Annotated in this window: 39 protein-coding genes, 1 tRNA gene, 1 other RNA gene and 3 pseudogenes; 32 read left to right on the top strand and 12 right to left on the bottom strand. The window is 39.6% G+C overall.

What is annotated here, in order from left to right:
- Nucleotides 1-207, top strand: a 207-nt coding sequence (locus HMPREF3230_RS00215; protein WP_155642854.1) for an LPXTG cell wall anchor domain-containing protein, incomplete at its 5' end; no start/stop codon positions are given.
- Nucleotides 208-434: 227 nt separating this feature from the next.
- On the opposite strand, the gene HMPREF3230_RS00210 is transcribed toward HMPREF3230_RS00215, so the two are convergent.
- The 3 genes from HMPREF3230_RS00210 to tgt form a co-directional block, all read right to left on the bottom strand.
- Nucleotides 435-2693, bottom strand: coding sequence for a HelD family protein (locus tag HMPREF3230_RS00210; RefSeq protein ID WP_075522997.1), 2259 nt, complete (start codon nucleotides 2691-2693; stop codon nucleotides 435-437).
- A gap of 532 nt (nucleotides 2694-3225) precedes the next feature.
- A tRNA-Leu gene (locus HMPREF3230_RS00205) sits at nucleotides 3226-3308 on the bottom strand.
- 120 nt (nucleotides 3309-3428) lie between these two features.
- Entirely contained in the window at nucleotides 3429-4730 is a 1302-nt protein-coding gene (gene tgt, locus HMPREF3230_RS00200; RefSeq protein WP_075522996.1) for a tRNA guanosine(34) transglycosylase Tgt, read from the bottom strand.
- Between the two features lie 458 nt (nucleotides 4731-5188).
- Here tgt and HMPREF3230_RS00195 point away from each other — a divergent pair, with 458 nt between their 5' ends.
- The gene (locus tag HMPREF3230_RS00195) at nucleotides 5189-7366 is read left to right on the top strand and encodes a S1C family serine protease (RefSeq protein WP_230955883.1); all 2178 of its coding nucleotides are present in this window, start codon (nucleotides 5189-5191) and stop codon (nucleotides 7364-7366) included.
- 184 nt (nucleotides 7367-7550) lie between these two features.
- On the top strand, nucleotides 7551-8261 hold the full coding sequence (locus tag HMPREF3230_RS00190) for a nitroreductase family protein (protein WP_075522995.1): 711 nt from the start codon (nucleotides 7551-7553) through the stop codon (nucleotides 8259-8261).
- A 10-nt stretch (nucleotides 8262-8271) separates the two neighbouring features.
- Here the strand turns inward: HMPREF3230_RS00190 and HMPREF3230_RS00185 are convergent, their stop codons facing one another.
- Both HMPREF3230_RS00185 and rlmB read right to left on the bottom strand, forming a co-directional pair.
- Nucleotides 8272-10044: a hypothetical protein gene (locus HMPREF3230_RS00185; RefSeq protein ID WP_075522994.1), complete on the bottom strand. Its 1773-nt coding sequence runs from the start codon at nucleotides 10042-10044 to the stop codon at nucleotides 8272-8274.
- A gap of 78 nt (nucleotides 10045-10122) precedes the next feature.
- Nucleotides 10123-11121, bottom strand: a complete 999-nt coding sequence (gene rlmB, locus HMPREF3230_RS00180; RefSeq protein ID WP_075522993.1) for a 23S rRNA (guanosine(2251)-2'-O)-methyltransferase RlmB — start codon at nucleotides 11119-11121, stop codon at nucleotides 10123-10125.
- A gap of 266 nt (nucleotides 11122-11387) precedes the next feature.
- Here rlmB and HMPREF3230_RS00175 point away from each other — a divergent pair, with 266 nt between their 5' ends.
- Both HMPREF3230_RS00175 and dcd read left to right on the top strand, forming a co-directional pair.
- Nucleotides 11388-14357: a cation-translocating P-type ATPase gene (locus HMPREF3230_RS00175; protein ID WP_075522992.1), complete on the top strand. Its 2970-nt coding sequence runs from the start codon at nucleotides 11388-11390 to the stop codon at nucleotides 14355-14357.
- A 341-nt stretch (nucleotides 14358-14698) separates the two neighbouring features.
- Complete coding sequence (gene dcd / locus HMPREF3230_RS00170; protein WP_075522991.1) at nucleotides 14699-15280, top strand: dCTP deaminase; 582 nt, start codon at nucleotides 14699-14701, stop codon at nucleotides 15278-15280.
- Between the two features lie 83 nt (nucleotides 15281-15363).
- Here the strand turns inward: dcd and HMPREF3230_RS00165 are convergent, their stop codons facing one another.
- Nucleotides 15364-15819: a nucleoside deaminase gene (locus HMPREF3230_RS00165; protein ID WP_075522990.1), complete on the bottom strand. Its 456-nt coding sequence runs from the start codon at nucleotides 15817-15819 to the stop codon at nucleotides 15364-15366.
- Nucleotides 15820-15970: 151 nt separating this feature from the next.
- Nucleotides 15971-16741: an alpha/beta hydrolase gene (locus tag HMPREF3230_RS00160; protein WP_075522989.1), complete on the bottom strand. Its 771-nt coding sequence runs from the start codon at nucleotides 16739-16741 to the stop codon at nucleotides 15971-15973.
- A 472-nt stretch (nucleotides 16742-17213) separates the two neighbouring features.
- Here HMPREF3230_RS00160 and HMPREF3230_RS00155 point away from each other — a divergent pair, with 472 nt between their 5' ends.
- Nucleotides 17214-17525, top strand: coding sequence for a type II toxin-antitoxin system Phd/YefM family antitoxin (locus tag HMPREF3230_RS00155; RefSeq protein ID WP_075522988.1), 312 nt, complete (start codon nucleotides 17214-17216; stop codon nucleotides 17523-17525).
- Between the two features lie 79 nt (nucleotides 17526-17604).
- On the top strand, nucleotides 17605-19584 hold the full coding sequence (locus tag HMPREF3230_RS00150; protein ID WP_075522987.1) for an alpha-glucosidase: 1980 nt from the start codon (nucleotides 17605-17607) through the stop codon (nucleotides 19582-19584).
- On the opposite strand, the gene HMPREF3230_RS00145 is transcribed toward HMPREF3230_RS00150, so the two are convergent.
- The gene (locus HMPREF3230_RS00145) at nucleotides 19585-20358 is read right to left on the bottom strand and encodes an SIR2 family NAD-dependent protein deacylase (RefSeq protein WP_075522986.1); all 774 of its coding nucleotides are present in this window, start codon (nucleotides 20356-20358) and stop codon (nucleotides 19585-19587) included.
- Nucleotides 20359-20582: 224 nt separating this feature from the next.
- Here HMPREF3230_RS00145 and HMPREF3230_RS06360 point away from each other — a divergent pair.
- The 5 genes and pseudogenes from HMPREF3230_RS06360 to HMPREF3230_RS00125 form a co-directional block, all read left to right on the top strand.
- Nucleotides 20583-20687: pseudogene (locus HMPREF3230_RS06360) on the top strand (XRE family transcriptional regulator); the annotation flags it as partial.
- A 316-nt stretch (nucleotides 20688-21003) separates the two neighbouring features.
- Nucleotides 21004-21906 (top strand): efflux RND transporter periplasmic adaptor subunit, encoded by a 903-nt coding sequence (locus HMPREF3230_RS00140; RefSeq protein ID WP_075522985.1) that lies wholly within the window; start codon nucleotides 21004-21006, stop codon nucleotides 21904-21906.
- A complete protein-coding gene (locus HMPREF3230_RS00135; RefSeq protein WP_075522984.1) occupies nucleotides 21903-22613 on the top strand; it encodes an ABC transporter ATP-binding protein in 711 nt (236 codons plus the stop codon). The genes HMPREF3230_RS00140 and HMPREF3230_RS00135 overlap by 4 nt, the downstream gene beginning before the upstream one ends.
- Entirely contained in the window at nucleotides 22597-23808 is a 1212-nt protein-coding gene (locus HMPREF3230_RS00130; protein ID WP_075522983.1) for an ABC transporter permease, read from the top strand. Before HMPREF3230_RS00135 ends, HMPREF3230_RS00130 begins: the two co-directional genes overlap by 17 nt.
- Nucleotides 23809-23835: 27 nt before the next feature.
- Nucleotides 23836-24360 carry a hypothetical protein gene (locus HMPREF3230_RS00125; RefSeq protein WP_075522982.1) on the top strand — a complete coding sequence of 175 codons (525 nt, stop codon included), beginning with the start codon at nucleotides 23836-23838 and terminating at the stop codon, nucleotides 24358-24360.
- Nucleotides 24361-24406: 46 nt separating this feature from the next.
- Here the strand turns inward: HMPREF3230_RS00125 and HMPREF3230_RS00120 are convergent, their stop codons facing one another.
- On the bottom strand, nucleotides 24407-25675 hold the full coding sequence (locus HMPREF3230_RS00120) for an MFS transporter (RefSeq protein ID WP_004574767.1): 1269 nt from the start codon (nucleotides 25673-25675) through the stop codon (nucleotides 24407-24409).
- Between the two features lie 132 nt (nucleotides 25676-25807).
- Nucleotides 25808-27358 carry an aminotransferase class I/II-fold pyridoxal phosphate-dependent enzyme gene (locus HMPREF3230_RS00115; protein ID WP_082266195.1) on the bottom strand — a complete coding sequence of 517 codons (1551 nt, stop codon included), beginning with the start codon at nucleotides 27356-27358 and terminating at the stop codon, nucleotides 25808-25810.
- A gap of 756 nt (nucleotides 27359-28114) precedes the next feature.
- Between HMPREF3230_RS00115 and HMPREF3230_RS00110 the strand changes: the two genes are divergently transcribed.
- Nucleotides 28115-28381: a hypothetical protein gene (locus HMPREF3230_RS00110; RefSeq protein ID WP_082266194.1), complete on the top strand. Its 267-nt coding sequence runs from the start codon at nucleotides 28115-28117 to the stop codon at nucleotides 28379-28381.
- Between the two features lie 36 nt (nucleotides 28382-28417).
- Here the strand turns inward: HMPREF3230_RS00110 and HMPREF3230_RS00105 are convergent, their stop codons facing one another.
- Nucleotides 28418-29239 carry a nitroreductase family protein gene (locus HMPREF3230_RS00105; RefSeq protein WP_075522981.1) on the bottom strand — a complete coding sequence of 274 codons (822 nt, stop codon included), beginning with the start codon at nucleotides 29237-29239 and terminating at the stop codon, nucleotides 28418-28420.
- 514 nt (nucleotides 29240-29753) lie between these two features.
- Between HMPREF3230_RS00105 and HMPREF3230_RS00100 the strand changes: the two genes are divergently transcribed.
- The 7 genes and pseudogenes from HMPREF3230_RS00100 to HMPREF3230_RS06350 all read left to right on the top strand — a co-directional run bounded on the left by HMPREF3230_RS00100 (nucleotide 29754) and on the right by HMPREF3230_RS06350 (nucleotide 37567).
- Nucleotides 29754-30443: a histidine phosphatase family protein gene (locus HMPREF3230_RS00100; RefSeq protein WP_075522999.1), complete on the top strand. Its 690-nt coding sequence runs from the start codon at nucleotides 29754-29756 to the stop codon at nucleotides 30441-30443.
- A gap of 226 nt (nucleotides 30444-30669) precedes the next feature.
- Nucleotides 30670-32007: an ABC transporter substrate-binding protein gene (locus HMPREF3230_RS00095; RefSeq protein WP_075522980.1), complete on the top strand. Its 1338-nt coding sequence runs from the start codon at nucleotides 30670-30672 to the stop codon at nucleotides 32005-32007.
- 319 nt (nucleotides 32008-32326) lie between these two features.
- Nucleotides 32327-34213 carry a molecular chaperone DnaK gene (dnaK, locus tag HMPREF3230_RS00090; protein WP_075522979.1) on the top strand — a complete coding sequence of 629 codons (1887 nt, stop codon included), beginning with the start codon at nucleotides 32327-32329 and terminating at the stop codon, nucleotides 34211-34213.
- A complete protein-coding gene (gene grpE, locus HMPREF3230_RS00085) occupies nucleotides 34213-34983 on the top strand; it encodes a nucleotide exchange factor GrpE (RefSeq protein WP_075522978.1) in 771 nt (256 codons plus the stop codon). The genes dnaK and grpE overlap by 1 nt, the downstream gene beginning before the upstream one ends.
- A 116-nt stretch (nucleotides 34984-35099) precedes the next feature.
- Entirely contained in the window at nucleotides 35100-36140 is a 1041-nt protein-coding gene (locus tag HMPREF3230_RS00080) for a DnaJ C-terminal domain-containing protein (RefSeq protein ID WP_075522977.1), read from the top strand.
- Nucleotides 36141-36268: 128 nt separating this feature from the next.
- Nucleotides 36269-36847, top strand: a pseudogene (locus tag HMPREF3230_RS06355) (heat shock protein transcriptional repressor HspR); the annotation flags it as partial.
- A complete protein-coding gene (locus HMPREF3230_RS06350; RefSeq protein ID WP_075522998.1) occupies nucleotides 36824-37567 on the top strand; it encodes an HAD family hydrolase in 744 nt (247 codons plus the stop codon). The pseudogene HMPREF3230_RS06355 and the gene HMPREF3230_RS06350, both read left to right, overlap by 24 nt.
- 44 nt (nucleotides 37568-37611) lie before the next feature.
- Here HMPREF3230_RS06350 and HMPREF3230_RS00065 read toward each other — a convergent pair whose 3' ends face one another.
- Nucleotides 37612-39945: a transglycosylase domain-containing protein gene (locus tag HMPREF3230_RS00065; protein WP_230955882.1), complete on the bottom strand. Its 2334-nt coding sequence runs from the start codon at nucleotides 39943-39945 to the stop codon at nucleotides 37612-37614.
- A 199-nt stretch (nucleotides 39946-40144) separates the two neighbouring features.
- On the opposite strand from HMPREF3230_RS00065, the gene HMPREF3230_RS00060 reads away from it, so the two are divergent.
- The 12 genes and pseudogenes from HMPREF3230_RS00060 to HMPREF3230_RS00005 form a co-directional block, all read left to right on the top strand.
- Nucleotides 40145-41287 carry an inositol-3-phosphate synthase gene (locus tag HMPREF3230_RS00060; RefSeq protein WP_075522976.1) on the top strand — a complete coding sequence of 381 codons (1143 nt, stop codon included), beginning with the start codon at nucleotides 40145-40147 and terminating at the stop codon, nucleotides 41285-41287.
- Nucleotides 41288-41331: 44 nt separating this feature from the next.
- Nucleotides 41332-41428: signal recognition particle sRNA small type (gene ffs, locus HMPREF3230_RS00055), an RNA gene on the top strand.
- 42 nt (nucleotides 41429-41470) lie between these two features.
- A complete protein-coding gene (locus HMPREF3230_RS00050) occupies nucleotides 41471-42829 on the top strand; it encodes a phosphatase PAP2 family protein (protein ID WP_082266191.1) in 1359 nt (452 codons plus the stop codon).
- Nucleotides 42830-43186: 357 nt separating this feature from the next.
- Nucleotides 43187-46177 (top strand): type I DNA topoisomerase, encoded by a 2991-nt coding sequence (gene topA, locus HMPREF3230_RS00045; protein WP_075522975.1) that lies wholly within the window; start codon nucleotides 43187-43189, stop codon nucleotides 46175-46177.
- A 66-nt stretch (nucleotides 46178-46243) separates the two neighbouring features.
- Nucleotides 46244-46975, top strand: coding sequence for a dTMP kinase (tmk, locus tag HMPREF3230_RS00040; RefSeq protein WP_075522974.1), 732 nt, complete (start codon nucleotides 46244-46246; stop codon nucleotides 46973-46975).
- A gap of 2 nt (nucleotides 46976-46977) precedes the next feature.
- Nucleotides 46978-48126, top strand: a complete 1149-nt coding sequence (locus HMPREF3230_RS00035) for a DNA polymerase III subunit delta' (RefSeq protein ID WP_075522973.1) — start codon at nucleotides 46978-46980, stop codon at nucleotides 48124-48126.
- Between the two features lie 199 nt (nucleotides 48127-48325).
- Complete coding sequence (locus HMPREF3230_RS00030; RefSeq protein ID WP_075522972.1) at nucleotides 48326-48877, top strand: YbhB/YbcL family Raf kinase inhibitor-like protein; 552 nt, start codon at nucleotides 48326-48328, stop codon at nucleotides 48875-48877.
- A 261-nt stretch (nucleotides 48878-49138) separates the two neighbouring features.
- Nucleotides 49139-50746 carry a C69 family dipeptidase gene (locus HMPREF3230_RS00025; protein WP_075522971.1) on the top strand — a complete coding sequence of 536 codons (1608 nt, stop codon included), beginning with the start codon at nucleotides 49139-49141 and terminating at the stop codon, nucleotides 50744-50746.
- A gap of 117 nt (nucleotides 50747-50863) precedes the next feature.
- Nucleotides 50864-53479: an aminopeptidase N gene (gene pepN, locus HMPREF3230_RS00020; RefSeq protein ID WP_075522970.1), complete on the top strand. Its 2616-nt coding sequence runs from the start codon at nucleotides 50864-50866 to the stop codon at nucleotides 53477-53479.
- Nucleotides 53480-53814: 335 nt separating this feature from the next.
- Entirely contained in the window at nucleotides 53815-55248 is a 1434-nt protein-coding gene (gene glmM / locus HMPREF3230_RS00015) for a phosphoglucosamine mutase (protein ID WP_075522969.1), read from the top strand.
- A gap of 207 nt (nucleotides 55249-55455) precedes the next feature.
- The gene (locus tag HMPREF3230_RS00010) at nucleotides 55456-56109 is read left to right on the top strand and encodes a peptide deformylase (protein WP_075522968.1); all 654 of its coding nucleotides are present in this window, start codon (nucleotides 55456-55458) and stop codon (nucleotides 56107-56109) included.
- Nucleotides 56110-56239: 130 nt separating this feature from the next.
- Nucleotides 56240-57239 (top strand): annotated as a pseudogene (locus tag HMPREF3230_RS00005) (hypothetical protein); the annotation flags it as partial.

The following is a 57239-nucleotide window of genomic DNA, read 5'->3' as shown; positions in this document are numbered from 1 at the left end:
CAGGCTCAAGTTGATGCAGCTTTGAAAGCATTGCGTGACGCTAAAGCAGCATTGCAAGATTATGCTAATTCTTCTTCCCAAAATAATGCTAATGGAAAGTTGCCAAATACTGGCTTAAATGCAACGTTCTTTGCAAGCTTTAGCGCATTGTTTGCTGCTATGGGAATAGGAATTGTGTCTACTAGACGCAAGCATAGCAAGCGTTAAATCATAAAAACGCTTAGTTAAACGAAATCCCTAGCTGTCGAAAGGCTGCTAGGGATTTTCAGTTTTTTAATTCAGCTTTTAATTCAGTTTGAGAAAAGTAAATAAAATCTGCAGAGAAATCTAAATCAGCCAGAGCACTACGTAGAAATCAGCCAGAGCCGCACATTAAAACCAGCCAGATCCCCACTAAAGACAGCTAGAACAACACGTAAAAGCCAGCCAGAGTCCTACCGTAAAACAACTAGCCTTTGAGTTGGTCTAGTCATAGCAACATACACATCTGCAGCAGCGCTCAAGCGTGAGCAAGCCTCTTCCTCAATCAACTCAGGCTTAATTAACACAACTGCGTCATACTCTAAGCCTTTTACATCTTCAGCACTACACACGCTAACTTGAGCATCGCCATAGTTTTCAGAAATCTGCCTTTTAAGCTGTTCCCATTGCTCGCTTGAAATATTTTGTTTAAGAGCATTGTAAACAACCTCTTGCGTGCTTTTAAGCATTGATTTAGGTGCAATAACAGTTACACGACCAGTGCCATCTTCAGATACGAATTCATGGAACAAGTCAACGCAATATTTAGCAAGAGAAGTATTCAAATCTGAATCATTATCATAATTTTGCATCACTAAAGATCCAGAAACAGAACGAACTGCGCTAACGGTTGAAATATATAATCCGGATTTAATCGCTAAATCTCCTGCAGCTTCAGAAATTTCGCGTGGATTGCGATAATTTATAGTCAACTCGTACAAATCCCAATTATCTTTTCCAAAAACAGGATTCATACTCGCATTCCAGCGATGAGTTCCGCCAAGAGCAGAGGTTTGAGCAACATCTCCAACAATCGTAAATGAGCGCGAAGGGCATCTGCGTACAAGCATCCGCCATTCCATTGGAGTTAATTCTTGAGCTTCGTCTACAACAATATGCCCATAAGTCCACTCGCGATCTGTTGCCGCGCGCGCTGCAGCCATGCTTGAATCGCATCCATTCAGATTGTCAAGAAGCATATCCGTAGTTACAAGACCATTTCCAATCCCAGCTTGAGCTAAAGTATCTGATGCAATTTGACGTTCAGATTCTCTTTGAGCTTGCTGAGCTAGGTTGCGATTATCTGTTTTAGGATCTGGTCCAAGCAATTCCATAGCTTCGTCTAGAAGAGGAATATCCGATTTTGTAATAGGACTACCTTTAGGTCTAATCAAAGATTTAACTTGCTCGTCAGAAAGCCATGGAGCGCATGCACGTAATTGTTCTCCTTTAGAGAATAATTGATCAATAAGCCAAGTTCCGTTCATTGGCAACCAAGCTAAATTAAGAGTTATGCGGATTTTGTCGTCTAAACGCAATTGAGAAATAACGTCATCAAGCTCTGAATTTTCAGGATTGTAATCTAGCTGCTCTATATAACGATTTTTCAAAGCGCTAAGCACTGATTTTACAAACGTATTGCGAGCGATATTATGCGGCTGATGAGCGCTTTTAGCATCCGATTGTGCTTGTAAAATATCTTCTTTCTTTAGTTGTATTGCAAAACCGTTTATGCGAACAGTAGGAAGATCTTTTGGAATGCGAATTCTAGCTTCGATAGCATTCGAAATAGCTAAGTGCATTCGGAACATGCCTTTAAGTTTAGCGACTTGTGGACTATCTTCAGCTGTTGCTTCAATTCCAGGAATCAAGTTTGCTATTGTTCTGCTTACAACGCCAGTTTCACCTAAAGAAGGTAAGACTTGATCGATATAACGTAAGAATGCGCTGCTAGGTCCTACAACTAGTACTCCTGAGTTTTCAAGTTTTCTTCTATGCGTGTAAAGCAAGTATGCTGCTCTATGTAAAGCTACGGCTGTTTTGCCGGTTCCTGGTCCGCCTTGAACAACAATAGGACGATTTAGTGGTGCTCGAATAATGCGATCTTGCTCTGCTTGAATTGTTGCAACAATATCCGTCATCTTGCCAGTTCTTCTAGAGCCAAGTGAAGCGAGTAGCGCGCCTTCGCCTGTTAGCGTTCCTTGAGCAGACGCGTTGCTTACTTCATCTGAATCAACGTCAAGAACTTCATCTTCAATGCCAATAACATCGCGAAAGCGAAGTGTAATATGACGGCGCATTACTATGTCTGCGTGGTGTGAAGGAGTTGCTTCATAAAATGGTCTTGCTGCTTCTGCGCGCCAGTCTGTTAAAAGCGAATCTAAATTTTTATCTAGTAAACCAATGCGACCGATATAATGACGAGCTCCTGAATTGTTGTCAATGCGTCCAAAAACAAGGCGATCTTCTACTGCTCTCAATTGCATTAGGCGATCTTCATACATTGTTGCAAAAGAATCACGTTCTGTGCGCTGAGTAGGTGAACCGTGAGATCCTGCTGCGCGTATTGCGTCAAGTCGAGTGCGTGCATCTTTGCGTAAATCGTCAAGACGTGCGTAAGCGCGATTCACATTGTCTTGTTCTTCGCTAATTTGTGAGGAGTACGTAGACATTTTGGTCCGTTCTAGTTGGTATCAATCTGCTATCGTTTGCTTTTCAAGTTTTACAGTGCTGCTGTGAGCCTTGCGTACATAAGTTATTGCGTTCGCAAGAGTATCTTAGTGCTTAAAACTAGGCGTTTAAGTATATCTCGAGGCGTATACGTAAATTTCGACTATGACGCTAGAATTTTAATCTCTCACGCGATTTTTGAGTTGATTTTTCGCAAGTTTTGCGGTTTAGGTTGTGATTTTATTTGTGAGTCTTTTTACACGTTATTTATTTGTGTTTATTCGTGTTTATTTATGAGTTTTTTATACGTTATTTTTTATACGTTATTTTTTGTTTATTTTTATATGTTATTTATTTGTGATTATTTTTGCTTGTTTTTGCGCATTATGTTTTTACACACGTTGTTTTTGCTTATTTTTTGATTTTTGCTTTTTGCTTTTTTGATTATTTTTTGCACATTTTTTGCACATTTAGACTATTTTTAAGGTGTAATAACAGGCGAAGAACGCTGATTTTTCAACAATTTACAAAGAGTGCGAACGGCGGGACTTGAACCCGCATGAGCATACGCTCACTGCCACCTGAAGACAGCGCGTCTACCATTCCGCCACGTTCGCATACAGAGCATAAAGCTACCATATTTATGTTTATTTAGCAAATAAAATACTCAAATAAACATAAGCGTGTTGGCATTATTATCCTCTTATTATCCTCTTACTATCGTCTTACGGTTTTTATTATCCTTTAGATCCGTTCTCATAATAGTGAGCTAATGATTCATCTCTAAATTCTTCGAAATATCCATTATCAATTGAAGAACGAATATCGTCTAGAAGTTTTACAAAGAATCGCTCATTGTGGATTGTTGCAAGAGTGTATCCATTCATTTCTTTAGCGCGAAGCAAATGATTTACATACATTCTTGAGTAATGTGTGCAAGTGTAGCAATCGCATCCTTCTTCGAGAGGACCTTGATCGTGTTTAAAATCGGCTCGTTTTACATTGTATCTTCCGTGACGAGTGAAAATAGCACCGTTGCGTCCACATCGAGCAGGGGCTACACAATCGAAAGTATCTCCACCGTTTTCAACGCAAGCAAAAATATCGTCAACTGCTGCTATTCCAAGTACGTGACGTGGTCTATTCTCTGGCATAGTGTCACAAATCCAAGCGCAAGTATCTCCAATAATGCGCTTTTCAATTGCTCCACCGATACCGACTCCGTCAAAGTCAAGAGAAGCAATCTGCGAAGCTGCGCGTCTACGCAAATCTTCATAATTTGCTCCTTGAACAACGCCATACAACGCTTGATAAGGTTTTCCTAAACGCTCTTGTGTTAAACGCTTATGCTCATCAACACAGCGCTTTGCCCAACGGAAAGTGCGTTCAACAGATTCTTCTTGGTAATGGCGAGTGTTCATTAGAGTTGTAAGCTCATCGAAAGCAAACATAATATCAGCGCCTAGTTTATGTTGAATGCCCATAGAAATTTCAGCACTGAATCTATGTTTAGCTCCATTAAGAGGAGATTTAAATGTTACTCCATCTTCATCTACGAAAGCCATTCGCTCTTTGCCTTCTGCAATAACGTCATCTGACTTCATGCCTGTAACGTCCATTGCAAGTGTTTTCTTAAAACCAGCTCCAAGAGAGAGAACTTGGAATCCACCTGAATCTGTGAAAGTTGGACCATTCCAGTTCATGAATTTTGCTAATCCACCTGCTTCATCTAAAGTATCTGCGCCTGGTCTTTCGTATAAGTGGAATGCGTTGGAAAGCATGCATTGCGCGCCTAAGTCTTTAATTGTTTCAGGTAGTACTGCTTTCATTGCAGCTTGAGTTGCGACTGGAACGAATGCAGGCGTGTGAATATCCCCGTGAGGGGTATGTATTATGCCGGTTCTTCCATATCTAGCGCCATTAAGTCCTTTGCCATTTTCACTATCTGGAAGACGAGTTTTAGAAGTGAAATAAAACTCGCTCCTGTCGCCAGGCTTATTTGGTTCAGCTCCGCGTGGATGCTCAATAAGATTATTCATATGATTTACTCTATTACTTTTTACAGATAACACAGTTAATTTAAAGGATTCGCTCACAAAACTTTAAGCATTTTAATGAATATATAGATATAAGCTACAAAAAGCAAATGGAGTTTTGAGGGTTTTGAGTTTGCGAGAGATAGCGAGAGATAGTGAAAGAGTGAAAGAGTGAAAGTTAGTGAAAGAGTGAAAGTTTAGGGAGAGATAGTGATCTTAGAGAGGTAGCTAGAGATGAGTTTTGTGTGGGATTTTGTTTTAAGGAGTTTTCAAATTATAAATTACTTAGAGCTAATTAGTAAGATTAAGTGATTGATAGATGAGTATAAGCATTGCGTGTATAGAAGCGTTCGCGCAGTGTACATAAATTACACAAATAATTAACATAGAGAACTGTATAGTTTAATAACAACATGGTTTATTATTAGTGGAAGTTGGTGGAAGAATTTTAAGGAGTGTTTATGGCAGAAGATATGTATGGCAACAATAGCAATGAGAAAAAGCTTGATGAGAATCAAGCTAGTCAAGTTGGTCAAGCTAACTATGACGATACTGTAATTCAAGAGAACGCAGCAGATTCAGATAATCAAGCAAATCAAGATCATAATGTAAAAGCTGAATTGCAATATAGCGAAAGTCGTTCTGTAGAAAGTAAATCGGAAGAGAATCAACCTCAAACATACAGACTTGCTCCAAAATATGGTGCGTACAGGATTACTAACACGGAATCTAATTCTTTTGCAGCTGCCGGAACTCAATCGCAGAATGCGCAGAATTCTCAGAATGCTCAAAATTCTCAGAACCTGCAGAATCTACAAAATCCGTATGCTGTACAAAATCCGCAAAATTATCAAAATTCTCAAAATTCTCAGAACCTGCAGAATCCTTTCCTAAACAATCAAAATCCATTTAATTCTCAGAATCTGCAGAATACACTTCCGCCTGTTCCTCCTGAAAATCTGCAGAATTCTACTTCGTATTCTTCGCCACAATATAATGGATCTTCTAATAACGGTTTTAAAAACAATAGCAGCGCTCCTCAGTTTGGAAACCCTTATTACAATTTGGATGATTTAGATAACTACAGTGAAAGTTCAGATAAATTAAGCGAACAAGGTGATTCAAATCAAGGTGATCTAAATCAACTTCAGCCTGCGCTATATGCTCAAAATTCTGGTGCAAATTCAAACCAGCCAATGGGCTACACAGCTGGTGATTCTTCAGATTCAGATGATGACTTGCAAGAAAGATTGAAAAATGAAATCAGAAATTTGCCAGAGTATAACGAATATCCTCCTATAAAAGCAAATCCTAATCGTTCTAATTCTGCTGCTTCTCATGTGATGGTGGCAATAATTTCTGCTGCTGTTTCTGCAATCATATGTGTTGTGATGACGCTTTTTGCTATCAATAATGGACTCATATCTTTGCCGCAATCAGGCTCTCTTTCTGGATTAGGTTCAAGCGCAGTTACAGGAGGAAAGGGTAGTGCAATAATCAAGGGCGGCAATGCTCCTGATTGGGCAACTGTTGCGAAAAATGTATATAGATCCGTTGTGTCAATACAAATGCGCTCAGCAAATATGGAAGGTAAAGGATCTGGTGCGATTGTTGACACAGAAGGTCATATTGTTACAAATAATCACGTAGTATCCGGTGCAGAGCAAATTCAAGTGACGCTTTCTACTGGGGAAATATACAAAGCACAAGTAGTTGGAACAGATAAGACAACCGATTTAGCTGTTTTGAAAATAGTAAATCCTCCTAAAAATCTTCAGCCTGTGAAATTCGCTGATTCAAATTCGTTGGCTGTTGGAGAAGCGGTGATGGCTATTGGAAATCCTTTAGGATACTCTAATACTGCAACTACTGGTATTGTTTCATCTTTGCATAGACCTGTTTCGGTTATGGACGATAAATCTCGTTCTGAGATTGTTACTGATGCTGTGCAAATAGATGCTGCTATAAACCCTGGTAATTCTGGTGGTCCTACATTCAATGCTGCTGGTCAAGTTATCGGAATCAATTCGTCTATCGCATCATCTTCATCTAAAGGTAGCGTGCCTGGATCTATAGGAATCGGTTTTGCTATTCCTTCTAATTTAACTAAGCGAGTAGTAGACGAGATTATTAAAAATGGTTCTGTAAAACACGTAGCTTTAGGAATTACGATTAGAAATGCTTTAGTCACATCTAACAATGTTTCTAGAGGTGGTGCGCAAATAGTATCTGTTACAGCTGGAACTCCTGCTGCTAAAGCTGGACTTCGCGAAGGAGATACAATAGTTGCGTTTAATGGTGAGCCTGTTTCGAGTAATTATTCGCTTTTAGGATACGTGCGTGCAACAGCGTTGAATGGTCAAGCTTCTCTTACGGTTGTAAGAGGAAATAATACTATTAAGCTGAACGTTGTATTTAATCAAGAAGAAGCTGCTGTAATGGGTGAAACTCGAAAAGATCCTCGTTCTCGTGTTCAGCGCGGAGATAATCAAGGAAATAAAGATAATCAGGATTCGCAAAATCCTGCTCCTGCTCCTGCACCTAAGCAAAATAAGCATGACGGGGATGACGATGACGATTCTCAGCAGCGCGGTGACGATGACGATGGAGGAATTTTTGATCCATTCGGATTCTGGTAAATTAGTGTGCTAAGCGCGCTGGATTGTTCTAGTTTAATTTCCAGATTGCGTTAGTTGTTAAGAATAATGCACCTCGATAGTAATAATTTGCTTGCTATCGGGGTGTATTTGTATTTGTGAAACGCGCTTCACAAAATCAGTCAACAACAGTATGTTTCGTAAACAAAGGTATAAAATAATACATATGACTTATAAAACTTTTGCAGAACTAGCAGAGTCGCGATTTTCTGCACGCGATTTTTTCGATACTCCAATAAGCAAAGACATATTGGATTCAATACTTAAAACTGCATCTAAATCACCAAGTTGGAGCAACACGCGACCATATGCGCTCGCGATTGCACAAGGTGAGCGCAAGAATCGCATTGTGAAGTCTTATTTAGAAAAATGTGATGCAATGCTGAAATCTAAAGATAAATCTTTAAGTGAGTATGAAAGAAAAGCGTTGGAAGAACAATCTTCTCCAGACGGAGATGTTCCAGTTATGCAGCCGTATCCGGATGATTTGAAACAGCGTAGTGCTGAATTAGGTTTATCTCTATATGCTCATTTAGGAATTGATAGACATGATTTTGCAGCTAGAAATGCGCATATGAAACGCAATTTTGAAGCTTTCGGAGCTCCTGTAATCGGATTCGTTTTTGCTAGAAGCGATTTCATGCCTTTTTCAGCAATGGACGCAGGATTGATGTTACAAACGCTTTTCTTAGCAGCTAAGTCTGAGGGAGTTGATTCTTGCCCTCTAGGTGTATTAGCAAATTGGAGAAGCCCGCTGGATGCGGAATATGATATTTCAAAAAACTATGAATTGCTCACAGGATTCGCTCTTGGGTACGCAAGCGATTCTCCTGTGAACAAATTCAGAGCTAAGCATCCAAATATCGAGCTTTTATAAATCTATTCCTTTACTTTATAAAGCTTTTAGGATTTCCGCGCTTATATACAGTAACTTTTCCTGGTATAAGTTTTGACTTCCAAGCTGTTTCAATTTGCGCAATATCTTGTTTTTTATAATGCGAGATGTTGTAGTTTAAAGCCAAGAAGTAGTACCACGGTTCGTTAGAGCTAGTTACAAAGTAATCGGGCTCTTTCTTTGATGAGCATGATGACATATCTTCATCGGATTGCTGTTGTGTAGGCAATTCGTTAGTTATAAACGAAGAATTTTTATGACTGCAGCTAATAAGATTCTTAGCAAAATAAGGATTAGCAGTCACTAATTGCCATGAGTATTGGCGTAAATCATTCGTTTCTGGAGAAATAGAATTTCCTTTTGAATCTGTAATTGCTTCAGTATGCAGCCAGGATCCCATCCATCTCTTATTGTAAGCGTTGTTCTTTGAAATGTAATTTGCAAGCGCTCTAGATCCAGAGTAATCAAATCGTATATCGTTTACGCATGCGCATACGTTCCAAATAATGCTTGGAAGAAGCAAAACGAGAATCAAAATACGCGAAATAGTTCTACTTGCGTATCTTGTGCATCTTACACATCTGCTTGAGCTTAAATTCGAGCTTTCACTCAAGTTTGAGCTAGAGTCCAAAGTTAATTCTGTGTTAGATTCTGTGTTAGATTTTGAGCATTTGCATAGATTCCTAATAAAACCAGGTATATCTTTAAGCTCTAGTGGACTTTGCGAAACACAAATCCAAATTTGAGCAATGAAAAATGTGAACACGATTCCGCTGTGATGCAAAGTAAAGTATTTCGTTGCAACAATTGAAAGCATGAGATAAGGGAGTATCAGCGTGCTAAGAGTGTGCCTTGTGCTAGAAATGCGAATTACAAAAATCCACATAATTAAAGATATTATTACGCAAATCAAAGTCGCAAGTACGCTTAGTGACATGCGTCTTAAAGACACGTCATTAGAGAAAGATGTGAAAGCGCTTTCAGAAGGCATCACAAAAATAAAAGATAGCCATTGTATGATTTTAGAATTGCCATCATGAGTAGGTCTTGTTGCAAATGCGTCTGATGCAGGCCAAATGCAAACTGTGTTTAGAACTCCAACAATTGCTATTAAAATCCAGCAAATAAATCTTTGTGTGTTACAAGTAATTTCTTTAAAAACTTTTTGTATTCCAGAAGATAATATTGCTTGTAAGATCCAAGCTAAAGCAAATCCTGCTGCTAGTGCGATTCCGTACGCGCTTATTAGGCACAAAAATACTAGAGTTAAAGATAATTTCCAAGGTTCAGAATTGCGATTTTTCCAATAGCTAGCGCTCATTAGCAATCCTGCACAAAGTAGAGCATATGGGCGTGCTGTTACGCCATATTGGAAGCATACAAAATATGTGAAAGGTAGTAAAAGCGTAGCTGTGCGATTAAAAGGCGATTTGAAAATCAGCCATCCTCCGAATAGCGCAGAGCACAAAAATTGTATACTTTTAAGTCCGATTTCATATGGAACGCCAGTTTTTGCTGGAATTGAGAGAAGTAAAGTCCACAGTGGTGGGTGTCCTTCATAATGCGGACGGAGTAAAAGCAAATCAGTAAAAGATGAGTCGCGCGCAATAAGCCAACTTTGAGCTTCATCAAACCATGGCTCATGGAAGCACATTACGAGCGCAATAACAGCAAGATACGCAATGAATGTAAGAGTACGGGCATGCTTTGAAAACCACTCAATATAAGCAAAATGCGTACGAGTGGAGGAATTTTTCTCGTTCATAAATTTTTCTTTTTCTAATTATTTCTAATTATTTCTAATTCTTATTATTTTCTGATTATTTTATTTTCTATTTATTTTCTATTTATTTTCCTTGAGCGCTGCCAATCTGCGAGCATTAGATATTGCATATAAGCTAATTCCAGCTGCAACAGACGCATTTAATGATTCAACTGCGCTAGAAATAGGTATTTCAGCAATAGCATCGCAAGCTTCGCGCGTTAATCTGCTCATGCCTTTACCTTCGCTGCCAAGAACCACAACTAGAGGGTCGGTTTCAAATCCGGTTTCTCCTACTAGCTTATCTCCACCGCCATCAAGACCAATTGCGTACCACCCACGTTCGCGTAATCCGTCAATTGCTTTATTCAAATTTACAACTCTAGCTACTGGCAAGTGTGCTGCTGCTCCTGCTGAAACTTTCCAAGCTGCAGCTGTTACAGAAGCGCTCCTGCGTTCTGGAAGAATCACGCCATTAGCTCCAAAGGCAGCTGCTGAGCGGATTACAGCGCCAAGATTCTGTGGATCTGTAACTCCGTCTAAAGCAATAAACAGTGGGCGCGAATTTATGCGAACTTCTGCTGAATCCACAGTTTGCATAGCGCGTGCTCTTTTTTCAGCTTTCTCTACAAGCTCTTGAAGAGAATAATATTTATAAGGCTGAATCTTTAATATAATCCCCTGGTGATTGCTTGAGCGAGCAATGCGATCCATTTCCAATCGATCTGCTTCTAATAACCGCAATCCTTGCATGCCTGCTAACTTCACGATTTCGCGAGTGCGATCATCATGCTCAATCCTATTTGCTATATACAATTGAGTGCTTGGAACTCCTACGCGTAGAGCTTCCAATGCAGCATTGCGACCAATTACTGTTTCATCTGAATCAGCAGCCATCTTATCAACCCTTCTGCGTGCTGCTAATCTAGGATCTGCAAATGTTCGCTTTATTGCTGCTTTCTTTGCAAAATAAGCCTTGTGATATACGCGATCCTCTGCCTTTGGAGTAGGCCCTTTACCGCGTAATGCATTGCGATGTTTCCCACCAGAGCCCTTGGTTGGTCCTTTTTTCGTAGTCATATTTCCATTCTCACATGTCCCCGAGCCATTAACGTTTTAAACACTATTGGTTAATAGTGATTTTCGCTAGTTTAGTACTTTATTTATTTCGGCGCGCTGTAGTGTACTTTATTTCTGCGAGTTATATGGCATAATAGAACGGTATTTATTCGTTGTAATAATTACGTTTATTAAGTAAATCCACAACCGCGCAATAATTGAGATTCTTGCAAAAATAGATATATCGCGATTATTGACTACTCCGCGGCACTCCCAAGGGGGGAATTATGGTTGATCACGCTCTTGATCAATCCAGTGATAAAGAGACTGATTCTTCTACCAGCAGTAAAGATCCGTCATTATGTAGTGTGGAACAAGTAGCGCAATCGCTTAATGTAGATATTTCTCGAGGTTTGAGCTTTGAAGAAGCATCTTTAAGACTTGAAAAATATGGTGCTAACGCTCTTGCTGCTGCTCCTAAAGTACCTGCATGGAAACGATTCCTTGAGCAATTCAAAGATCCACTAGTGTATTTGCTTATAGCAGCTACTATTATCTCCGCGATTGCATGGTTTGTTGAGCGCGCTCAATCCAAAGGTAATGATGGAGGGGAAATATTACCTTTTGACGCAATCGTAATTATCATAATTTTGATTGCTAACGCCGTTCTTGGATATATTCAAGAATCTCGTGCGCAAGAAGCTGTTGAAGCATTGGCGCGAATGAGTGCTCCGCAAACTTCTGTGTTAAGAGATGGACGTGTTTTGCGAATTGACACATCAGAAGTAGTTCCAGGAGATATTTTAGTTCTTGGGGAAGGGGATGCTGTTTCTGCAGATGCTCGACTTATTGCTGCAGCATCATTGCGAGTTGCAGAAGCAAGTCTTACAGGTGAATCTGTGGCTGTAAGCAAAAAACCTGATGTTTTACAATCTGCAAAAGCTTTAGGCGATCGTACAAACATGGTATTTAATGGTACTGCTGTGACTCAAGGAACTGGTCGCGCTATTGTAACTTCCACAGGTATGAGAACTCAGGTTGGAAAAATTGCAGATATGCTTTCCAAATCAGATGAAGAATCTACTCCTCTTGAACGTGAAATGGTGAGAGTTTCTAAGGTTCTTGGAATTGCCGTATGTATTATTGCTGCTGTTGTTTTAATTTCAATGTGGTTACTTGAAGGTTTCCGTAGCGTACAAGACGTAATCAATTCGCTTTTGCTTTCAGTGTCTTTGGCTGTTGCTGCTGTTCCAGAAGGTTTGGCTGCTATTTTGACAGTTGTTCTCGCTCTTGGCGTTCAACGCATGGTAAAGCATCATGCTGTTGTAAAAAAGCTATCTTCAGTAGAAACCTTAGGATCTGCATCTGTTATTTGCTCCGATAAAACAGGAACATTAACTCGCAATGAAATGACAGTTGAACGCATAATTACTCCTAGTGGAGAAGTTCAGCTTACTGGAAGTGGTTATAAACCTGAAGGCAGAATGGTTTTGCTTGGTTCAAATGATGCAGATCTTGCAGTTGGCAAGAATCTTGAAACTGAAGTTATAGGAGCTTTAGGATCTGGATATTTAGCTAACGATGGAGATTTGCATTATGATGAATCGAATGGTAGTTGGCAGCCTGTTGGAGATCCAACGGAAGTTTCTCTAATAGTTGCAGCGCGTAAAACTAAAGCTGATCGCCGCTATGCACATCTATCTCGTGTTGCAGAAGTTCCATTTACTTCAGAGCGAAAGCGTATGTCTGTAGTCGTTAAAGATGGTTCCGATTCAGGTAATTTGATTGTTTGTGCTAAAGGTGCTCCAGATGTTTTGCTTTCCTATTGCAATCGAATTGCTGTAGCAGGTGCTGTGCGTCCGCTTACTGATGGAGATCGTGAAGATATTCTTGCAACAGTAGAGCGTTTATCTGGCGAGGCTTACAGAACTCTTGCAATGGCATATAGACCGCTTGGAGTAGATAGTCTTGCAAAAGTTGAAGGAATGGTTTCTAACGCCGCTGGACAGATTGCGGATGTTGCTGATCAGAGTGATGTTCTTGAGTCTGATTTGATTTACAATGGCATGGTTGGAATTATTGATCCTCCTCGAATTGAAGTCAGAGATAGTGTTGCTCAAGCTCATCGTGCAGGAATTCGTACTGTTATGATTACAGGCGATCACCCTCTTACTGCAACTCGTATTGCTAGAGATCTTGGCATTGTTGGCAAAGACGAGCGCGCGCTTACTGGAGATGAATTAGACAATCTTCTTTCTAAGAATGATGACAATATTGCTTTTGATGAAGCTATTAGCAAAACAAGCGTTTATGCAAGAGTTGCTCCTGAACATAAGCTTGCAATTGTTTCTTCTTTGCAACGTCAAGGAAATATTGTTGCTATGACAGGTGATGGTGTCAATGATGCTCCAGCAGTAAAGTCTGCAGATATTGGCGTTGCTATGGGTATTACTGGCACAGAAGTTACGAAAGAATCTGCAAAAATGATTTTGGCAGACGATAACTTTTCTACTATAGTTGCGGCTGTTCGAGAAGGACGAGGTATTTTCGATAATATTCGTAAGTTCTTGCGATATCTTCTTAGCTCAAACGTTGGAGAGGTGTTCACTGTTTTTGGTGGCGTAGTTTTTGCTGGCGCACTTGGAATTACTCAACCTGATTCTGTTGGAGTTACTTTACCTCTTCTTGCAACACAACTTTTATGGATTAACTTACTTACAGATGCTGCTCCTGCTTTGGCTATGGGAGTAGATCCGCAAACAGATGATGTAATGAGCAGACGTCCTAGAAATCTTAAAGATAGTGTTATCGACCGTCCTATGTGGGGAGATATTGTGTTCATAGGTGTTCTTATGGCTGCAATTACTCTTATTGGTATGGATATGCATTTGTCTGGAGGATTGTTTACCGATAGATCTACTACAATTTTAAGTCATGCTGCTCAATTAACTCACGCGCGAACAATGGGATTCACGATTCTCGTTTTTGCTCAAATGCTTAATGCATTAGCATCTCGTTCTCATTTGCAAAGCGTGTTTGTGGGGCTATTTGCAAATCGTTGGCTTTGGGGTGCTATTGGTGTTTCTGTAGTTCTTCAATTGGCTGTGATTTACATACCATTCTTAAATGAGCCATTCGGAACTGTTCCGCTTGATTGGACTGAGTGGTTTGAGTGCTTAGGGCTTTCAATGGTTGTGTTAATAGGCTCGGAGCTTCGTAAATGCGTATTGCGTTTTATTGCTCATCGTAAAGGCTGAAACTTAATTCCTGTTTTTGCTGCTTATGCTCGCAATCATTTTGTAAATATTTATAAAACGTGGTGTGGTTAGTAGGATACTTTTGTTGACTACTTTTCGCGCCACGTTTTGTTTTGCGTAATGAAAGTATATTTAATTATTTTTCTCAATAAAACTTGTTTTAATGGATTGTTTGGAGTTAATAAAAAAGGTTACTTTAATGTCGATATCGCAATTGTTGGACCTCGCCACGCGCTACAATTGCTTGTATTGTAATTTTCGTACAAAATAAACAATGAATTATTTCGTGCGAACAATGAAGTTACTTGTTTACTTATATCCATATAAGGAGAATTGACGCTATGCTGTTGTCTGATCGCGACATCCTCAAAGCCCATGATGAGGGGCATTTGGATTTGACTCCGTGGACTCCGGAAATGGTACAGCCGGCGTCTATAGATGTTCGTTTAGATAGGTTCTTCCGTCTGTTTAATAATCACGCTTATACGTATGTAGATCCTGCTGAAAATCAAGGTGAGCTTACAGAACAATTTGAAGTAGCTTCAGATGAGCCTTGGATTTTGCATCCTGGTGAATTTGCTTTAGGCGCAACTTGGGAATATGTAAAACTTGATAACACGGTTGCAGCTCGTTTGGAAGGTAAAAGTTCACTTGGACGTCTTGGAATATTGACTCATTCTACAGCTGGATTTATTGATCCAGGATTTGAGGGTCATATAACCTTAGAGCTTTCAAACGTGAGCACTTTACCAGTTAAGCTCTGGCCTGGAATGAAGATTGGTCAAATGTGCTTCTTCCAGCTAAGTTCACCGTGCGAGAATCCTTATGGTTCTGCAGTGAACGGCTCGCACTACCAAGGACAGCGTGGACCTACTCCTTCACGCTCATACGAGAATTTTTATCGTGCGAATTTAAGCGAATAGCTTGGATTGCATGAAGTTGGTGTTTGGCGATTATATGCAGCGAGTTAATGTTGCAGCTTAACGTTTAGGAAGAATTGTTCTGATTATCTGTGATTTTCGAAAAAGTTTCGCAAGAGTTGCGCACACTCAGATTCACATACTGAACCAATAACTTCAGGATGGGATCCTATATGAGGATCTCGCAAAATATCCCAGACAGATCCGCATGCTCCAAGCTTTGCATCCCATGCGCCAAAAATTACGCGTTTAAGTCGCGTTTGAAGTACAGCTCCAGCGCACATAGGGCAAGGTTCAAGAGTTACTACCAGAGTGCAATCAGACAGATTCCAAGATTTACGCGAGATTGCAGCAGATTTCATAGCAAGCACTTCCGCATGAGCCAGAGGATCAGCGTTTTTCTCTCGCATATTTGCACCTTTGCCAATAATATTGCCCTCGCTGTCAAGCACAACTGCTCCGACTGGGACTTCGCCTGAAGAAGCAGATTCTCGAGCCAAATCTAAGGCTTGATTCATCGCAAATACTATCTCATCTAGCATATCTATGAAATCACTTTACAAATTAAGAAATCAACGAAACTTACATAAACTTAAATAAATCCTACATAAAATCTAAAACATAAATAATCCTAAAAACCTAAATAAGTTTAAATAATTATAAATCCAAATAATCCTAAAAACTTAAATAAATTTACATAAGACCAGAAGAAATATCGTGAGTGACAAACCATTTGCGAATATCGCCAATTTCGTTCATGTCAACAGCATGATCCAGCCCACGGTAGCGATGTTCTTCAAGCCAAGTGTGCTCTTCAAGCCATGCTGCAGCAGCTGAGAATTCATAAGGTGCAATTACGTCATCTTCTAATCCGTAGCCGAAAAATACTGGAATATTGCGTTCTGCTAAATCGTCATCTTTCAGAATAATTTCAGATTCGCAAGTAGGAATATTAGGAGCTATAAACCCGGAAAGTGAAACTGATGCGCGGTAGCGCGCAGGATTCAATCGTAAAACATGTACTGCTAACGCCGCGCCTTGTGAAAAACCAAATGGAACAATATCGCGATTTTCTGGAATATTTTCATGCACCCACTCATTGATTGCGACTGCTGCAGCGTACATGTCGTAATCTAAATCTTCTCGCTGAGGCACAGCATCGTGGAACCAACTGTAAGCGCCTTGCGCTAGTTTAAGTGGAGCTCGTAACGCGATTGCGTCATTATATGGTGCTACAACTCTCAACAAATCCAATAAATCTTCCTCGTTTGAACCCCATCCGTGAAGAAGTAGAAGTATTGGATGCGTTGGATGAGCTGAAGCATTACCTTGTGAATACTGTGCATTTGTAACTTTTAATGGCTCACCAAAACGACCCGGCACAACATGTGATTCGCGACCGATATGCGTACGTTTCGAATTTTTCTCCGCATTATTGTCATTTAGTTCATCGCTAATATTCATTTCGTCACCGCCGCTCGTATAAATAGTTGCGTTATAAATCGTTATTTTAATAAATATTTCGTATCACGCCATTATGATTTTCTCATTTACGGCATACGACATATGAAAATTAATTTATAAAAAGTTTGGCATTCTCACAAAACTGTGTAATATGCTATAAAAACAAAAAATCAGTCGGATAATTCAGTAACAAGGTTGGCTTTAACGTTTTTACTATATATCAGTTGCTTCTATTCAATTCCAATAACGCGAATCTCGCATAAACGCAGCTCGGTATCTAATTTTTACAGAACGTACCATGAATGTGAAGCAGGCGCGGCTCGCGTTTTTTACTGCTGACCGCTTTTTATACTCTTTTAACTATAATATTTACAGGTATAATAACTTTCATATATACTTGTAAAAAGCATAGTAAATATACATGTACTAAGTATATGTGTGGATTGTCTGTAGAAAAGTTAGGGTAATAGATATGGTTACAGTCGCTCCAATAAGCACTATGGTCCCTATTAGCGCTTTTAGTAATGGTAAATCTGCACAGGCTTTTGCCAAAGTGAGTTCTGGTATGCCAGTTACAGTTTTAAAAAACAATCAACCAATGTACTTCATCATTGACCGTGAAGATTTTGAGCGCTACCAATCGCTTGAGGAACAACTTCAAAAGTATATTGAAGAAGCCATTGAAAATAAAAACGAGGAAGCTCGTAGGCAAGTTCAAAATCACGAATTTACTCATGAATCACATACTGCTTCTGATATGATGGATTACCTAAATGGCATGTGAAAAGAGACGTCCAAAATCCAAAGATAGCTAAAGTATAGAATAATAGAATATAAATTATAAAAATAATAATGGGGATTATATGACGACTTTTGACAGAGTGAACTTGCCACAATCCGTGCGCACAAATGGCGCTACGCCAAATCCATGGTGGGCAAATGCAGTTGTGTATCAGATTTATCCACGAAGCTTCCAAGATACTAATGGTGATGGCATTGGTGATTTGAAGGGCATTACTTCGCGCCTTGATTATTTGGCTGATTTAGGCGTTGACGTGCTCTGGCTCAGTCCTGTTTACAAATCTCCTCAAGATGATAATGGCTACGATATTTCCGACTATCAAAATATCGATCCGCTTTTTGGCTCTCTGGAAGATATGGACGAGCTTTTGGCTGGTGCTCACGAGCGCGGTCTTAAAGTTGTGATGGATTTAGTGGTAAATCACACTTCAGATGAGCATGCTTGGTTCCAGGCTTCAAGAGATGCTTCGAGTGATTACGCGGATTGGTATTGGTGGAGACCTGCGCGCAAAGGCTGTGTGCCTGGTGAGCCTGATGCTGAGCCAAATAAGTGGGGCTCATATTTTGGTGGTTCTGCGTGGACTTACGATCCGAAGCGTGGCGAATACTATCTTCACCAGTATTCTCCAAAGCAACCAGACTTGAATTGGGAAAATCCTTCAGTCCGATCTGCTATTTACAAGATGATGAATTGGTGGATGGATCGCGGAATTGACGGTTTCCGCATGGATGTTATTACGCAAATTTCTAAGCATGTTGATTCTGAAGGACGTTTACCAGGTGAAGATGGTTGCCAGATTGAAGATTTGCAAGCCGGAGCTGACGGATACTCTTCGCCATTCCCATTCTGCTCGGATGGTCCTCGTCTAGACGAATTCTTACGTGAGATGCGTGCAAAAGTTTTCGAAGGGCGCGAAGGTTTTTTGACTGTTGGCGAAGCTCCGGGAATTTCAGCGAATCGCAACACGTATATTACCGATCCTGCTCACAGCGAACTCGACATGTTGTTCCTGTTTAATCACGTGGATATTGATTGCGAAAACGGAACTAAGTGGAATCCTGTGCCTCTTAAGCTTACTGCATTGAAGCGTGTGATGGCTGAGCAGCAGCATGCGGTAGCGGATTCTGGTTGGGCGAGCTTGTTCTTTAATAATCACGATCAGCCGCGTGCGCTTTCTCGTTGGGGGAGTGAATCTAGTGACGAGATGCGAGTTCGTTCTGCTAAGGCGATTGCAATGCTTCTCCACATGCATCGTGGTACTCCTTACGTGTATCAGGGTGAAGAAATAGGTATGACTAACGCGCATTTTACGCGTCTAGAACAGTATCGCGATTTGGAAGCATTGAACATGTTTAAGCAGCGCGTAGAAGAAGCCCATATTCAGTCAGCTGAGTCGATGATGGATGCGCTCGCAAAGCGTGGTCGCGATAATTCTCGAACTCCTATGCAATGGAACGCTTCTAAATACGCGGGATTCATGCCATTTAATGTGCAGTTGGTAAATAACGCAGAGCCATGGATTAGCGTGAATCCTAATTATGTAGACATTAATGCTGCTGAGCAGATGGAAGATTCGGATTCCGTTTACGCTTTTTACAAGTATTTGATTGCGCTTCGTCATTCGGAGCCGATTGTTTCTGCTGGCTCTTGGAATTTGGTTGATGCGGATGACGAGTGCGTGTACGCTTTCGTGCGCGAACTTAAATCTGATTGCGAAAAGCAGGAGGATTTTGTTGTAGATTCTGTAGATTCTTCTGCTGATTCTGCTTCAGATCCTACTGATTTCGCTTCAGATTCTGCTGAAAAAGTTTCTGAAAAATCTTCTGTATGTTCCACAGAGCGCATGCTTGTAATGGTTAATATGACAGAATCTACTGTTCCTATACCTACGGAAAGCGCGCAATTATTGCAAAATCGCGCTTTAGGCAGATTTACTGAAAATGATGTGCTTCTTGCAACTTATGACGTGAACCATGCGCTTAATTCTGTGAAAAATGGCACGATTTCACCTTGGGAAGGCATCGCTGTTATTTTGCAATAATCACTTTGCAATTGTTTCGTCTACTAACTTTGGCAGAGCTTTCGCAATATCTTCGCGAATAATTCGCTCTGCCAAGTAGTCGTATTGCGTAGAGCCTAGGTTCATTATTGTGATTGGTACTCCAGCGCGCGCTGCTAACGGTACAAGACTTGCTGCTGGAAATACTTCAAGAGTTGATCCAATAACCCATAATTCATCTGCTTTAACTATTGCTTGCGCGCTTCTTTCCATTGCTCCTTCAGGAAGTGCTTCTCCAAAATAAACAACGTCTGTTTTGATTAAACCGTTGCAAGGCATATTGCTACGGTATGGTAGAGCGCGTCTGCAATGCGGATCTGGATGCTCGTCTAAGTCGCGCATAATATCGGCAGTTTTATAGCTCGCGTGGCAGCTCATGCAGTGTGATGTTCCAATACTTCCGTGCAAATTTACTATGATGTCTGGGTTGTTTCCAGCTTTTTCGTGAAGTGCGTCAAAATTTTGAGTGGCGATTAGATCTAGCATTCCAGCTTTCTCAAGTTTTACAAGCGCTTTATGTGCTGTTCCCGGCTGAGCGTTCCAAACAGGCGACTCTTTTTGCCATCGCCAAGAGTAAATACGCTCCTCTTCGCTACTTAAAAACGCGTCTATGTCGTAAACGTTCATCTGCTCTGGATGCTTAGTCCATACGCCGTCTGGTCCGCGAAAATCAGGAATTCCAGCGCTAGTTGAAATGCCTGCGCCTGTAAGAACTACTATGTGGTGGTTGTGACCTTTGCTGTTTTTGTTAGTCATTTCTTTCTCCTGCTATTACTTTATTTTAATAGTATATGCTTTATAACAGTTTCTTACAGCTAATACTTTGTTTTTGTGATTTGTTTGTGATTTGTTTGTGAGCTGGAGCTGTTCTGAATTATTTTTTGTGAATTGGTACTATCTAGAATTATTCCTTGTGAGTTGTCGTTATTTTTGAGTCTATCTTGCAAAACCCAAAGTACTTTGGAAAATATCAGATATAGGTGCGTGAAACGGTTCGCATACTAAGGAATCAGGGCTTGACGGTTCGTGATGTTGCAGAGCTTACGGGGGTTACTTCGCAGCGAATAAGTTCGCTTAAAGATTAGTGATTTAATCACAATGCGGTTGGGGTTATGCGAAAGTAAGTCGCTTAGTAACGTATAAACTTTATGCAAAATAAATCATTCTCTGGTATTACGCAAGCTCCAAAAATCATAAATGAAATCATCATTTAGTGTGATGCAAACTCTTTACGGCGATTATAGGCTATTAAGCAAAAGTTTAAATTCTAAATGAAGTGGTAATCATAAAAGCGTTAATTGCAGCATTACCGAGCCCTTTATTTATTTTGGATCAGTTTGAGAGGCTTGTTTCAACGCATCCTATGCGTTTACGAGTTTGGAGAGTGAGGAGCTTTGTATTATGCGTAAGTTTACAAAAGTACTCTTGCTTGCTGCTATGCCAGTGTGTTTGCTTACTGCATGCTCTGGTAGAGCAGTTGATAATAGTCAACAGCAGGCATCACGTGATTCAGTTCCACTTGTTTCAGTCAAAAAACAGCCTTTAACACAAGTTGTGTCGGGTAAAGCATCAATAGAACAATCGTCTACCTTTGTTATAGCTGCTGTAAGTAGAGGGAATTTTTCTCCATCGGTAAAAGCAGGAAGTGCTGTAAAAGCTGGAAGTGTTCTAGGCTACAATGCTGGTAATAAAATTATTGCTCCCGTAGACGCTAAAGTTGTGTCAGTAGCTGAATCATCTGCGGACGTGCCTAAATCTTTCCCACTATTCACTCTTAAATATGAAGGTTTTTCAATAAGCCTTAATGCAAAAGCTTTACTTCGTTCTGCGGATATTACAGATGTTAAAGGTCGCTTCCAAGTTGAAGATGGTGTTGGGCCAACCAATTGTTTGCAAATAGTACAAAGCGGTGGAACTTCTAGCGATGCTGCAGCTTCGGGTAGTAGCAAGAATGATAGTGCTGATTCGACTCAAACAGATGAGTCGAGTGAGCAAAGTACACCTAGTGTATCGTCAAAAGTTTTAACTTGTTTAATAGATAAAAGCGCAGAAGTAGAATCAGGCCAAAATGCGACTCTTGTTTTTAATGGCAAGCATAAACAATCGGTTCTAACACTGCCCGTTAGTGCGGTTGCTGGAAGAGTCCAAAAAGGTTTAGTCTCATACAAAAAAGGCGATAATTGGGAGAGTAAAGAAGTTGGTCTTGGAATCAGTGACGGCGCTAATATTGAAATTACGTCTGGTTTGCATGAGGGTGATGTTGTAGCAGGTGTTTCTCCTGATCTCATTCCAGGAGTGCAATGATTATGGGAAACAATCCTGTTCCACTGGTTGAACTACAAGACGTGTCAGCGCGTGTAAAACTAGGCAATGGCGAATGGCTTACCACTGTCAACTCTACGTCTATGCTACTTAATCAAGGTGAAACATACGCGGTAGTTGGCAGGTCTGGCTCCGGCAAAACAAGTCTTATTTCTATTATTGGATTTTTGAATAAAAATTTTACTGGAAAATACTATTATTCTGGCAAATCAATCCAAAAGTGTAGTGATGCTACAGTATCGCATATGCGCGCTAGAAATATTGGTTTTGTTTTTCAAAACTATTCGCTTATTAAGCATTTAAGCATTAGAGAAAATGTTGAGTTGCCGCTTTTGTATGCAGGTCTACAACAAAGCAAGCAGACAAGAAGAAAAACGATAGAAGAAGCATTATGTGCTGTTGGATTGCAAGATAAACTAAATGAATACCCTGGAAGGCTATCAGGCGGTGAACAGCAGAGAGTCGCAATAGCGCGTGCTCTCGTTACTAATCCCGAATTACTTATTTGCGATGAGCCAACTGGTGCGCTCGATAGTAGTACGGGAGAAAAAGTGCTTCAAGTGTTGCATGATCGTGTTCAAGAATCTGGAACAACATTACTATTAGTCACTCATGATATGAAAGTGGCTCGTTCTTGCTCTCACATTTTTACTATGGAAGGCGGTGTTCTTTATGATCATGCTGCTTAAAGATTTGCGCCTGTCTCCTATGAGATCCTTCCTCACAGGTTTTTCAATGTTTATTGGCATCGTTGCTGTTATTGCGTCAGTGCTTATCGGTACGGTTGGTAAGGACTATCTTATTGCAACTAACGAACAGCTAAACGGCCGTAGACCAACATACGAGATTACTTTTTCAGCACAAAATTTTGACGAATATTCAGTATTTAACAAATTCTTAAATCGCATTGAATCCGCAAACCGTAACGCTAACGTTATGCTACAACCAAACACTGGACTACTGTTTAGCGCTTCTATGCCAGCTTTGAAGAGCGTAAAAATAAGCGAAGAATATAAAACCAGCAATCTTCAATATGTTGACGCTGTTTACACTACGGCAGGATACAACAAAGTTTATAACTTACCTATTGTAAGTGGAAGATGGTTTAGTAATAGCGCTAAAAGCAACGCATTAGAAATGGTAGTAAACCAATCTGCTAGCAAAAGATACAAGATTGATGAAGTGGCATTTATTACTTCTCGCAAAACAACACAAATGAGTCCTATAAGGATTGTTGGAGTTGTGAACGATGGCGTAGACTCAGCAAAAGCATACGTGAATATTCTAGGATTGTTACGTTATGCTCCAACTCTTTGGGAATATTCTGAAAAAGAAACTCAAGGCTCAATCTACTGGTTAAATAAAGAAAATCGTTCTCAAAAATCAATTAAATCTTATGTTTCAGATGCTCTTTATGACTGTTGTGGTGGGCAAGTAAACGAAATTAGAAGACATGATAATAGTGATAATTACGAGAATGTGATAACAGTATTGCAATTAAGTTTTGCTATCGTAGCAGCATTATTGCTTTTTGTTTCCGCGTTAGGTTTAATCAATATTGGTTTAGCATCGTTGGAGCAGCGCACGCATGAACTGCTTATACGCAGAGCTTTGGGTGCTACTAGATGGTCGATTGCTTCACTCGTGTTAGGCAGTGCGATTATTTTAGCGCTGATAGTTTCGATTGCTGCTGTTGCTGTTTCTTTTGGTCTTGTGTCTATAGCATCAAGTTTTTGGGATGCAGCAAGCCCAGTTAGTCCGCCAGTTTACCCATATGAAGCTGCTATTGGAGCTGTTATTGCGGCTTTTATTACAGCGCTTGCTGGAAGTGTGGTGCCGGCAATAAAAGCATCGCGTTTACAGCCAGCATTAGCATTGCGTTAATTTTCAAAAAATAAGAAAGAAGGAATAATGAATAATCATAATATTGGTAAAGCAACTCTTATTGTTGGTGTGCTTAGTGCGCTTCTTATGCTTAATGCGTGTGGAGGAGTGGGCAACAATAATGCGAGTGGTGTGGATGGTGCGCGATCGCAAAATAGTTCGTCTAGAGAGACTGTTGATTTTTTTCATATAGAGAAGGAATATCAGGAGTCCGTTGCAAAGCTTAGTTGGCCTAAAAAATATAAAGCTCCTGCAAACTTGGTTGGAGAAGAAAAAGACGCTCAGTTCCAGAGTGGATATGGTGATACGCAAGCATCTAATTATTATCAGTGTGCTTGGGAACGGCAATGGTTAGACACGTATGCTAGTGATGAGCAAGCGGCAAGTAAAGCTTTGCGTGAGCTTGAAAAAGTGCCTAACATGCCGTTTATGGGTCCAGATCGTTGTGATGATGCAACGCGAAACTTTTTCAAAGAGCATATGCGTAAGGCAAAACTGGGAGATCCGTCAGGATTCCAACAGGATGTGCAAACTAATTGTCCTGTGATGTAATTGCATTTTTATAGCTTTTTATTGTGTTTTCGCACTAAATGGCTTGTTATATGCTTCTTTTTACCCATGTTGATGGTGTCCAATAATCTTTGGTAAGCATTGATGGGTATGTTTGTTTACGAGTTTGAATAATCCATAAGGCTATACCTGTTGAAACAAGTATTACGCCAGATGCAATCATTATGAATAATGATGAATTTAGATTTCCCCATGCTAGTACGCTTGCATACCCCACGATAATGCCGCATTGCTCCATAATAGAAGTAAAAGTAGTAGTCGCGCCGAGAATGCGCGTTGGTATGCCGTCGAGAAGAGCTGTTTGCCCATAGACAATAGTGGCGTCAAAAATAATACCTGCAATGAAAGCAGAGCAAAGAAAAAGAGCAATCCAGTTATTAAGTGCGAAAATAAGTAAAGGAATAGAAAGGAATCCAGGTAATAAAATAGAGTATAAAATCTCATAATGCAGCACAATATATTTGCATAATACTGAACCTACAATCATGCCAATGTTAAATATGCTGACTATTGAACCCCACGTGGATGCCGAATGAAAAAGCGTGAGACAATGATGTGCTCCCATTAGTCTGAATGCAGCAAGCCATGAGCCTGATTGTAATGCGGATACTACTCCTAAGACTATTAACCATGGTGTAGATTTCATATACTGTAGAGAAGCTGCAAAACCAGCAGTTTTATTGCTTCCTGTTCCTGTTTTCGTATTGTTTGCGCTATTTTGTGCTTGCTGGTTTAGATTAACTAACAGTAGAGGTAGCGCCGCTAATATCATCACAATAGCAATGCTCGTAAAGAAAATGAGCGGATTGCATATATCAACAAATATGCCAGTAATCGCAGGTGCGGCAAGCCTGCTGAGATTAATCCACATACGCATGCTTGCTAAAAATTTAGTTTTTTCGCCAGTCGGTACGCTATATGCCATTAATACTTTTTGATTAGGCGAAGAAAATGCAGTAAAGAACCCGAATATTATGCCGAGTAGTGTAACCGTAATAGCAATAAGATTATGCTGTGCTACTAGAGCGAAACCGTATCCAGTACACAACAAGGCAAAACAAAACGTTAGTGCTATAAACAATCTAGTTGGTTGATATTTATCTGCGATAATGCCGCCAAGTGGTGCTGCTATGCAGGTCATAAGTGCTACTGATACCGCGTTAAGCGCTGCGTGAGATAAGTCAACATGTATTAAAAGATATAGACTCACGCCAAATCTACAGCTTGTTAAAAGAAAAGCATTAAGCGATAAAACGGCAATAATAAGAGTTGTACGAATCCGTGCCGCAGTGTTCATTTCCTTCTCTTTTTTCTTTCATGTTATGAATGTCTTTCATATTCTGAATGATATATGCCTCTTGATATACACCTTTTTCTGGACTGTGTGTGAAATAAGTGTTTTACTGCGATTTATAGTCAGGAGTTGCGGCTACTGGCGATAGTAGGAGAGGAAGCTGGAGAGTTTGCCCATTGCGTCACGAAGCGTTTGCAAGCGCGGCAAGTAGACTACGCGGAAGTATCCAGGAGTCTGCCAATTAAAGCCTTTTCCGTGCACAATCAGCAACTTCTGATCGCGTAGCAAATCAAGAGCAAACTGTTCATCGTCGTGAATGTTGTATCGACTTGGATCGAGCTTTACAAACATGTAGAAAGCAGCGTCTGGCCGCTCAACGCTTACGCCATCCATCTCCTGAATAGCGTTATAGCAGTACTCGCGCTGCTCATACACGCGTCCGCCCGGCTCCAAATACTTCTCAACGCTCTGGTATCCGCCCAAAGCAGTCTGAATAATCGACTGCGCAGGAACGTTAGAGCACAAGCGCATATTAGACAGCATGTTAAGTCCCATAATGTAGTCGCGAGCCTTGGATTTATCTCCCGAAAGACTCATCCAACCAATGCGGAAGCCAGCAATCATATGCGACTTAGAAAGTCCGCTGAAAGTTACGCAGAACACGTCTGGAGCAAGAGAAGCAATCGAAATATGCTTCTTGCCGTCCATAACAAGACGGTCGTAAATCTCGTCCGCAAAAATAATCAGATTAAACTCGCGCGCAATCTTAACAATCTCTTCCAAAACTTCGCGGCTATACAGCACGCCCGTAGGATTATTTGGGTTAATAATCACGATTGCTTTAGTGCGAGGCGTGATTTTAGAGCGAATGTCGGCAATATCTGGGTACCAATGCGACTTTTCGTCACACATGTAGTGCACAGGAGTGCCGCCAGCCAAGCTCGCACACGCAGTCCACAGAGGGTAGTCCGGGCTTGGTATAAGAATTTCGTCGCCGCAATCAAGAAGCGCTTGCATAGAAAGGTTAATCAGCTCGGAAACGCCGTTGCCGGTGTAAATATCTTCCATTTGCACGCCTGGAATGCCCTTAAGCTGATCGTATTGCATAATCGCTTTGCGCGCAGAGAAAAGTCCGCGGCTATCCGAGTAGCCTTCGCAATCAATAAGCTGCTGCTGCATGTCGTAAATCACTTCGTCTGGAGCGCGGAATCCAAAAGGCGCAGGATTTCCAATGTTGAGCTTTAAAATATGCGTTCCGTTTGCTTCCATGCGGTTTGCTTCTTCAACAACCGGGCCGCGAACATCGTAAAGCACGTGCTCAAGTTTGGTGGATTTGTTGAAGTTCCTATGTTTGAGCGTTTCGGAAAGTTCAGCTTCCGTAAGCTGCTGTTGCGGCTGTTGAGGCTGTTGCGATTTATTTAATTGTGATTCTTTTGTAGACTGGCAGTTTTGCTCGATTTTTGCACAAGAATGGCCGCTCTTAATTCCATTACTGCTGATTCCTAGAATTTCGGAAAGCATGTTACGCACGTCTTTACGCGGCTCAGTTTTGCCACTTAAATATTGGCTTAATTGGCTTTTGCCAAGCTTATGGCCATTTTTTGACGCAAGCTCGATTACGTCAATCTGCTTATAGCCTTGTGTTTTCATAGCTTTTTTAAGCTCATCAGCAAAATTCTGTGCCATAATACGTCTTTCTTTACTTTCTATATGATTTTTTTTTAGAACCACATAATTTGCAAATCTGATAATTGAACAAGTTGAACAATTGAATCAAAATTGAACAAATTGAACAGTTTTGCACGCTATAAGTTGAACTTTTGCTTAATGTTACTCGTAATAGTCTGTTTTGTATAGCATTTTTAGAAGAAAATTATCGAAATTGAATTATTATTGAAGTTTATTTGAACAAATGAATTTAAATAGTGATTGATTGAACTTTTATGCATTTGTGTATTTCGGCGTCTGCGTCTAAGTGTGGTTGGTGTGGTTGGTGTGGTTGGTGTGTGGGTGGTGAGTGAGTGGTTGGTGATGTGAGTGGCGTGTGAGGGATTGAGGTGTTGTGGTTGGTGAGTGGTGGTTGGTGAGTGGTTGGTGAGTGGTGGTTGGTAAGTGGTTGGTGAGTGAGTGGTGAGTAGCGCGTAGCTTTCTTATGATTGGCGCATGTGTGAGCGTGGTTGGCGTGGTGATGTGAGTGGCTTTCGGTGGATTGCCTGTGATTTGCGCATGTCTGAGCATGGTTGGTGCGTCTGAGCGTGGTGTGTGCTTCTGAATTTATGTCTGCAGAGATCTTGTTCAACGCTTGCCGTGGTTGGTGCATGCATTGCCTATAGTTGGCACGATGTGCATCATACTTTAGCGTGCGATTGCCTGGCGTTCTGAGGGCTTCTACGTGGTTGCCTTGTATGTGGTTTTAGTTTGAGTGTTAAGAAGTTTGCTACCATGAAAGCTATGTATTTCTTTACTCCGCGCAGATGTGAATCTACTCAAAAAATAATGTATACAAATAAAGGGCAGGCTCTTATTGCAGCGGATAAAAGTCTCAGAGAGCGTGGTGCGCAACTGTGGGTTTATAAATGTGAATATTGCAGTTGCTGGCATTTAACTCATTCAAATCCTGCAATACGTAAATATTATGATATGCGCTCGCGTATTGAAACAACTAAGCAAAAGTCTAGAAAACGAGGTTATAAGCCGCGTAGAAAGTAACTTTGCTTAGAAAAATCACAAGATTAACGCGAAAAATCAGATTTTGAACGTAAAACCCTGTTTATTTAATTGTGTTTCGCAACTGTGGTTTTTAGCTCCTGAATCTGTTGCGAGTTTCACAATTTGCGCGCTAAAAGCGTCAACCGGTCGGCTGGCATTTCTCAACTCGTAATATTTGTGAACTCTAGCATCAAAATCAACTAGTTTTTCAATCAAATTGTTATTGTCGCTTGGGTACTCATTCTCAAAGAATTGCATGCTAGGATCCATTCGAGGTTTCAAATCTGGAGCCTGATCTGGCTTACCGATTGCAAGTCCTAGAACGGGATATGTGTATTTTGGTAATTTCAAAAGTTCAATTAACTCAGAAATATTATTTAAAATTGAACCTAGAATTACGCATCCAAGTCCTAATGATTCTGCTGCTGTTTCCATTGCGTGAAGTGCCAATATTGCGTCATTTTGAGATTGGCAGAAGCGATACCCAGTTTTAAGAGTGAATTCGCTGCTTTCTGTATCGATGCCGTTTTTGCGTGCTATAACAGCATTTCTGTGTTGGTCGATTACAAACACATATAAAAGTGGAGTGGTTGCAATATATGCCTGGTTTCCAATTTCTGAAAGCTTTTGCTTTATTTCAGGATTAGTGATTTTAATAGCAGACCAATCGTTTAAAAATTGGCTACAAGCTGCTCTTTGCGCTACTAGTTCAAGAGTGTTGACAATTTCTTCACTGATTGGCTCATTTTTGAAAGCGCGTATGGATCTGCGGTTAAGAAGAGTGTTGATTGTGCTGTTATATGCTAATTTGTGTTCTTCGTTGTTAGTGTTTGAGTGTGTAGATTCTTGATTTTGCATTTTACTTCTTATCGTTTATTAGTGGTGTTGTATAAAACGTGTTCTATAAAACGTGTTCTATAAGTTTTCAGTTGACAGTTTTATTTTCTTTTTATTTATTCTCTTTTTTATTCTCTTTTACTATTTTATTTATTCTATTTATTTTATTTTTCTTCTCTTTTATTTTTTATTTTTAGTTTGTAGAAGTTTGCGTTTGTTTTTATTTGATTATGCATATTTATTTTTACTCTTTCATTCTTACAATATATTCTTCAAGAATGCAATTGGATGATGTGAAATCACTGAAAAATAAAAGTTTTACAAATTTTATTCATAAAAATTAAAAAAAATCGATGTAAAAATTACAATCAGCTGTACCATAGAAGGGTATAAGATGCGTTTTCTGCGATGAAGCGGTTTCGCTCTTGGAAGTGTTGCTAATCGTAAAGTAGCCAAAATCTACAATTGCGATTTATATTTAACGCGTAAAGGAGTTGCAATGGCTGAAGCTTACCAATCCTATATAGTTTCAAACATGCCGTCGCAAAGTTCGTGCGAGCATACAGGAAGACTCGTGTTGTTACGTCATGGGCAGACTGTGTGGAGTGAGTCTGGTCAGCATACTGGTCGAACGAATATACCTCTTACAGATAAAGGCTGTGAGCAGGCAAAAGATGCAGGAATGCGTATTTTACATGCTTTCCCTGATGGGTTTGATGAAGATTGTGTTTATGCTAGTCCTCTTCGTAGAGCTATTCAAACAGCTCAATTAGCAGGTTTTAAAAATTGTCAGCCTTTACCTGCTGCTATGGAATGGGATTATGGCGGAGCTGAAGGTCGTACTCGTAAAGATGTAGCTAATCTTAGTGGAAGTGAAGCTTGGGACGTTTGGTCCGATGGCCCAACAGTTTTGCCTTCAAGTATGTTATTTGACGGTGAAGAAACTTTGCCAAGCGGAGAAAGTGTTCATATTGTAAGAACTTCAGGAGAGAGTCTGGAATGTGTTTATGAAAGAACTGGTGAAATAATAGACACAGTATTGCCTAAATTGAATGCTGGCAATGATGTTCTGCTTGTTGCTCATGCGCATATTTTGCGTATATTGACGATGAAATGGCTTGGTATTGCTCCGACTATGGCAAGAATGTTGCGTCTTGATACCGCGCATTATTGTGTTTTAGGTGTTTATAAGGGAGATAGGGTTATAGTCCGATGGAATTGTTAGCGTGCTAATAGCATGTTAATATTAGGTTTTCACTCTGCTTTTTATTTTATGCTTGAGTCTTGATTCTGATTTTGCATTCATGCTTTTGCTCTAGTATTGTTTGCAAAGTCGAGTTATTAAGTGAATAATGAATTGTAAGAAAGTGCTTTAAAAACTAGATAAGTTTCTAGATAAGTTTCTAGATAAAATTGACGATACGTAAGCTGACTTTATAGGAGAGGGTTCGATGATGAATCGTAAGATTAAATCAATGATTGCGCTAATAGCATGTGTTGTAATTACGTGCTGTGCAATGTCTGCATGCGGTTCGTCTAGCTCTAATAACAGTAAGGGTAGAGTATATTTTTTAAACTTTAAACCTGAAGTTGCAGATCAATGGAAAGAAGTTGCTGAGGAATACACTAAAGAAACTGGTGTTGAAGTTAAAGTTGAAACTCCTGCTTCTGGCACGTATGAGCAGTTTTTGAAAGGTGAAATTAGCAAAGGTAATGACGCACCTACGTTATTCCAAGTTAATGGTCCTGTTGGTTATGCTAATTGGCAAGAATATGCGTCTGATTTGAAAGATACTGAAATTTATAATCAACTTATTAGTAAAAGTGTTGCTTTAAGTGATGGAAATAAAATCGTAGCAATACCTTATGTTATGGAAACATATGGGTTGATTTATAATAAAGATTTACTTTCTAAATATATTTCTTTGCCGGATGCGAAGATAAAATCCGTTAAAGATATAAATTGCTTTGATAAACTTAAGGAAGTTGCAGACGATATTCAAGCGCGTAAAAGCGATCTAGGTATAGATGGTGCTTTTACGTCTTCTGGTTTCGATTCAAGTTCTGATTGGCGTTTTAAGACGCATCTAGCTAATTTGCCGCTTTATTATGAGTTTAAGGAAGATAGAATAATTAGGCAGCCTAAAAAGATAAAAGGCAGTTATTTAGATGGTTTTAAGAAGATTTTTGATTTATATCTTAAGGATTCAACTGTTTCTCCTTCTGAACTTGAGTATAAAACTGGTGAAGATGCAATTGGAGAATTTGCTAAGCGTAAAGCTGTTTTTTATCAGAATGGAACTTGGGCTTGGAGTGAACTTTCAAAAGTTGGTATGAAGGATACTGAACTTGGAATGTTGCCGATTTATATTGGAGCTCCGAATGAGAAAAATCAGGGTTTGGCTACCGGTTCTGAAAATTATTGGTGTATAAATAATAAAACTAGCGATAATAATAAGAAAGCTACAAAAGATTTTCTGAAGTGGCTTGTTCTTTCAGATTATGGCAAAGATGCGTTATCTAAGAAGATGGGATTTAATACTCCTTTTAGAAGTCTTCTTAACGTTAAGTCAGATAATCCTTTGTCTGAAGCTGCTATGGAAGATGCTCGATTAGGTAAAGTTTCTGTCAGTTGGAATTTCACTATGATGCCTTCTGATAATTGGAAAAATAATTTAGGTTCTGCTTTGCTTGAGTACGCTAAAGGCAGTGCTAAGTGGGATAAAGTCAAAGATGCGTTCGTTCAAGGTTGGGCTAAAGAATATTCACAGTCGCATGCTGCTGATTAGTGATTGAGCGTTTTTATATAATCAGTTTTGGCTTTGTGTCTGCTCAGTTTTAATTCTGTTGTTACTCAGTTTCAGCTTTTTATTTAGCTTTTTGGTTGCTAAGTTTCAGCTTTTATTTAGCTCTTTATTTAGCTCTTATTTAGCTGTTATTTAGCTAGTTTTATAAAACTTGAGTCTTGGCATATAAAGTTTTTATGATTTTTTGTAATAAAATTTGACTTTTATAACTTGAGTGTAGTAGACTCAAGTTTTGGAAAATGAATCAGGTAGTTGTTAATACGCTACCAAGTTAGGATTTGAAGATAATAAAGGAGAAAAAATGGGACGCGCAGTAGGTATTGATTTAGGTACAACTAATTCTTGCATTGCAACACTTGAAGGTGGAAGCCCAACCGTTATTGTGAACGCTGAAGGAGCACGCACTACGCCATCTGTTGTTGCATTTAGCAAGTCAGGTGAAATCTTGGTTGGTGAAGTTGCTAAGCGTCAGGCTGTAACAAACGTTGACCGTACGATTAGCTCTGTAAAACGTCATATGGGTACTGATTGGTCTGTGGAGATTGATGGAAAGAAGTGGACTCCACAGGAGATTTCTGCTCAGGTTTTGATGAAGTTAAAGCGAGATGCTGAAGCTTATTTAGGTGAGCCAGTTACTGATGCTGTTATTACTTGCCCGGCATACTTCAATGATGCTCAGCGTCAGGCAACTAAAGATGCTGGTAAGATTGCAGGCTTGAACGTACTTCGTATTATTAACGAACCAACTGCTGCTGCTTTGGCTTATGGTCTTGAAAAAGGCAAGGAAGACGAGCGTATTTTGGTCTTCGATTTAGGCGGCGGTACTTTCGATGTTTCTTTGCTTGAAATAGGCAAGGATGAAGATGGATTCTCAACTATTCAGGTGCAGGCAACTAACGGTGACAACCACTTGGGTGGCGATGATTGGGATCAGAAGATTATTGATTGGCTTGTTGGCGAAGTTAAAAACAAGTACGGTGTTGATTTAAGCAAGGATAAGATTGCTTTGCAGCGCTTGAAGGAAGCTGCTGAGCAAGCGAAGAAGGAGCTTAGCTCTTCTACTTCTACTTCAATCTCAATGCAATACTTGGCAATGACTCCTGACGGAACTCCAGTGCATTTGGATGAAACTTTGACTCGTGCTCATTTTGAGGAAATGACATCTGATTTGCTTGGACGTTGCCGTACACCATTTAACAATGTTCTTTCTGATGCAGGTATTTCTGTGAGCCAGATTGATCACGTTGTTCTTGTTGGTGGTTCTACTCGTATGCCAGCTGTTAAGGATCTCGTTAAGGAGCTTACTGGTGGTAAGGAAGCAAATCAGTCTGTGAACCCAGATGAAGTTGTTGCTGTTGGTGCAGCTGTACAGTCTGGTGTTATTAAGGGTGATCGTAAAGACGTTCTGCTTATTGATGTAACTCCGCTTTCCTTGGGTATTGAAACCAAGGGTGGAATTATGACTAAGCTGATTGAGCGCAATACTGCTATTCCAACTAAGCGCTCTGAAGTCTTCTCTACAGCTGAAGATAATCAGCCATCTGTATTAATTCAGGTTTATCAGGGTGAACGTGAGTTTGCTCGCGACAATAAGCCGCTTGGTACTTTTGAGTTGACTGGTATTGCTCCAGCTCCTCGTGGCGTTCCACAGATTGAAGTCACTTTTGACATTGATGCTAACGGCATCGTGCACGTTTCCGCTAAGGATAAGGGCACTGGTAAGGAACAGTCTATGACTATTACTGGTGGTTCTGGTCTTCCAAAGGACGAAATCGATCGCATGGTGAAGGAAGCTGAAGCTCACGAAGCTGAAGATAAGAAGCGCAAGGAAGAAGCTGAAGTTCGCAATCAAGCAGAAGCTTTTGCTTACCAGACTGAAAAGCTTGTGAATGATAATAAAGACAAGCTTTCTGACGAAATCTCCAAGGAAGTTACCGAAAAAGTTAATGCTTTGAAGGAAGCTTTGAAGGGCGATGACGTTGAGAAGATTAAGTCTGCTCAGAGCGAGTTGATGACTTCTGCTCAAAAGATTGGTCAGCAACTTTACGCTCAGCAAGGTGCTCAAGGTGCTCAAAGTGCAGAGTCTGGTGCTCAAGGTGCTCAAAGTGCAGAATCTAATTCTAAAGATGATGACGTAGTTGACGCCGAAGTGGTGGATGACGACAAGGACGATAAGGACAACAAGTAATGTCCGAGTTCAACAGCAACGATTATCTAAACGGCATCGATGATGTTGAATCATTGAAAAACAGTGATTCAGACTCTGATGCTTTTGCGAAAGATAATTCACATAAATCTAATAAATCAGAAGAATCTTCATCTTTTGATTCTTTAGAGAAGGATTCTATAGATAAGGATTCTGAGTCTAGAGAAGATAAAAAAGAAGATAAAGCAGAAGGTAATAAAGAAGATAATAGCAATTCGGATTCGCATAATTCGAATTCTTCTGAAGGTCCAGATGAAAAGTCTTCTGAAAATTCAGATGAAAAGTCTTCTGAAAGTTTGGAAGAGAGCACTTTAACACCTCTAGGTAAAGCCAAGAAAGAGGCTGCGGAGTATTTGGAAGCTTTGCAACGAGAGCGTGCTGAGTTCATCAATTTCCGCAATCGTGCTTCTAAAGAGCAGGATCGATTCCGTCAACATGGGATTATAGATGTTCTTAGTGCTCTTCTTCCAGCTTTAGACGATATTGATAGGATTCGCGAGCATAGTGATATGGACGATTCCTTCAAAGCTGTTGCTGCGAAGTTAGATAAAGCATTCGAGAAGTTCGGTGTGGAGAAATTTGGTGAAAAGGGTGAAGATTTCGATCCTACTAAGCATGATGCTATTTTGCATCGTCCAGATCCAAATGCCACAAAAGAAACAGTTGATGCTGTAGTTGAAGCAGGTTACAGAATTGGAGATCGTGTTATTCGTGCTGCTCGAGTTGTAGTTGCATCGCCAAATAATGCGTGATTGCTTAGTTTAATTGCATACTTACTCGTGTTGGTTTGAGTTTATATCAAGTCAACACGAGTAGGTCATATTATGGGAAAATATGTCACATGTGCTGAAAATGAAAGGAGGCACAGATGGCTGAAAATGAATGGTTGACAAAAGATTTTTATAAAGTGCTTGGTGTCTCCAAAGATGCCGATGATTCAACGATTACTAAAGCTTATCGTAAATTAGCTCGCAAGTATCATCCTGATTTGAATAAAACAAAAGAAGCTGAAGAAAAATTTAAGGATGTTTCAGAAGCTTATGATGTTTTGAAAGATAAACAGACTCGTCAGCGCTATGATGCTATTCGTCAATTTGGAGCTGGTGGAGCTAGATTTGCAGGAGGATCTGGCGGAGCAGGTTTTGATTCTGCAGGGTTTTCAGACATATTCTCTTCAATGTTTGGAGCAACAGACATGCCTGGTGGCGGAGCGAATACTCGAGTTCGTTTCTCTACAAATGGCGGTCCTGATTTAGGTAATTTATTCTCTATGTTTGGTTCAGCTGGTTCTCAATCTTCTGGATTCCAAGGAGATAGTGGATTCGCAAATCAATATAGTCAATATTCTCAGCCTGAATCTGCTCCTACTCCTAAAAATGGAGATGATATTACAACCTCAATTACGCTTACATTTAAGCAAGCATTCAAAGGCGCAACAGTATCTTTGCGTTCTGCTGGTAAGACTTTTAAGACGCGTATTCCGGCAGGTGTTCGAGATGGTCAAAAGATTAGATTAGCTGGTAAAGGTAAGTCTGGTCAGTTTGGCGGATCTTCTGGAGATATGTATCTTAATGTTCATGTAATACCTTCTGAACGTTTTAGTTTGCGTGAAAATGATTTGCTCACTAAATTGCCTTTAACAGTGAGTGAAGCTGTGCATGGCGCAAAAGTTACTTTACAAAATATAGATGGAGAGTTAGTAAAATTTACTGTTCCAGCTGGATCTTCAAGTGGAGATGAAGTATGTGTGCAAAATGCTGGAGTTCCTGGTAAGAATGGTAAATTTGTAGGAATAGTGGAAATTCATGTTCCTAAACGCTCTACAATGTCTATAAAACATGCTGCTAAAGAGTTTGATAAAGCTTGTGGTGATTCATATTCACAAGCTGTAGATAATTTAAGGCAGTAAGTAGCGGTGCTGTGAATTTAGCTGGTCAATTTTATTGATTTCAGTTGATTGTTATTGTTTATTGCATGCTGTTATTGGAATACCGTTTAGTTTAAAATCCGCAACACACTCAAGAAAGGCGAATTATAATGCGAGTTAGTCGAGACACTAAAGTCTTATATGAGATGTGCGCTGTTGCATTAGTTCATGGCAGAGCAACACTTGATGGTGCGGATGAAGTTGGATTCAACATAGATATGCCTATTTTTATGGTGAGCTATGTTGCTAGTATTACGAAAACTCATCCTCAAACGTTGAGACAATATGATCGATTGAATTTAATCGTTCCTCATCGTACAGAGGGTGGAGCTAGACGGTATTCTTTGCGAGATATCAATCGCCTTATTCAAACACAACGTTTAAGCCAAAATGATGGTATTAATTTAGCTGGTGTTATACAGATTCTTTCTTTGCAAGAAGAAAATCGCCAACTTAAAAGGCAATTAAGGCATATTGAGCAAAGAGCTGAATCGTCTGAACGTAATATTTTTGCTGCGAATGCTCAGGGTGATATCGTTGAAGTGTTGCGTTCTAGAAACGCTCGTAATTGGAGATACGACATTCATTGTGAGCGCCGTGCTTTGCCTTCATCTAAGTCTTTCTCAAATAGTGATTCTGATTCTTCAAATAGTGAAGATAAATCAATTGTGTTGTGGAGATCCTGGAGAGCGTCATCTGAGCGGCGATTACTTAAAGCCGTTTTTTGGGATATGGATGGCACGCTTATTGACTCTGAGCCATATTGGCATGAAGCAGAAATTTGTCTTGCTAAAAATCACGGAGGTCAATGGAGCGAAGAGCTTGCGTGGCAATATTCAGGAGGCTCTCTAGAAGCTGTTGCGAAAGCGATGATCGAGCTTGGAACGCAATTGTCGGTAGAAGAAATTGGCAATGGAATGGTCGATTATGTTGCTAAATGTGAAGAAAAGAATGTTCCGTGGGTTCCAGGTGTTATGGATGTACTAGGTGATTTAGCTAAAGCTGGTATTCCTTCGATACTTGTAAGTAATTCTCCTCGTAGATTAGTGGAAAATATAGTTAAACATGCGCCGAGCGGTGCTTTTGTGGGATATATTTGCGGAGATGATGGTTACGCGACTAAGCCTAGCCCAGAACCGTATATTGCAGCTGGAAAATTAGTTGGAATTAACGCTGATGGCATGCTTTCTGAAGAAGAAGTAAGTCGTGAAATGGCTTGTTGTATTGCTATTGAAGATTCTTTTGCAGGCCTTGCTTCTGCGTCGTCTTCTGGTGCAACTACTTTAGCTCAAACTGCTTTTTCTAATCTTGATGTTAGTAATGGTCCTCAATTTGCTGAGTTACACGGATATGAAAATATAAATTGGCGTACTTTTGAGGATATTGTTGTTAAAGCTTTGGGTGAATAGCGCTGTTTCGCTAGAGTTTAGTAGTGTTTTACTGAGTATTGAGATTAGTTGTTGTCTTTAGTATCTTTAGAATCCTTAGTGCCGCTATCGCCTTTATTATCTTTATCGCCTTTATTATCTTTAGAATCGCTGCTGTTTGTATTGTCATCTGCAGATTCTGTAATTTGGCTACCTAATCCCCAAGTGCCATCTGGCCCACCAATCTTCCCATTATCTTTTGCGTCTGGAAAATCTTCTACTGGAACATCTTTCAGAGCGTTTCTCATATAAAGAGTAAATAAGTGGACTGGCAATGAACTTCCGCTTAATCCAAATCCTCCACGGAAAGTCGGAATAACTTGAGGGTTACCATTGCAATCCGGATACCATAAAGCAAATACAGTTACTACATTTGGTGCAAAACCTATAAAACTTACAGCAGTTTGATCATTTGCTGTTCCAGATTTTCCAGCCATTGGTCTTCCAAGTTTTTTAACTTCAGTAGCTGTGCCATGATCTACTGTACCTAACATTGCTTTTGATGCTAGTGCAGCGTTATTAGGTGAAAAAACTTGTTTTAATGTTATTGGAGTTGAATAAACATCTCGATTTTCTGAATTTTTAACTCTTGAAACAATATGTAAATCAGGTCTATTACCTTTATTTGCAAAAGTAGAATATGCTTGCGCAATTTCACTTACGTGAACATTATCATTGCCGAGAACAGTAAAAGGATTTTCTCCTGTAACTCTTTTAGGGCTTAATCCTGCTGCAACTGCAGTTTGAGCAATTACGCGTCTTCCAAGTTTTTGCTGTAAAGCCATGTAAGGAGTGTTCACAGATTTAGCTGTAGCTTGATACATATCTATGTTTCCATAGCTAATATTTGAAAAGTTTTTAACAGGATCTTTGATTCCATCGAATTTTATAGGCGAATCACCATTAAATAAAGTATTTAGATTCATTCCAGCTTGTATTGCGCCCATAAGAGCGAAAGGTTTCATAGTGGATCCGGGTTCATATAGTGCTTGCGTGACGTTATTCAAAGGTTTTTTAACATAATCGTCGCCTGCGTATATTGAAATTATCGAACCATTTTTCGGGTTAATTGATATAGAGCCAACTTGAATACCTTGTGGCAAGATTTTTCTCATGGTTTGAGAAGGGCTTGCAACTTTAAACATAAGATTTTGTTTGTTCTTATCTATAGTAGTTATAATTCGATATCCGCCTGTATCTAAATCTTCTTTGCTGAAAGCTTTACTTTTAGTAAGTTCTTCTCGAACCATATGCAAAATGTATCCGTTAGGTCCAGAGTAAATATTTTGAGATTTTTGATTTAACGTTTTAGGGAATTTTGTTTTTTCTCGTTCTTTAGGAGTTATGTAACCGTCTTTCTCCATAATTTTTAGAACTCGATTAAATCGCAATCGTGCTTCTTCGTTTCCGACTGCAGGATCCCAACTACTTGGAGCTGGTATTATGCCTGCTAAAAGCGCGGATTGTGCTAGTGTTAAATCTTTCGCGTCTACTCCGAAATATGCTTTTGATGCAGCTTGAATACCGTATGCTCCTCTTCCAAGGTAAATAGTGTTCATATAGTTGCATAAAACTGTGCTTTTATCTTGAGTTTGTGAAATTTTCAAAGCTAAAATTGCTTCGTGTAATTTGCCTATGTAAGTTTTTGTTTCGCCTAAATAGTAGCGTTCGGCGTATTGTTGTGTAATTGTTGAGCCTCCCCAGCGTTTGCGTTTAGTAACGTTATGTATTAAAGCTCGTCCAATCCCTTTAAAATCAATGCCGTTATCTCTATAAAACGATCGATTTTCTGATGCTACTATGGCGTTACTAACGTATTTTGGTAGTATTGAGCAATTGATTATCTCTCGATTTTGCTCAGCAAAAGACCCTATTTCAGTTTTTCCATCTGAATAATAAACTTTCGTTTTATCTGCCATTGCGATTTTATATGGCTGTGGAATTTCTGTTGTGTAATACAAATATGCAAAAAGTAATAATCCTATTGCTATAAACAGAGTAAATAAGATAATCATCCATAATATTATTGGATGTTTTTTATGCTGCTTGCGGTTCTGATTGCGATTTTTAGCTCCAGCATTTGTATTGGATCTAGATTTTGTTGCAAATCTAGTGTTTGCTCTTTTGCTTGTAGCTGTGCTTGTTATTTTGTTTGTGCGTGTGTTTGCTCTTGTGCTTGTTGTTTTGTTTGTGCGCGTGTTTGTATTTTTGCTTGTATTTTTGCTTGATTTTGATTTTGCGTTCTTTTTTGCTAAATCTTTATTGCTATGTTCGTGTAATTTGGAAGATTCTTTGCTATTTCTTATATTACGTACACTTGAGTTACTTTTTGAGTCTTGCTCATTGTTACGCATAGTCATGAAATCAAAGTTAATGCTAGGTATTGAATTTATAAGTTTTATGTAATTTTTTGTGCTAATTTGTGCTATTTTAAGTTAAATTTATAAATTATATGGAAAATATCAAAAGAAACTAACTATATAACTCAGTGGATAGTATTATGAATATGTTAGTGCTACATAGAGCATAGTCATTGATTTTTGCAGGCAAGGAGTTTATATGAGTATCCGCGTTGCCATTGCCGGCGTGGGCAATTGCGCTTCATCGTTGGTTCAAGGTGTGGAATACTATCGAAATGCCGATGATGGAGATAAAATTCCAGGATTGATGCATGCTGTTTTTGGTTCGTATCGTGTTAGAGATATTGAGTTTGTTACAGCATTTGATGTTGACGCATTAAAAGTTGGTCGTGATTTAAGTGAAGCAATTGGAGCTTCCAAAAATAATACGATTCGTTTTGCTCAAGTTCCAAATCTTGGAGTGGAAGTTTTAAGAGGCCCTACATATGATGGTTTAGGCGATTATTATCGTCAAATGATTGATGAATCAGAAGCTGATCCAGTAGATGTGGCTCAAGTTTTACGAGATAAGCATGTTGATGTATTAGTTTCGTATTTGCCTGTTGGATCTGAGCAGGCAGATAAGGCTTACGCAACTGCTGCTATGGAAGCAGGATGTGCTTTTGTGAATTGTTTGCCAGTGTTTATTGCTTCTGATCCTGTTTGGGCACAAAAATTCCGTGATGCTGGCGTTCCTATTATTGGCGATGATATTAAAAGTCAGGTTGGAGCTACTATTACTCATCGTGTAATGGCAAGATTGTTTGAGGATCGAGGTGTGAGGTTAGATCGCACTTATCAATTGAATGTTGGCGGAAACATGGACTTTATGAACATGCTTCAGCGATCTAGATTGGAATCTAAGAAGATTTCTAAAACGCGTGCTGTGACTTCAATTGTTCCTCATGAAATGGATGATCATAACGTTCATATTGGTCCTTCTGATTACGTTGCTTGGCTTGACGATCGCAAATTTGCTTTTGTTCGTTTAGAAGGAACTACTTTTGGTGATGTTCCATTGAATTTGGAATATAAGCTTGAAGTTTGGGATTCTCCTAATTCTGCAGGCATTGTGATTGATGCTGTTCGTGCTGCTAAGATTGCTTTAGATCGTAAGCTTTCTGGTCCTATTCTCGCTCCAAGCTCATATTTCATGAAATCTCCAGCTGTACAACATGAAGATAGTGAGGCTCGTGAATTAGTTGAGCTTTATATTAAAGGCGAAGTTGAAGAAAATGAATCTCAGCTTGATTCTGATTTAGAATCTGCAAAAGAGCATGGTAAAAGCGTGTGGCGCGCCTAAAAATTGTAATTTACTCGACAAGTAATGAAAATAGTGTAATATAGATAAAGCCTCCGTGTGGCATTAAGTCACCCAATCCCCCCAGGGCAGGAATGCAGCAAGGGTAAGTGGCCTCTGATGGGTGCGCGGGGGTATTTCTTTTGTAAAACTCTTTTGGCGTGACGCTGTCGTAAAGTCTAAAGTATGAGTGAGGAATTAAAGAATTCATCTAGAGGATTGCAAGGCTTGGAAGATATTGAGCCGTTGCCAGAGCTTCCTAATGAACACGCTACTGATTATTCAAAAGATAGCGTAGAGATTACAGATGAATCTGTAGACTTTGACGATAATAGTGCTCAAGTAAATGCGCTTAAAAATAATGAATCAACAACTAGTGTATTTAATAGCGATGGAACTTCGAGCGCGCAATTTTCTGAAAATGAAGATAATTCTTTAAGTCTTAAATCTTCTTCTAAATCTTCTTCTAAATCTTCTACTCAAGATTCTAACAATTCTAAAAATTTAGTTTTAGAGTCTGCAGATTTAGATTCAAGTTCTTTTAATAATTCAGATTTTTCTCCAATAGACCCACTTCTTTCTAGTCCTCGCATATCTACACGCGTGTGGTGTGTTGTATGCGGAGTGCTTATGCTTATTGTTGCTTTCACTTTGTGGTTTCTTGCTGTTAGAACTCCGTTAGGTCAAAGTTATGAAGAAATAGTTATAGACGGTTTTGGAACTAGAGCATTGCCAATATGGCTAGAATTATTGCTTAAGCCTTTGCGAAAATCCATAGTAATAATTTCAATAAGCGTTCTAATTATGGCATGCGCTCTTGTAATCGCTTTTATTCGTAAACGTTGGTTGCTTATTTTCCAGTGTGTGGCAATAGTGTTGTTATCTCTTGCATTTGAGCCGCTTAAAAAAGTATTGCCTCGCCAAATGCTTGTGAATATAGAAAGCTTGGCAAGAAATTCAGCTCCTTCGGGTCATACTCTGTTAGTCGCATCTGCTTGTGCTATATTGGCGTGTTGCGTTACGAGAAAACTTCGCGCATGGGTTGCATTAGTTTCAGCGATATTTACTTGTTTAGTTTCTTATTCTCTTATGGCTGGAAGGTGGCATAGGCCTACAGATGTTATTATGTCACTGTTGATTGTTGGAGCTATTTCATCATTCATTTTGTCTTTATCTAGAAAATCTGGTATGGATATTCCTGAATCGCGTAAATCTTCAGTAAGCATACAAATTATTGGCACTTCTATGATTACATTTGGTGCGTTTGCTTGTGTTTATTCTATGTATCTCGTCTGGCAAATTTTGCCTGGAGTAGAACTATCTGCACGCTGGGCTGAAAAAGTGTCGTATTTATCAGTCTATTGCGCAACTGCTGGCATATCGTTACTAGTGTTTGGTGTAATAATGGTTTTGCGTCAATCTAGCGCATCTCCTTTAAGTAAGTTAGGTTTAGTCGGCGCTCCTCCGACTCCGCCGTCTGCATTATCTAAAGATAAATTAGAAGAGCAATCTGCAAAAGATAAGCTTTCACAAATATTGGCGTGAAGCTTATATTTCTTCTACAGTTAGCCACTAGGTGATATCGTTATAGCGTTTTGAATATAAGTTATGATTTTCATGCGTTTATTACTTTTGAAGGTGTATGAATGTAGGAAAAGCTAAAAATCTAGGATATTACATAAAAATTATGTAAAAGTCGCGTGCATAGTTGTATAAATAGAGGTATAAGTAGCAATTATATGTGAGCAAATATTTTACGTGAGTGTGATTGATTAGCAACTTTTGAATAACAGTGTTGTGAAATTAGCGTTGTAATTGATAACACTTAAAGTGTTGTGAGATTTGCTTGCGTAATGATTAAATAAGCGTAATGTAAGATTCGATGTGAAGAAAGGGACGAATATGGCAAAAGAACAGAAGCTTGTCATTGTGGAGTCTCCAACCAAAGCTCGGAAAATTGGCGGTTTTCTGGGTGATGGATATACTGTTATGGCATCGGTTGGTCATATTCGTGATTTGGCGCAGCCGAGCCAGGTTCCTTCGGCTAGTAAAGCTGATTTCGGAAAATTTGGTGTTGACGTAAATCATGGTTTTGCTCCATATTATGTTGTTGGAGCAGATAAAAAGAAAACAGTTGCTGATTTGAAGCGCGCACTATCTAATGCAAATGAACTTTTCTTAGCAACTGATGAGGATCGTGAAGGCGAGGCTATCGCTTGGCATTTGGTTGAAGCGTTAAAGCCAAAAGTGCCAGTAAAGCGTATGGTTTTCCATGAGATTACTAAGGATGCTATTCGTGCATCTCTTACTAATACTCGTGATGTTGACGATCACATGGTTGATGCTCAAGAAACACGCCGTGTGCTAGATCGTTTGTACGGTTATGAGCTTTCTCCTGTTTTGTGGCGAAAAGTTGGACCTGGTCTTTCTGCAGGACGAGTTCAGTCTGTTGCTACTAGATTGATTGTTGAACGAGAGCGCGAACGTATGGCTTTCAAGAAAGCTACGTATTGGGATATTTCTGCCGTTCTTTCTTGTTCTAATTGTGCTGATTTTGATAGTGGTGATCAAGAAAATCTTAATTGTGAAGCTCATTTGACTGAATTTAATAATCATCGTGTTGCATCATCTAGAGATTTTAACGATAGAGGTGAGTTAGTCCCTTCACGTAATTCTTCTGATTCAGTCGATTCTTCTGACTCTAGTAATTCAGTCGATTCAGTCGATTCAGTCGATTCTTCTAATAATCTATCGCTGAATTCAAATGATTCTAAAACTCTGTCAGAAGTGATTCTTATTGATGAATCTCATGCAAAAGCTATTGCGAAAGCTTTGGAACAGTCTGATTTTGTTGTAGAAAATATGGACACAAAGCCTTATCGTAGACGTCCTATGCCTCCGTTTACTACTTCTACTTTGCAACAAACAGCTGGAAATAGGCTTTCTATGAGTTCTCGTCAAACTATGCGTGTTGCTCAAGCTTTGTATGAAAACGGTTATATTACGTATATGCGTACAGATTCTGTAACTCTTTCGCAAGAAGCTATTGCTGCAGCTAGAAATGCCGCGCGTGAACATTATGGCGATGAATACGTTTCTGACGCTCCAAAGCAATATACAACTAAGACTGCAGGTGCTCAGGAAGCTCATGAATGTATTCGTCCTGCAGGAGCGCGTTTCCGTTCTCCAGAAGAGTTGTCTTCCTCTTTGCCTGCAGATCAATTGAAGCTTTATACATTGATTTGGCAGCGTACTATAGCTTCCCAAATGGCGGATGCTACTGGTTTTACTGCTACAGTTACTTTGAAAGCAGCTGCTTCAGATTTGGGAGAAGCTACTTTCCAGGCATCGGGTACTGTTGTGACTTTTGCTGGTTTTATGAAAGTTTTTGGTAATCAGAATGTTTCTTCTGCAGATTCTTCTGCACTCTCTTCTGCTTTGCCACCGATGAATGCTGGAGATGTGCTTTCTCCTGTGCAAGTAGAAGCAAAATCGCATGAAACACAACCTCCTGCTCGTTATACTGAAGCGTCTTTGGTTAAGACGTTGGAAGCTAAAGAAATCGGTCGTCCTTCTACTTATGCGACTATTATTTCTACGATTATTGATCGTGGATACGTTTATGAACGTGGGCGCGCTCTTATACCTTCTTGGCTTGCTTTCGCTGTAATTAAGTTGTTGGAAGCGAATTTCCCTAAATATGTGGATTATGCTTTCACTGCAGATATGGAAAATGGCTTAGATCGAATTGCTCACGGTGAAGAGTCTGGACGTGACTGGCTTACAAGATTCTATTTTGGGTCTGGTGCTGAATCTGCACAATCTTCTCTTCAAGCGCATGTTGGTTTACAGCAGCAAGTTGCTGAACTTGGTGAAATTGATGCTCGCGAAATAAATACGATTGATATAGGCGATGGATTAAGCGTGCGAGTTGGTAGATATGGCCCGTATTTGGAAGATTCAAAGCATTTAGATTCTGAAGGTAATCCTCGTCATGCGTCATTGCCTGAAACTTTAGCGCCAGATGAATTAAGTGTTGAAGTTGCTCGTGATTTACTTGAAAATAATTCTGCTGGCGCGCGCGTTTTAGGTGTAGATCCTGAAACTGGTGGAACTGTTGAAGTGAGGAATGGTCGTTTTGGACCTTATATTGCTTTAGTTCAGGGCGAAGATTCTGACGGATCTAATTCTGAAGATTCTTCTAAGTCTGAAGTGCGTCCAAAAATGGCATCTTTATTCAAAAATATGCATCCTGAAACTGTGACTTTGCAAGAAGCTTTGCAATTATTGAATTTGCCGCGATTAGTTGGAAACATGCAAGAAAGCGATGAAAACGGTAAATCACAGGAAGTGCGTATTGAAGCAAATAATGGTAGATATGGTCCATATCTAACTAAGACTTATGTTTCTAATGGTGATTCTGAAGTTTCTAAGCCGGATACTCGTTCGCTTAGTAGTGAAGAAGCTATTTTCACTGTGACTTTAGAAGAAGCTAAAGAGATTTTTGCGCAACCGAAGTATGGTAAGCGCACTCGTGGTGCTGCTAAGCCTCCACTTCGTGAGCTTGGCAATGATCCTGAAACTGGCAAGCCAGTAGTTATTAAAGATGGATTCTATGGTGCTTATATTACTGATGGTGAAACAAATCGTACTTTGCCAAAACAATATACTCCAGATTCGATTGACCCAAGCGAAGCGTTTGATTTATTAGCTAAGAAGCGTGCTGCTGGTCCTGTAAAACGTAAGAAGCGTGCGTCTTCAAAATCAGCGTCAGCAAAATCGGCATCAGCAAAATCGGCATCTAAGGCTTCTGCTAAGAAAACTACAGCTAAGAAGTCTACAGCTAAGAAAGCAGCATCTAAATCTTCTGTAAAATCTACTGTGAAGAAGTAGCTTCTACTAAAATAATTATTATTTAAGTAGTTGATTGCGTTAAACATGAGCTAAGTAGGGAAGCGTATGACATCTAAAAGCAGTGATTTTTCAAGCGGGTGCTCTTGCGATGTGAATTGTGCGTGCGATGTAAATTGTGCGTGCGATGTGAATGAAGAAAGCTCTAAAGGCTTATTTATATCATTTGAAGGCATTGATGGTGTTGGCAAATCTACTCAAGTTGTATTATTGCGTAATCATCTACAATCTATCGGCTTTGAAGTTGTAGTTACTCGTGAGCCTGGTGGAACTTCTTTAGGTAAAGAATTGCGCGAAATATTATTGCATGGAAGTAATATATCTGCTCGTTGCGAAGCGTTACTTTTTGCTGCAGATCGTGCTCAACATGTTTCTCAAGTCATTGTTCCAGCTTTGAAGCGTGGAGCTATTGTAATCACAGATCGTTATATTGATTCCTCGCTTGCGTATCAATCTGGCGGACGTGAATTAACTATGAAAGATATACGTGATTTAAGCAAATGGGCCACTTCATCTTTGTTGCCGGATCGTACATATTTGCTAGATATGGATGCTGAAGATGCCTTCGAAAGATTACATGGCAAAACAGATCGCATGGAATCTGCTGGTCTTGATTTCGCTCGCCGTACTCGTGGAGCTTTTATTGATTTAGCAAATGAAGATAGTAAACGCTATTTTGTACTTGATGCAAAGCTTTCTGCAGAATGTTTGAGCACGATAATTTCTAAAGATATTGACGTTTTAATAAAAGCAAAATCGTTGAAAAATCAAGGATTTTAAATATGAGCGTTTGGGATTGCGTAATCGGTCAGCCACATGTTGTTGACATGTTAAAAAAAGTTGTATCGTCAGATAAGAATTCCATATCTCAATGTTGGCTTATTTGTGGTCCTTCTGGAAGTGGACGAGAGAAAGTTGCTAGAGCTTTTGCTGCAGCTTTAGAAAGTGAAGATTTAGGAGAAGGAAACACATTATCGAAAGTGTCTTGCGAAGTTTTAGATGACTTGCATCCAGATGTGAATGTAGTCACGTGCGATAAAGTAACAATCACTATTGATGAAGTTCGAGATATTGTTGCGCTATCTTCTCAAATGCCAAGTGTTTCTCCATGGCGAATCATAATTGTTGAAGATATTAGCAGAATGTTGGATCGCACAACGAATGTGCTCTTGAAAGAGATTGAAGAGCCTAGTAAGAATACTATGTGGATTGTTTGTGCTTCTAGCGAGCATGATGTTTTGCCAACTATACGTTCCCGTATGCAAGTTGTGAATCTTTCTATGCCAGATGAAGAATCTGTTTCTCGTTATGTAATAGAGCAAACGAAAGTAGATCCTAATATTGCGAAGATTGCTGCACGAATTTCACAAGGCAATATTGACGAAGCATTGTTATATGCATCAAATGAGAGCGTTAGAACTAGCAGAGATGAGTTAATTGCTGGAATTCTTCGTATGAGTAGTGCTTGTGATGTGATAGTTTTAGCTGGAAATATTATTGATGACGCTAAATCTCAAGCTGAAGATGAAGTTCAAAAAGAAGTTGAAAATCAGCAAAAAGAGTTTAGACGCATTAACGGTCTTTCTGATGAAGATCGCATACCTACGAAACTTCGTAGTGCTTACGCAGCTTTAAGTAAAAAAGATGAAATCAAGCGTAAAGTTACTCGTAAAACTCGTGATTCAATAAACAGGTCTTTGGATGCGATTGATACTTTGTATAGAGATGTATTAGTGATTCTTAATAATGCTCAAAGCACAGCTCAGCTTATAAATCAGCAATATAAATATAATATTGAGAATTTAGCTAAACGATTTTCTCTTAAAGATGTGCTTTTTAGGATTGATGCAATCGCTGATGCGCGTAGGCGTTTAGCTTGCAATGGGAATACTGTGCTTGATTGTGAAGCTCTACTTTGCTCGCTTATTTAACGATTAAGAAGTTGTACTAGATAATTGTTAATAAACATTGAGTTAAGTTTTCTCAAGCCTATTGTGTTCGCGAAGTTTTCCCATACATCACATACATGTATTACTTTTCTGTATTACTTTTCTGTATTACTTCCATACATTGCGAGTGCATAATCTGTATTTAACTCACTTCGTCATTGATGTATTGGATACTTGAGTTATGGATATTTCAACAGATTTTGTAGTTGTACCGGACGATTTTTCTAAAGCTGCGCCGGAGCAGAATAAGATTAATGGTGTTCCAGTAGTGTCGTTTCCGTTTTATATAGATAGATTGCCTTCTTTCGTGCATTATTTGCATTGGCGATTTGTGGATGATGATGCTATACCTGTGTGTGGTTTTTCTTGGATTCATTGGACTGTAGCAAATGTGCCTTCAGAAGCGTTAATGTTTGATTTTAATGATTCTCATGCTTTGCAAATTCCTGAAGATTTTTCTCGTAAAATGACTTCTATGATTCCTGAAGCTGTGCAAGGTGTCAATTCGCAAGCAAGTAGATTTATTGGATGCAAAGATGCGTCTATTACTATGCGTTACAACGGTCCGCAACCTCCAGACAAGGATCACGAGTATATGCTTGAAGTATTTGGCACTGAAAAGCCATTTGAGGATCTTAAGCAAGGTTTTTATATGAATGAATTGATGAGAGATTTGCGATGCAATAATTCTCCTGTAGATGCTGGAGGTATGTACATTACAGGTAGAGCATAAAGTTTTTCGTAAATGTCTAATATTTAAGAATTTAATTTAAGAATTTAAATTAGGGATTTAATTTAAGAATTTAATTTAGGAATTATTTTCTAAGTTAGTTTTAAATTACATCGCTTTCGTTTTCTAGATTATTACGTAAATCATTTCACATTTTATTTTGTTACTAATCTAATAAATTGCGTCTAAGCGTTAGAATCAATCAGTAATAGTAAATAAAATAGTAAATAAACAGTAAATAAACAATATCAAATGGGGGATGCTATGGCATGTACAACAATTCTCGTAGGGCGCGGTGCTAGTTACGATGGCTCTACTCTTATTGCTCGTAATGAGGACTCTGCAAATGGTGAATTTAATCCGAAGCGACTTGTAGTAGTAAAACCTGAGCAATGCCCACGAGTTTACAAGTCTGTTCTTAGTCATGTGACTGTTGAGTTGCCTGATGAACCGTTGCAATATACTTGCGTTCCAAATGCTGATTTAAGTGAAGGAATTTGGGGAGAAGCTGGAGTAAATGAGGCGAATGTGGCAATGAGTGCTACTGAAACGATTACTTCTAACGAAAGAGTTCTTGGAGCTGATCCGCTTGTAGAGTTTCAAAAATCTCAAGGTGACCCTGAAGATGGTGTTTTAGGTTACATACCAGAAACTCCAGGTGGAATTGGCGAAGAAGACTTTTTGACTCTTGTTTTGCCTTATATTCGTAGCGCTCGCGAAGGTGTATTGCGTTTAGGTTCATTGCTTGAAAAATACGGCACTTATGAAATGAATGGTGTTGCATTTTCTGATGTAAACGAGATTTGGTGGCTTGAAACTGTTGGCGGTCATCATTGGATTGCTAAACGCGTTCCGGACGAATCTTATGTTGTTATGCCAAATCAGCTTGGTATTGACGAGTTTGATTTAGATGATGCATTTAATGCACAAGAAGAACATATGTGTTCTGAAGATTTGCTTGAGTTTATTGAAGAAAATCATTTGGATTTGTCTGTTGAATCAACATCGCTATTTAATCCGCGTGATGCGTTTGGATCTCATTCAGATGCAGATCATGTTTATAACACACCTCGCGCTTGGTATATGGAGCGTTTCTTGAATCCTTATGATGAAGTGTGGGATGGCAAAGATGCTGATCATCGTCCGGATAGTAACGATATTCCTTGGGCGCGTCAGCCTGAACGCAAAGTGACAGTTGAAGACATTAAGTATGTTCTTAGCTCGCACTATCAAGGAACAGAATATGATCCTTATGGGAAGATTGGCGATGAGCACACTCGTCACTTGTTTAGACCAATTGGAATCAACCGTCAAAGTGAGCTTTCTGTAATACAAATAAGACCGTATCGTCCAGAATCCTTCCGTGCGATTCAGTGGATTGCTTATGGTTCTAATCCTTTTAATGCGTTAGTGCCGGTTTACCCTAATGTAAACGAAATTCCGCAATATTTTGAAGATACTACTACTCGAGTGACAAGTGAAAACTTCTATTGGGAAAATCGTATCATCGCAGCTCTTGCTGATGCAGCATTTAATGATACCGCTAACGCAATTGAGAGGTATCAAGAACTTATCGGTTCTTTAGGTCATCAAATGATTAAGACTGCAGATGAAAGCGTTGCGGAATTGGAAGAAATCAACTTGAATGATTTTGTGCCTGAACGCGAAGGTGACGAAGATTATGGAGATTTAGTCAGAGATACGGATGCTATTCTTGCTTCCACGCGTAATGAAAAAGTTCGCCGCGCTCTTGCTGCTATAAATAATTGCATGTCTATAAGAGTTAAGACTGAAACTGATTCTTTGCTTGATAATGTGCTTTACATAACTAGTATGAAGATGAAGAATGGTTTTAATCGTTCTGATCATTGATAGTTTGTATAGTTTGCGAGAGTAGCGTAAAAATATTATTAAAAGAATTTACAAAGATAAAAATAATAAGTAATTATTAGAAAATTTGTTAAAAAATAATAAGGAAGGAAACATTATATGCCAGGAGCAAATCTGACTCGTGTCGAAGCAGAAGAACGTTTTGATGCGGTTCATATGCCAATTCATTACGATGTATCGCTTGATTTAGGTAAAGGTGCTCGTGATTTTACATCGCGTACAAAAATTACATTCGATGCTAAAGCTGGTTCTAGTAGTTTTCTAGATTTGATTGCTAATAGTGTTGAATCAGTTGTGCTAAACGGAGCGTCTCTTGATGTTTCTAAAGTTTTTGCAAATAGTCGTATTGAACTTTCGGATTTAGATGAGCATAACGTTGTAGAAGTTGTTGCAAATTGCCAATATTCCAACACTGGTGAAGGCTTGCATCGTAGTGTTGATCCGTCTGATGGGAATGTATATCTTTACACGCAGTTTGAAGTTCCTGACGCTCGCAGAGTTTATGCTGTATTTGATCAGCCAGATTTGAAGGCAGTTTTTGATTTTACTGTAGATGCTCCAGAAAGCTGGATTGTGACTTCAAATATGCCAGTTAAAAGTTCTGAAAAGTTGCAAAACAGTCAAACTGAGTCTGGCACTTTGGAAAACGGCGTTGTTGAAGGTATGAAACGATGGGAGTTTGAGTCAACTCCAAAGATGAGCTCTTATCTTACGGCTGTTTGTGCAGGACCTTATGCTCAGTGGCATACAGAATACAATAATGAAGATGGTCGCGTAGTTCCGATGGCAATGTATTGCCGTCAAGCTCTTAAAGATGCTTTTGCAAAAGATGTTGACTATCTATTTGATATTACGAAAAAGGGATTTGCTTTTTATGCAAAGACTTGGGGAGTGCCATATCCGTACGCAAAGTACGATCAGATTTATGTGCCAGAGTATAACGCTGGTGCAATGGAAAATATTGGCATGGTTACAATTCGTGATCAATACGTTTTTGAATCAAAAGTTACAGACGCTTATGCTGAGCGCCGTGTTGTGACAGTTTTGCATGAGCTTGCTCATATGTGGTTTGGCGATTATGTAACTATGAAGTGGTGGAATGATTTGTGGCTTAATGAATCCTTCGCAGAATTCACTTCTACTCTTGCTACTGCTGAAGCAACGCAATGGCATGACGCTTGGAGCACGTTCAATTCTGGGGAAAAGAGCTGGGCGTTAAATCAAGATCAGCTACCAACCACACATCCGATTGTTGCTCCAATCAACGATTTGAATGACACTTCCGTAAACTTCGATGGAATCACTTACGCAAAGGGAGCTTCTGTTTTAAAGCAGCTAGTTGCGTATGTTGGTCGCGAAAAGTTCTTTGAAGGAATTCACAACTACTTAAGTAAGCACGCTTATAGCAATGCTACTTTAGCTGATTTATTGCATGAATTGGAACTTACAAGCGGTCGCGATTTAAAGTCTTGGAGTGCTAAGTGGCTTGAAAAGGCTGGAATTAACACGATTTCTACAGAAGTTGAAGAGTCTAGTGATGGAACTATTTCTGCTTTGCGTTTGCGTCAAAGTGCTAGTAAAGAGCATCCTGTTCTTAGAGCGCATCGTTTAGCAGTTGGTTTCTATGATGTTGATGAAACTACTGGAGAAATCAAGCGTACTAAGCGAATTGAGCTTGATGTTGATGGTGAGCTAACGCAGGTGGAAGAGGCGCGTGGCTTGCGCAGACCGGCGTTAATTTTGGTTAATGATGATGATTTAACATACACTAAGCTTCGTTTTGACGATAAGTCGCTTGAGTTTGCTGCCGAAAATCTTTATCGCTTTAAGGATTCTTTGACGCGCTCTATTATTTGGCTGTCTTTGTGGGATATGACTCGTGATGCGCAATTCCCAGCAGAACGCTTTGTGGAACTTAGTCTTAAAGCTTTGGCTACTGAGCGAGAATCTACTACTTTCCGTTATGCGCTTGGACAAGTGAAAATCACAGCAAGCCACTATGTTGTCCCTAGTCGTCAAGCAGAAGTGGCAAAGCATGTTGCTCATGAACTTTGGCAACTCGCTTTGGCTGCTAATGCTGGTTCTGATGAGCAGTTCCAATTAGTTAAAGCTTATCTTGGATATGGAGAAGTCGGCGACTCAGAATTTATTCGTGTAGCTCGTGGATTGCTTGACGGCTCTGTGAAATTAGAAGGCTTAGATATTGATAACGACTTGCGTTGGAGTATTTTGATTGCGCTCGCAGGAGTGAATGATTTGAGTGAAGCTGATATTGATGCTGAACTTCAAAAGAGAGATACTACTGAAAATCGTGAGCATGCTTATCAGGCTCGTGCATCGCGCGCAACTGCAGAAGCTAAGGATTGGGCGTGGGAACAGGCTTTGCGTAATCTTGACTTGACTAATATGCAGATGGGTGCTGTTGCTGCAGGTTTTTACTCTACAGCTAAGGGAGATCTCGCTAAGCCATATGTTGAGCGATATTTTGCTGATATTGATTGGATCTGGAAGAATCGCACATTCCATATGGCAGAAGCTTTAATTGAAGGTTTGTATCCTGTGTATGCACCAGTTGAGGATTTGGTTGACGGTGGAGCTAAATGGCTTGAAGCTCATAATGACGCTCCTGATGCACTTCGTCGTATGGTGCTTGGTAATCTTGATCTTTCGCGCCGTACTCTTATGGTACAGAAATATAACGCTTCGTTGAGCTAATTCAACAGTTTCGTTATTTTTAATTAAATGCGAGGTTTGTAGTCAACGTTATAAGTTGGCTATGAATCTCGCATATTTTGTATTTGTTGACGCAAATTATATTGCTATTTTCACAAATCTAGTGATATAAGCTAAATCTATTGTTATGAGCCAAATTCTATAGAAATAAGCTTTGTAAGAATGTTTATAATCTCGTTTTGTTTCATAGTGCTTTCTTTATGGCGCGTTATGTGAACTTGTGCATAAAATAATAAGCAGTGTGTGGCGCGCAATGAGTAATGTTTTGCGAGCGCGTGAATGAACTGATTCATTGATTTTGTGAAAGAGGCGTTATTATGCCACGAATGTTTGGTACTGATGGTGTTAGGGGATTAGCAAACCGAGATTTAACAGCTAAGCTTGCGTTGGATTTAGGAGATGCCGCCGTTAGAGTATTGGGAAATGTTTCTTCTGAAAACTGTGTTTCTTCTGATTCTTCTGATACTAATTCCGATTCTTTAAATAAATCTGTTCATGCTCGTAGACGCGCTTTAGTTGGTAGAGATACTCGCGTTTCGGGCGATTTTCTTGCTGCAGCTTTATCTGCTGGTATGAGCGCAGGTGGATTTGATGTGATTGATGCTGGAATTATCCCTACTCCTGGCGTGGCTTTTCTCACTTCTGTGCTGAATGTGGAAATGGGTGCTGTTATTTCTGCATCTCATAATCCTATGCCGGATAATGGTATTAAATTCTTTGCTAGAGGTGGATTTAAGCTGCCGGATAGCAAAGAAGATGAGATTGAATCAGTTCTTGGTCAAGATTGGGATCGTCCAACTGGTGATGGTGTTGGTCGTATAAGTCGAGATACTACTACTGCTACAAATCTTTATATAGATCACCTTGTTTCAGCAGTTGCGCCTTTGAGTAGTGGTTCTACTACGCGTCCAAAGCCGCTTGCAGGTTTGCGCGTTGTTGCAGATTGTGCGAATGGAGCTACTTCTGTTGTTGCTCCTGAGGCTTTGCGTAGAGCAGGAGCAGAAGTAATCGTAATTAACGCTTCTCCTGATGGTTATAATATCAATGATCACGCTGGCTCAACTCATCCTGAGCAATTGCAAGCAATGGTAAAAGCATCTAATGCAGATTTGGGAGTAGCGTTTGATGGCGATGCTGATCGTTGCTTAGCTGTAGATGAAAATGGGAATATGGTCAACGGCGATCAAATTATGGGAATTCTTGCTCGCTCTAAAAAATCTGAAGGTAAACTTAACCATGATACTTTAGTTGTTACTGTTATGAGCAATCTTGGTTTGAAGCTTGCACTCAAAGATATGGGAATTTCAACAGTTCAGACGAACGTTGGCGATCGTTATGTTTTGGAAGAGATGCTTAAACACGATTATTCTTTGGGTGGAGAGCAATCTGGGCATGTGATTAACAGAGAATTTGCTACTACAGGAGATGGCACTCTTACGGCATTGACTTTGTGTCGTGAAGTTGTTCGTGCAGGAAAGAAACTTTCGCAAATGGCTGCTGATTTTCCACAGTTACCTCAGGCTCTTGTGAATGTGCCTAATGTAGATAAAATGGCTTCTAAAACTAATGCTGCAGTTCTTGATGCAGTAGAGAAAGAGTCTAATCTTCTTGGTGATTCTGGTCGTGTTCTTTTGCGTCCTAGTGGAACTGAACCTCTTGTTCGTGTTATGTGTGAAGCAGGAACTCAAAAGCAAGCAGATGAAGTATGTGCTCGATTAGCTCAAGTTGTTATAGATAATTTGAAGCTGTAAAGTTTTTGAGAGTTTGCTTTTAGAAGTGGGTTTGAGGATAGTTATGTGTATTACATTTGCACTAAGTATTCTAATGCGTTGAGTTTTTGTTTGTATCTGGCAATGCGAAAATAATTTTGATATACTTAGCATTTCGGTGTTATGTTCATATGATGCACGTAATACTGTGTTTTCGTGCACTATTTTCGCATTCGTTAAAGGAGTCCTATGTTTACGCATCACGCAAGTGTCGATACAAAACTCAGTCGTGCAGTTGAGCATCTTTTGGATTCTGCAACGAGTGATGGAATATTGCCTATTGTTCAGGCTGGTGAGCCTGTATTGCGTTCTCGTACTGTTGAATATGATGGTCAACTTACTAGAGCAACTTTAGATAAGCTAATTTCGCTTATGCATAGCACGATGCTTGAAGCACCTGGGGTTGGTTTAGCAGCTCCACAGATTGGTCTTGGTCTTGCTATTGCAGTTATTGAAGATCATGTTCGAGATGATGAAGATGATCCTCGAGATATTGAGGAGTTGCCGTTCAGGGCAATAATCAATCCTCATTATGAGCCTATTGGTACTCAGACTCGTAGTTTTTATGAAGGCTGTCTAAGTGTTTCTGGTTATCAAGCTGTTCGTCAACGTTGGCTTGATATTAAGGCAACTTGGCAAGATGAAGATGGAAAGCAACATTCTGTAAAACTTCATGGTTGGCCTGCTAGAATTTTCCAACATGAAACAGATCATCTTCGTGGTGAATTATATATTGATCGTGCAGAGATTCGTTCATTAACTACAGATGAAAATCTTGAGGATTATTGGGCAGATGAAGCTGTTCCAGTATCTGCTGCGCGTAGTTTAGGTTTTGCTATTTGATATTTTACTTGTAAATTAGAAAATATAATTTAAAATTTCTATTAGTAAAGCTTTGTGCTTGTAATATGCGCGTTTAGCGAGTATTTTTGTACTTTAACACGATGATGAGTTTTGTATAAGGAGAGAGAGTATGAAGGTTTGTAGTCGTTGCAAAACCGAGAACAGGGATGTTGCTAATTTTTGCAAAGAGTGTGGTAATAAGCTTACAGAAAATTTTGTAAATAATCCTTCTGTGGAAAACAATCCTCAACAATCTTATGAAAAGTTTGATTTTCAATCTCAGCAGAACCAATTGAACGCGCAGGATGAACCTCGCGATACTAATTCTTTGGCGCAATTAGCTAATAAAGATAACTTTGCTGCTAGTGTTGCTGGTGTTTCTAGCGTCTCTGGTGCTGCTAGCGCTGATGCTAATAGTGCTTCTACTGTTGAGGCTGCTGCTGGTGCTAGTGTTGCTGCTCCTAGTAGTTATCTTGAATCTCCAGAAGGTGTTGCTGCCAATAGTGATTCTGCTCATGAAGCTGCTGCTAGTGTTGCTGGTAGTGCCGATTCTAGTGTTGATGCCAGTGTTAGTGTTGCTGATACCGCCAGCGCTGCTGGTCATGAGAATTATAGTGATATCTCGGATTCTTCTTATTTTGGTCAGCAGAATCCTAAATCGGAGCAGGATTTTCAGGTTAAACAGTATGAGCAATCTGATAGTGCGCAAGCTGATAGTGCGCAATCTGATAGTGCGCAATCTGATAGTGAGCAAGAGTACATTAGTGATAGTCATACAGGTGATGATGTTAGATTTGATGAACCTCGTTTTGACGAGAATAAAAGTGACGATTCAGAATCTAATAAATCTCAGTATGCTCAAAATAATTCTGCTAATTCTAATAGCGCAACAGCGGAATCCAATAATTTGCAAAAAGCTGATTTTGAGCCTGTGAATCAGACTCTTTCTGACGAATCTTCTTCTAGTCAGCTGGGTCAGAATCCTCAGTTTGGTCAACAAAACCCACAGTTCGGTCAGGATTCTGCTCGTCAAAACCCGCAGTTTGGTCAGAATCCTCAGTTTGGTCAGCCAAATCAGCAGCAGAACCCTCAGTTTGGTCAGCGTCAACAGAACCAACCTCCTTATGGTC

The organism is Gardnerella vaginalis (assembly GCF_001563665.1).
Taxonomy (GTDB): domain Bacteria; phylum Actinomycetota; class Actinomycetes; order Actinomycetales; family Bifidobacteriaceae; genus Bifidobacterium; species Bifidobacterium vaginale_A.
The sequence above is the reverse complement of the archived record's forward strand: the minus strand, read 5'-3'. Positions and strand labels throughout refer to the sequence as shown.

Excerpts from the sequence above, each read along its gene's own strand:
- HMPREF3230_RS00210 (WP_075522997.1), bottom strand. The coding sequence starts at position 2,693 with ATGTCTACGTACTCCTCACAAATTAGCGAAGAACAAGACAATGTGAAT.
- tgt (WP_075522996.1), bottom strand. The coding sequence starts at position 4,730 with ATGAATAATCTTATTGAGCATCCACGCGGAGCTGAACCAAATAAGCCT.
- HMPREF3230_RS00195 (WP_230955883.1), top strand. The coding sequence starts at position 5,189 with ATGGCAGAAGATATGTATGGCAACAATAGCAATGAGAAAAAGCTTGAT.
- HMPREF3230_RS00190 (WP_075522995.1), top strand. The coding sequence starts at position 7,551 with ATGACTTATAAAACTTTTGCAGAACTAGCAGAGTCGCGATTTTCTGCA.
- HMPREF3230_RS00185 (WP_075522994.1), bottom strand. The coding sequence starts at position 10,044 with ATGAACGAGAAAAATTCCTCCACTCGTACGCATTTTGCTTATATTGAG.
- rlmB (WP_075522993.1), bottom strand. The coding sequence starts at position 11,121 with ATGACTACGAAAAAAGGACCAACCAAGGGCTCTGGTGGGAAACATCGC.
- HMPREF3230_RS00175 (WP_075522992.1), top strand. The coding sequence starts at position 11,388 with ATGGTTGATCACGCTCTTGATCAATCCAGTGATAAAGAGACTGATTCT.
- dcd (WP_075522991.1), top strand. The coding sequence starts at position 14,699 with ATGCTGTTGTCTGATCGCGACATCCTCAAAGCCCATGATGAGGGGCAT.
- HMPREF3230_RS00165 (WP_075522990.1), bottom strand. The coding sequence starts at position 15,819 with ATGCTAGATGAGATAGTATTTGCGATGAATCAAGCCTTAGATTTGGCT.
- HMPREF3230_RS00160 (WP_075522989.1), bottom strand. The coding sequence starts at position 16,741 with ATGAATATTAGCGATGAACTAAATGACAATAATGCGGAGAAAAATTCG.
- HMPREF3230_RS00155 (WP_075522988.1), top strand. The coding sequence starts at position 17,214 with ATGGTTACAGTCGCTCCAATAAGCACTATGGTCCCTATTAGCGCTTTT.
- HMPREF3230_RS00150 (WP_075522987.1), top strand. The coding sequence starts at position 17,605 with ATGACGACTTTTGACAGAGTGAACTTGCCACAATCCGTGCGCACAAAT.
- HMPREF3230_RS00145 (WP_075522986.1), bottom strand. The coding sequence starts at position 20,358 with ATGACTAACAAAAACAGCAAAGGTCACAACCACCACATAGTAGTTCTT.
- HMPREF3230_RS00140 (WP_075522985.1), top strand. The coding sequence starts at position 21,004 with ATGCGTAAGTTTACAAAAGTACTCTTGCTTGCTGCTATGCCAGTGTGT.
- HMPREF3230_RS00135 (WP_075522984.1), top strand. The coding sequence starts at position 21,903 with ATGATTATGGGAAACAATCCTGTTCCACTGGTTGAACTACAAGACGTG.
- HMPREF3230_RS00130 (WP_075522983.1), top strand. The coding sequence starts at position 22,597 with ATGATCATGCTGCTTAAAGATTTGCGCCTGTCTCCTATGAGATCCTTC.
- HMPREF3230_RS00125 (WP_075522982.1), top strand. The coding sequence starts at position 23,836 with ATGAATAATCATAATATTGGTAAAGCAACTCTTATTGTTGGTGTGCTT.
- HMPREF3230_RS00120 (WP_004574767.1), bottom strand. The coding sequence starts at position 25,675 with ATGAACACTGCGGCACGGATTCGTACAACTCTTATTATTGCCGTTTTA.
- HMPREF3230_RS00115 (WP_082266195.1), bottom strand. The coding sequence starts at position 27,358 with ATGGCACAGAATTTTGCTGATGAGCTTAAAAAAGCTATGAAAACACAA.
- HMPREF3230_RS00110 (WP_082266194.1), top strand. The coding sequence starts at position 28,115 with ATGAAAGCTATGTATTTCTTTACTCCGCGCAGATGTGAATCTACTCAA.
- HMPREF3230_RS00105 (WP_075522981.1), bottom strand. The coding sequence starts at position 29,239 with ATGCAAAATCAAGAATCTACACACTCAAACACTAACAACGAAGAACAC.
- HMPREF3230_RS00100 (WP_075522999.1), top strand. The coding sequence starts at position 29,754 with ATGCCGTCGCAAAGTTCGTGCGAGCATACAGGAAGACTCGTGTTGTTA.
- HMPREF3230_RS00095 (WP_075522980.1), top strand. The coding sequence starts at position 30,670 with ATGATGAATCGTAAGATTAAATCAATGATTGCGCTAATAGCATGTGTT.
- dnaK (WP_075522979.1), top strand. The coding sequence starts at position 32,327 with ATGGGACGCGCAGTAGGTATTGATTTAGGTACAACTAATTCTTGCATT.
- grpE (WP_075522978.1), top strand. The coding sequence starts at position 34,213 with ATGTCCGAGTTCAACAGCAACGATTATCTAAACGGCATCGATGATGTT.
- HMPREF3230_RS00080 (WP_075522977.1), top strand. The coding sequence starts at position 35,100 with ATGGCTGAAAATGAATGGTTGACAAAAGATTTTTATAAAGTGCTTGGT.
- HMPREF3230_RS00065 (WP_230955882.1), bottom strand. The coding sequence starts at position 39,945 with ATGACTATGCGTAACAATGAGCAAGACTCAAAAAGTAACTCAAGTGTA.
- HMPREF3230_RS00060 (WP_075522976.1), top strand. The coding sequence starts at position 40,145 with ATGAGTATCCGCGTTGCCATTGCCGGCGTGGGCAATTGCGCTTCATCG.
- HMPREF3230_RS00050 (WP_082266191.1), top strand. The coding sequence starts at position 41,471 with ATGAGTGAGGAATTAAAGAATTCATCTAGAGGATTGCAAGGCTTGGAA.
- topA (WP_075522975.1), top strand. The coding sequence starts at position 43,187 with ATGGCAAAAGAACAGAAGCTTGTCATTGTGGAGTCTCCAACCAAAGCT.
- tmk (WP_075522974.1), top strand. The coding sequence starts at position 46,244 with ATGACATCTAAAAGCAGTGATTTTTCAAGCGGGTGCTCTTGCGATGTG.
- HMPREF3230_RS00035 (WP_075522973.1), top strand. The coding sequence starts at position 46,978 with ATGAGCGTTTGGGATTGCGTAATCGGTCAGCCACATGTTGTTGACATG.
- HMPREF3230_RS00030 (WP_075522972.1), top strand. The coding sequence starts at position 48,326 with ATGGATATTTCAACAGATTTTGTAGTTGTACCGGACGATTTTTCTAAA.
- HMPREF3230_RS00025 (WP_075522971.1), top strand. The coding sequence starts at position 49,139 with ATGGCATGTACAACAATTCTCGTAGGGCGCGGTGCTAGTTACGATGGC.
- pepN (WP_075522970.1), top strand. The coding sequence starts at position 50,864 with ATGCCAGGAGCAAATCTGACTCGTGTCGAAGCAGAAGAACGTTTTGAT.
- glmM (WP_075522969.1), top strand. The coding sequence starts at position 53,815 with ATGCCACGAATGTTTGGTACTGATGGTGTTAGGGGATTAGCAAACCGA.
- HMPREF3230_RS00010 (WP_075522968.1), top strand. The coding sequence starts at position 55,456 with ATGTTTACGCATCACGCAAGTGTCGATACAAAACTCAGTCGTGCAGTT.